The 54356-nt window shown below is 69.0% G+C and carries 52 protein-coding genes, 8 pseudogenes and 1 riboswitch; of the genes and pseudogenes, 24 read left to right on the top strand and 36 right to left on the bottom strand.

Translation table 11 applies throughout. The features are described 5' to 3' along the window. The 4 genes and pseudogenes from ACZ4YL_RS39390 to ACZ4YL_RS39375 form a co-directional block, all read right to left on the bottom strand. Positions 1-230: pseudogene (locus ACZ4YL_RS39390) on the bottom strand (sulfate ABC transporter substrate-binding protein); the annotation flags it as partial. 262 nt (positions 231-492) lie between these two features. Beyond that, the gene (locus tag ACZ4YL_RS39385; RefSeq protein ID WP_468123148.1) at positions 493-573 is read right to left on the bottom strand and encodes a putative leader peptide; all 81 of its coding nucleotides are present in this window, start codon (positions 571-573) and stop codon (positions 493-495) included. A gap of 171 nt (positions 574-744) precedes the next feature. Next, positions 745-1203 (bottom strand): RrF2 family transcriptional regulator, encoded by a 459-nt coding sequence (locus ACZ4YL_RS39380; protein WP_468123144.1) that lies wholly within the window; start codon positions 1201-1203, stop codon positions 745-747. Positions 1204-1348: 145 nt separating this feature from the next. After that, positions 1349-2548: an acyl-CoA dehydrogenase family protein gene (locus tag ACZ4YL_RS39375; RefSeq protein WP_468123142.1), complete on the bottom strand. Its 1200-nt coding sequence runs from the start codon at positions 2546-2548 to the stop codon at positions 1349-1351. A 589-nt stretch (positions 2549-3137) separates the two neighbouring features. On the opposite strand from ACZ4YL_RS39375, the gene ACZ4YL_RS39370 reads away from it, so the two are divergent. The 4 genes from ACZ4YL_RS39370 to ACZ4YL_RS39355 all read left to right on the top strand — a co-directional run bounded on the left by ACZ4YL_RS39370 (position 3138) and on the right by ACZ4YL_RS39355 (position 5488). Next, on the top strand, positions 3138-3221 hold the full coding sequence (locus ACZ4YL_RS39370; protein WP_351157052.1) for a putative leader peptide: 84 nt from the start codon (positions 3138-3140) through the stop codon (positions 3219-3221). A gap of 224 nt (positions 3222-3445) precedes the next feature. Beyond that, positions 3446-3997 carry a winged helix-turn-helix domain-containing protein gene (locus ACZ4YL_RS39365; protein ID WP_468123140.1) on the top strand — a complete coding sequence of 184 codons (552 nt, stop codon included), beginning with the start codon at positions 3446-3448 and terminating at the stop codon, positions 3995-3997. Positions 3998-4199: 202 nt separating this feature from the next. Further along, positions 4200-4940, top strand: coding sequence for a hypothetical protein (locus ACZ4YL_RS39360; protein WP_468123138.1), 741 nt, complete (start codon positions 4200-4202; stop codon positions 4938-4940). Continuing rightward, positions 4937-5488 carry a hypothetical protein gene (locus tag ACZ4YL_RS39355; RefSeq protein WP_468123136.1) on the top strand — a complete coding sequence of 184 codons (552 nt, stop codon included), beginning with the start codon at positions 4937-4939 and terminating at the stop codon, positions 5486-5488. The genes ACZ4YL_RS39360 and ACZ4YL_RS39355 overlap by 4 nt, the downstream gene beginning before the upstream one ends. Before the next feature lie 318 nt (positions 5489-5806). On the opposite strand, the gene ACZ4YL_RS39350 is transcribed toward ACZ4YL_RS39355, so the two are convergent. The 6 genes from ACZ4YL_RS39350 to ACZ4YL_RS39325 all read right to left on the bottom strand — a co-directional run bounded on the left by ACZ4YL_RS39350 (position 5807) and on the right by ACZ4YL_RS39325 (position 14061). After that, entirely contained in the window at positions 5807-6493 is a 687-nt protein-coding gene (locus ACZ4YL_RS39350; protein ID WP_468123134.1) for a hypothetical protein, read from the bottom strand. Beyond that, positions 6471-8351: a serine/threonine-protein kinase gene (locus ACZ4YL_RS39345; protein WP_468123132.1), complete on the bottom strand. Its 1881-nt coding sequence runs from the start codon at positions 8349-8351 to the stop codon at positions 6471-6473. Before ACZ4YL_RS39345 ends, ACZ4YL_RS39350 begins: the two co-directional genes overlap by 23 nt. Before the next feature lie 48 nt (positions 8352-8399). Further along, a complete protein-coding gene (locus ACZ4YL_RS39340) occupies positions 8400-9278 on the bottom strand; it encodes an MBL fold metallo-hydrolase (RefSeq protein WP_468123130.1) in 879 nt (292 codons plus the stop codon). An 11-nt stretch (positions 9279-9289) separates the two neighbouring features. Further along, positions 9290-9357, bottom strand: a riboswitch (guanidine-III (ykkC-III) riboswitch). Between the two features lie 380 nt (positions 9358-9737). Continuing rightward, a complete protein-coding gene (locus ACZ4YL_RS39335) occupies positions 9738-11750 on the bottom strand; it encodes a hypothetical protein (RefSeq protein WP_468123129.1) in 2013 nt (670 codons plus the stop codon). Between the two features lie 88 nt (positions 11751-11838). Beyond that, the gene (locus ACZ4YL_RS39330; RefSeq protein WP_468123127.1) at positions 11839-13275 is read right to left on the bottom strand and encodes a purine-cytosine permease family protein; all 1437 of its coding nucleotides are present in this window, start codon (positions 13273-13275) and stop codon (positions 11839-11841) included. 105 nt (positions 13276-13380) lie between these two features. Further along, positions 13381-14061 (bottom strand): hypothetical protein, encoded by a 681-nt coding sequence (locus ACZ4YL_RS39325; RefSeq protein ID WP_468123126.1) that lies wholly within the window; start codon positions 14059-14061, stop codon positions 13381-13383. Between the two features lie 146 nt (positions 14062-14207). On the opposite strand from ACZ4YL_RS39325, the gene ACZ4YL_RS39320 reads away from it, so the two are divergent. Together ACZ4YL_RS39320 and ACZ4YL_RS39315 are read left to right on the top strand one after the other, a co-directional pair. Then, positions 14208-14357, top strand: a complete 150-nt coding sequence (locus ACZ4YL_RS39320) for a hypothetical protein (RefSeq protein ID WP_468123125.1) — start codon at positions 14208-14210, stop codon at positions 14355-14357. 308 nt (positions 14358-14665) lie between these two features. Further along, positions 14666-17299 carry a helix-turn-helix transcriptional regulator gene (locus tag ACZ4YL_RS39315; RefSeq protein ID WP_468123124.1) on the top strand — a complete coding sequence of 878 codons (2634 nt, stop codon included), beginning with the start codon at positions 14666-14668 and terminating at the stop codon, positions 17297-17299. A 34-nt stretch (positions 17300-17333) separates the two neighbouring features. Here the strand turns inward: ACZ4YL_RS39315 and ACZ4YL_RS39310 are convergent, their stop codons facing one another. The 6 genes and pseudogenes from ACZ4YL_RS39310 to ACZ4YL_RS39285 all read right to left on the bottom strand — a co-directional run bounded on the left by ACZ4YL_RS39310 (position 17334) and on the right by ACZ4YL_RS39285 (position 24131). After that, a complete protein-coding gene (locus ACZ4YL_RS39310; protein WP_468123122.1) occupies positions 17334-18179 on the bottom strand; it encodes a hypothetical protein in 846 nt (281 codons plus the stop codon). 210 nt (positions 18180-18389) lie between these two features. Further along, positions 18390-18710 carry a hypothetical protein gene (locus ACZ4YL_RS39305; RefSeq protein WP_468123120.1) on the bottom strand — a complete coding sequence of 107 codons (321 nt, stop codon included), beginning with the start codon at positions 18708-18710 and terminating at the stop codon, positions 18390-18392. A 388-nt stretch (positions 18711-19098) separates the two neighbouring features. Then, positions 19099-20465, bottom strand: a pseudogene (locus tag ACZ4YL_RS39300) (IS1380 family transposase). A gap of 106 nt (positions 20466-20571) precedes the next feature. Continuing rightward, positions 20572-21522, bottom strand: coding sequence for a PLL family lectin (locus ACZ4YL_RS39295; protein ID WP_468123119.1), 951 nt, complete (start codon positions 21520-21522; stop codon positions 20572-20574). Between the two features lie 431 nt (positions 21523-21953). Beyond that, positions 21954-22703, bottom strand: coding sequence for a transposase (locus tag ACZ4YL_RS39290; protein ID WP_468123117.1), 750 nt, complete (start codon positions 22701-22703; stop codon positions 21954-21956). Positions 22704-23297: 594 nt separating this feature from the next. Further along, the gene (locus ACZ4YL_RS39285) at positions 23298-24131 is read right to left on the bottom strand and encodes a hypothetical protein (protein ID WP_468123115.1); all 834 of its coding nucleotides are present in this window, start codon (positions 24129-24131) and stop codon (positions 23298-23300) included. Between the two features lie 503 nt (positions 24132-24634). Here ACZ4YL_RS39285 and ACZ4YL_RS39280 point away from each other — a divergent pair. From ACZ4YL_RS39280 to ACZ4YL_RS39260, 5 genes and pseudogenes are all read left to right on the top strand, one after another. Further along, the gene (locus ACZ4YL_RS39280; protein WP_468123113.1) at positions 24635-25669 is read left to right on the top strand and encodes a hypothetical protein; all 1035 of its coding nucleotides are present in this window, start codon (positions 24635-24637) and stop codon (positions 25667-25669) included. Between the two features lie 104 nt (positions 25670-25773). Next, a pseudogene (locus ACZ4YL_RS39275) lies at positions 25774-26523 on the top strand (transposase). Between the two features lie 321 nt (positions 26524-26844). Beyond that, the gene (locus tag ACZ4YL_RS39270) at positions 26845-27159 is read left to right on the top strand and encodes a hypothetical protein (RefSeq protein WP_189965244.1); all 315 of its coding nucleotides are present in this window, start codon (positions 26845-26847) and stop codon (positions 27157-27159) included. A gap of 47 nt (positions 27160-27206) precedes the next feature. Next, positions 27207-27466, top strand: a pseudogene (locus tag ACZ4YL_RS39265) (transposase); the annotation flags it as partial. Next, positions 27394-27564, top strand: a pseudogene (locus ACZ4YL_RS39260) (IS5/IS1182 family transposase); the annotation flags it as partial. The pseudogenes ACZ4YL_RS39265 and ACZ4YL_RS39260, both read left to right, overlap by 73 nt. Positions 27565-27697: 133 nt before the next feature. Here the strand turns inward: ACZ4YL_RS39260 and ACZ4YL_RS39255 are convergent. The 7 genes and pseudogenes from ACZ4YL_RS39255 to ACZ4YL_RS39225 all read right to left on the bottom strand — a co-directional run. After that, a pseudogene (locus ACZ4YL_RS39255) lies at positions 27698-28315 on the bottom strand (transposase); the annotation flags it as partial. An 82-nt stretch (positions 28316-28397) separates the two neighbouring features. Next, positions 28398-29234: pseudogene (locus ACZ4YL_RS39250) on the bottom strand (IS982 family transposase); the annotation flags it as partial. A 99-nt stretch (positions 29235-29333) separates the two neighbouring features. Continuing rightward, entirely contained in the window at positions 29334-29735 is a 402-nt protein-coding gene (locus ACZ4YL_RS39245; protein WP_468123146.1) for a transposase family protein, read from the bottom strand. Positions 29736-30110: 375 nt separating this feature from the next. Next, positions 30111-30293: a hypothetical protein gene (locus ACZ4YL_RS39240; protein ID WP_468123111.1), complete on the bottom strand. Its 183-nt coding sequence runs from the start codon at positions 30291-30293 to the stop codon at positions 30111-30113. A gap of 117 nt (positions 30294-30410) precedes the next feature. Further along, complete coding sequence (locus ACZ4YL_RS39235; RefSeq protein WP_468123109.1) at positions 30411-30785, bottom strand: tetratricopeptide repeat protein; 375 nt, start codon at positions 30783-30785, stop codon at positions 30411-30413. Between the two features lie 356 nt (positions 30786-31141). Next, on the bottom strand, positions 31142-32149 hold the full coding sequence (locus ACZ4YL_RS39230; RefSeq protein WP_468123108.1) for a hypothetical protein: 1008 nt from the start codon (positions 32147-32149) through the stop codon (positions 31142-31144). A 207-nt stretch (positions 32150-32356) separates the two neighbouring features. Further along, positions 32357-32794 (bottom strand): NADAR family protein, encoded by a 438-nt coding sequence (locus ACZ4YL_RS39225; protein ID WP_468123106.1) that lies wholly within the window; start codon positions 32792-32794, stop codon positions 32357-32359. A gap of 162 nt (positions 32795-32956) precedes the next feature. On the opposite strand from ACZ4YL_RS39225, the gene coaD reads away from it, so the two are divergent. Further along, positions 32957-33454: a pantetheine-phosphate adenylyltransferase gene (gene coaD, locus ACZ4YL_RS39220; protein ID WP_468123105.1), complete on the top strand. Its 498-nt coding sequence runs from the start codon at positions 32957-32959 to the stop codon at positions 33452-33454. Continuing rightward, complete coding sequence (locus tag ACZ4YL_RS39215; protein ID WP_468123103.1) at positions 33444-34217, top strand: HAD family hydrolase; 774 nt, start codon at positions 33444-33446, stop codon at positions 34215-34217. Before coaD ends, ACZ4YL_RS39215 begins: the two co-directional genes overlap by 11 nt. On the opposite strand, the gene ACZ4YL_RS39210 is transcribed toward ACZ4YL_RS39215, so the two are convergent. Beyond that, positions 34214-34693 carry an acyl-CoA thioesterase gene (locus tag ACZ4YL_RS39210; protein ID WP_468123102.1) on the bottom strand — a complete coding sequence of 160 codons (480 nt, stop codon included), beginning with the start codon at positions 34691-34693 and terminating at the stop codon, positions 34214-34216. The two genes, ACZ4YL_RS39215 and ACZ4YL_RS39210, sit on opposite strands and share 4 nt — an antisense overlap. Before the next feature lie 248 nt (positions 34694-34941). Between ACZ4YL_RS39210 and ACZ4YL_RS39205 the strand changes: the two genes are divergently transcribed. Both ACZ4YL_RS39205 and ACZ4YL_RS39200 read left to right on the top strand, forming a co-directional pair. After that, positions 34942-35358: a hypothetical protein gene (locus ACZ4YL_RS39205; protein WP_468123100.1), complete on the top strand. Its 417-nt coding sequence runs from the start codon at positions 34942-34944 to the stop codon at positions 35356-35358. A gap of 127 nt (positions 35359-35485) precedes the next feature. After that, the gene (locus ACZ4YL_RS39200; protein ID WP_468123098.1) at positions 35486-37006 is read left to right on the top strand and encodes an SDR family oxidoreductase; all 1521 of its coding nucleotides are present in this window, start codon (positions 35486-35488) and stop codon (positions 37004-37006) included. Between the two features lie 68 nt (positions 37007-37074). Here the strand turns inward: ACZ4YL_RS39200 and ACZ4YL_RS39195 are convergent, their stop codons facing one another. Beyond that, positions 37075-38430, bottom strand: a complete 1356-nt coding sequence (locus ACZ4YL_RS39195; RefSeq protein WP_468123097.1) for an NAD(P)-binding domain-containing protein — start codon at positions 38428-38430, stop codon at positions 37075-37077. A 236-nt stretch (positions 38431-38666) separates the two neighbouring features. On the opposite strand from ACZ4YL_RS39195, the gene ACZ4YL_RS39190 reads away from it, so the two are divergent. Further along, positions 38667-39032 (top strand): ArsR/SmtB family transcription factor, encoded by a 366-nt coding sequence (locus tag ACZ4YL_RS39190; RefSeq protein ID WP_468123096.1) that lies wholly within the window; start codon positions 38667-38669, stop codon positions 39030-39032. A 275-nt stretch (positions 39033-39307) separates the two neighbouring features. On the opposite strand, the gene ACZ4YL_RS39185 is transcribed toward ACZ4YL_RS39190, so the two are convergent. The 4 genes from ACZ4YL_RS39185 to ACZ4YL_RS39170 form a co-directional block, all read right to left on the bottom strand. After that, positions 39308-39640, bottom strand: coding sequence for a thioredoxin family protein (locus tag ACZ4YL_RS39185; protein ID WP_468123094.1), 333 nt, complete (start codon positions 39638-39640; stop codon positions 39308-39310). Positions 39641-39742: 102 nt separating this feature from the next. Then, positions 39743-40801: an ArsO family NAD(P)H-dependent flavin-containing monooxygenase gene (locus ACZ4YL_RS39180; RefSeq protein ID WP_468123093.1), complete on the bottom strand. Its 1059-nt coding sequence runs from the start codon at positions 40799-40801 to the stop codon at positions 39743-39745. After that, the gene (locus ACZ4YL_RS39175) at positions 40798-41595 is read right to left on the bottom strand and encodes an aquaporin (RefSeq protein WP_468123091.1); all 798 of its coding nucleotides are present in this window, start codon (positions 41593-41595) and stop codon (positions 40798-40800) included. The genes ACZ4YL_RS39180 and ACZ4YL_RS39175 overlap by 4 nt, the downstream gene beginning before the upstream one ends. A 34-nt stretch (positions 41596-41629) precedes the next feature. Beyond that, positions 41630-41944: an ArsR/SmtB family transcription factor gene (locus ACZ4YL_RS39170; protein WP_468123090.1), complete on the bottom strand. Its 315-nt coding sequence runs from the start codon at positions 41942-41944 to the stop codon at positions 41630-41632. A 197-nt stretch (positions 41945-42141) separates the two neighbouring features. Between ACZ4YL_RS39170 and ACZ4YL_RS39165 the strand changes: the two genes are divergently transcribed. After that, complete coding sequence (locus ACZ4YL_RS39165; RefSeq protein ID WP_468123088.1) at positions 42142-42561, top strand: arsenate reductase ArsC; 420 nt, start codon at positions 42142-42144, stop codon at positions 42559-42561. Positions 42562-42729: 168 nt separating this feature from the next. On the opposite strand, the gene ACZ4YL_RS39160 is transcribed toward ACZ4YL_RS39165, so the two are convergent. Both ACZ4YL_RS39160 and ACZ4YL_RS39155 read right to left on the bottom strand, forming a co-directional pair. Further along, complete coding sequence (locus tag ACZ4YL_RS39160) at positions 42730-42945, bottom strand: heavy-metal-associated domain-containing protein (RefSeq protein ID WP_468123087.1); 216 nt, start codon at positions 42943-42945, stop codon at positions 42730-42732. Continuing rightward, positions 42942-43559 carry a cupredoxin domain-containing protein gene (locus ACZ4YL_RS39155; protein WP_468123085.1) on the bottom strand — a complete coding sequence of 206 codons (618 nt, stop codon included), beginning with the start codon at positions 43557-43559 and terminating at the stop codon, positions 42942-42944. Before ACZ4YL_RS39155 ends, ACZ4YL_RS39160 begins: the two co-directional genes overlap by 4 nt. A 74-nt stretch (positions 43560-43633) precedes the next feature. Here ACZ4YL_RS39155 and ACZ4YL_RS39150 point away from each other — a divergent pair, with 74 nt between their 5' ends. The 4 genes from ACZ4YL_RS39150 to ACZ4YL_RS39135 all read left to right on the top strand — a co-directional run bounded on the left by ACZ4YL_RS39150 (position 43634) and on the right by ACZ4YL_RS39135 (position 47507). Continuing rightward, positions 43634-43924: a hypothetical protein gene (locus ACZ4YL_RS39150; RefSeq protein ID WP_468123084.1), complete on the top strand. Its 291-nt coding sequence runs from the start codon at positions 43634-43636 to the stop codon at positions 43922-43924. Positions 43925-44111: 187 nt separating this feature from the next. Continuing rightward, positions 44112-44990: a GNAT family N-acetyltransferase gene (locus tag ACZ4YL_RS39145; protein WP_468123083.1), complete on the top strand. Its 879-nt coding sequence runs from the start codon at positions 44112-44114 to the stop codon at positions 44988-44990. Between the two features lie 632 nt (positions 44991-45622). Further along, positions 45623-46291, top strand: coding sequence for a DUF4097 family beta strand repeat-containing protein (locus tag ACZ4YL_RS39140; RefSeq protein ID WP_468123082.1), 669 nt, complete (start codon positions 45623-45625; stop codon positions 46289-46291). A 73-nt stretch (positions 46292-46364) separates the two neighbouring features. Beyond that, positions 46365-47507 carry a serine hydrolase domain-containing protein gene (locus ACZ4YL_RS39135; protein WP_468123080.1) on the top strand — a complete coding sequence of 381 codons (1143 nt, stop codon included), beginning with the start codon at positions 46365-46367 and terminating at the stop codon, positions 47505-47507. On the opposite strand, the gene ACZ4YL_RS39130 is transcribed toward ACZ4YL_RS39135, so the two are convergent. Continuing rightward, a complete protein-coding gene (locus tag ACZ4YL_RS39130; RefSeq protein ID WP_468123079.1) occupies positions 47492-47977 on the bottom strand; it encodes a DUF5990 family protein in 486 nt (161 codons plus the stop codon). The two genes, ACZ4YL_RS39135 and ACZ4YL_RS39130, sit on opposite strands and share 16 nt — an antisense overlap. A gap of 86 nt (positions 47978-48063) precedes the next feature. Then, a complete protein-coding gene (locus ACZ4YL_RS39125; protein WP_468123077.1) occupies positions 48064-48798 on the bottom strand; it encodes a GbsR/MarR family transcriptional regulator in 735 nt (244 codons plus the stop codon). Between the two features lie 266 nt (positions 48799-49064). Here ACZ4YL_RS39125 and ACZ4YL_RS39120 point away from each other — a divergent pair, with 266 nt between their 5' ends. Together ACZ4YL_RS39120 and ACZ4YL_RS39115 are read left to right on the top strand one after the other, a co-directional pair. Further along, the gene (locus ACZ4YL_RS39120) at positions 49065-50087 is read left to right on the top strand and encodes a hypothetical protein (protein WP_468123076.1); all 1023 of its coding nucleotides are present in this window, start codon (positions 49065-49067) and stop codon (positions 50085-50087) included. An 85-nt stretch (positions 50088-50172) separates the two neighbouring features. Beyond that, entirely contained in the window at positions 50173-51327 is a 1155-nt protein-coding gene (locus ACZ4YL_RS39115; protein WP_468123075.1) for a serine hydrolase domain-containing protein, read from the top strand. Positions 51328-51350: 23 nt separating this feature from the next. Here the strand turns inward: ACZ4YL_RS39115 and ACZ4YL_RS39110 are convergent. The 3 genes and pseudogenes from ACZ4YL_RS39110 to kdpF all read right to left on the bottom strand — a co-directional run. After that, a pseudogene (locus tag ACZ4YL_RS39110) lies at positions 51351-52298 on the bottom strand (sensor histidine kinase); the annotation flags it as partial. A gap of 92 nt (positions 52299-52390) precedes the next feature. Beyond that, on the bottom strand, positions 52391-53149 hold the full coding sequence (locus tag ACZ4YL_RS39105) for a DUF4118 domain-containing protein (RefSeq protein ID WP_468123074.1): 759 nt from the start codon (positions 53147-53149) through the stop codon (positions 52391-52393). A gap of 46 nt (positions 53150-53195) precedes the next feature. Continuing rightward, on the bottom strand, positions 53196-53285 hold the full coding sequence (kdpF, locus tag ACZ4YL_RS39100; protein ID WP_326592844.1) for a K(+)-transporting ATPase subunit F: 90 nt from the start codon (positions 53283-53285) through the stop codon (positions 53196-53198). Positions 53286-53526: 241 nt separating this feature from the next. On the opposite strand from kdpF, the gene ACZ4YL_RS39095 reads away from it, so the two are divergent. Further along, positions 53527-54356, top strand: an 830-nt coding sequence (locus ACZ4YL_RS39095; RefSeq protein WP_468123073.1) for an APC family permease, incomplete at its 3' end; no start/stop codon positions are given.

Below are 54356 nucleotides of genomic sequence, written 5' to 3'. Positions count from 1 at the left end.
ATCAGGCCTTCCTGGAGGCCGACCAGCGCGGTGGCGTGCGTCAGGTTCGGGAAGTACCCGATGCGGACCTCTGCGGCCGAGAGCTTCTTGCCGGCGTCGGCGGCGGTGTTGGCGGACTTGTCGTCCTCCTTCTTCGCCTCGGAGCCGTAGCCGCAGGCGGTGAGCAGGAGGGGAAGGGTCGCTGTGACGGCGATGGCACGCAGGGCGGTGAGCGGTCTTGCGGCAGACACGGAGGTGTCCTTTCACGGGATGGTGTTCAGGGAGGTGCGGGGACGGAGCAGGGCGACGCGAAGCCATCGGCACACACGGAAGTCACTCCCGGCCGTCGGCGGCGGGTTCGCGGTTGCAGGCCGGGGAGCGGACATCGGACGCCCGCGCTCGAAGGCACGCGGTCGGTGGGGTCGGCCGGGGGGCCCGCCCGGCCGAACGGAGAGCGGACCGGGGCGGCGCCCAGCGGTGACCTGTGTGTGGGCCCAGGCCCGGCGAGGTATGTCAGCCGGGCTGACAGATGGGACAGATGGCGCTGGACGTACGGACCAGGTCGATGTGCCGGCGGGAGGTCAGAGGCAGCATCCGGCCTGCGTGGTGCAGTGTTCGCACGGCCACCTCCCTGGATTCCTAGTTTTCCCACCTGGTTGGTAGGCATATTGGCAGAGGCGGGGACCCGCCCCAAGAGGCCGTCCGCATGCTGGATGCAGAGATCTCGACATGTGAGAACATGCAGGTGGGGCGAAGGGCGTGGGGTTAGGGATTGGTCCAGGCGCCGGGGGCGTCGGCCAGTGCCGACACGTCAGCGGGCAGGTCGGACGCCGCGACGTCGGCGAGCGTCACTCCGTCGAGGATCTCGCGCACATTGGCCCGCAGCGCGATCCACAGGGGGAGCAGCGCCTGGGCGGGGCCGGTGTAGGACAGGTCCGGCGGGCGGACCCCGCGCACCGAGACGAGCGGCCCGTCCACGACGCGGATCACATCCGCGACGCTGATGGACTGAGCGGGCTTGGCCAGCCGGTAGCCGCCGTTCCCGCCCCGCTGGCTGAGCACGAGACCGCCCCGGCGCATGTCGTTCAGGATGCCCTCGAGGAACTTGTGCGGGATGTCCTGGGCGTCGGCGATGGCCTCCGCCTTCACCGGCCCGTCATCCTGTGACGCGGCAAGCTGCAGCGCGGCACGTACCGCATAGTCCGCCCTGGCTGAGATCCGCATACGGACATTATCTGGCATGGCTGCGGCCCGTGTCCGCCGTGGGTGGCAGTCGGCTGCCGGGTACGCGTACCCGGCAGCCGGGCTCCGGTCACGGACCCGCGACCGGAGCCGTGCCGTGCCGTGCTGTGCCGTGCTGTGCCGTGCGTCAGCGGAAGGCAGCCACCGCGCGGTGGGAGCCGTTGAGGTAGTGCTCGCCGATGGAGCGCAGGCGGTGCGCGACAGGGCGGTGGGCCGTCAGGACCCGGGCGTTGCGCCAGAACCGGTCCAGGCCGGGCGCGTCGGCGAGCTCCAGCACCCGGGCGGTGATGCGCAGGGCGGCCTTCGACGTCACGGTCTCGGCCGTGGCGACCAGGGCGGCGACGCCCGCGGCTCCCTCCGCGTCGAGGTGCGGCCCCGTGTCGAGGGCCTGCGCCATCACGTCCGTCGCCCGGTCGACCACGGCGGTGGCCGTCTGGGCGGCGGAGGCGAGTTCCCCGTAGGTCAGGAACAGGTCCGGGTCCTCGCCGGGCAGCCGGTGTGCGCGGCCGCCCCTGCTGAGGTCGCGCGCCTCGGTGAGGGCGCCTTCGGCGATGCCGAGGCCGACGTGGCACAGGGCGAGCCGGAGCGCCGGCTCCGCGAGCGCGGTGAAGGGTGTGGTCGACTCCTCGTCGTGCGGCCGGCGGCCCAGTACCTGCTCGGGCGTGACGGTGACCCGGTCGAGGACGACCTCGCCCGCGCCGGCGACGCGCTGCCCGAGGCGATCGTGGGCGGGCTCGACGGTCACGCCCCGCGCGCCGGGTGGGATCCGTACGACCAGGACCTCACCGTTCGCGGCGCAGACGGCGTCGACCACGATCTGGTCGGCCGTGGCCACCGCCGTGGCCACGGCCCGGCGCCCGCTCAGCAGATGGCCGGTGGCGTGCCGCCTCAGCGTGAGGTCCGGTCCCGCGGTGTCGTCGTCGGGCCGGGGAGTGCGGACCGCGCCGGTCCACAGCCATCGCTCGCGCACCGACTCCTCTTCGAGGTCGGTCGCGTGCTCGGGACTCGCGTAGAAGCGTCCGCTCCACGTGTGCACGTAGTGGCGGGCGAGTACGTCGCCGACAGAGCTGTCCGCCGCGGCGATCTCCCGTATGACGGCGCATCCGGTACGCCAGTCCGCCCCGCGGCCCGGCCCGGGCGGAGTGAGGGCCGCCGGCAGGCCGGCCTCGCGCAGCCGGGCCGTCTCGTCGGTCGGCTCCTTGCCCGCCTGATCGCGGACGATGGCGTCCGCTGCGAGGTCGTCGGCCACATCGCGGGCGGTACGCAGGAGTGCGCGGCGCTGTGCGTCGGCGGATCGGTGGCCGGCGGTGCTCGGTGTCGTCGGCACCGGCGTCACCGACAGGCCCGAGCGTCGCTGCGTGGTGTGCGAGCTGGGTGGACGGTGGTGCCATGGGGGATGGCGGTCGTCATGTCGACAACTCCGGAACATGGTCGGGCGGCGTCGGCCGGCTGCTGAACGTGTGGGAGGCGCGCGAGGGGTGGGAGGCGGGGGTGGGTGGGCAGGCCGGTACACCTGGAGGTTCCGCTGTGCTGCTCGGGCACTTGAGGTGGGCTCCGGAGATCGTCCGAGGCAACTCTCCGTCGCAGCGGCTGCGCGGCACCTTGCATGGGCGAGGATGCCGGTCGTCTCTGCGGACACGCGCACGAGCCGGGCGCCGGGCCCGTCGGACGACGGCAGCGTCAGTGTCCTGAGCGACCGCCCTTCACCGTATCCCTACCTTTCCCATCGGAGTGATAGGGAATCCTTGCCCGAAGCGGCCCTCCGGGCAAGAGCGTGACCGGATGGTGGACACTTCGATCTCGAAGTGAAAGACGATGCAGGTCAGAGGTCGATGTGACGGCTAACGGCAGCGATTCCCTATGTAATCAGTAGGGAAGTGTTGACGCGTGCCCGCCGCGCACCCCACCATGTGGCCATGTCCCCGTCGCAGCCGTTGCTCGTACGTCGCAGGCACGTTGACTTCCGTCGCGTCGCCAGCGCCGTCTGCCGACCCGTTTAGGGCTTCTTCGACAGGGTGATTCCTCGACGCGCGCCGCCGGTGTGCCGGCTGCCGTTGGTCACTGTGCGCCGCGCTCGTCGTGCCCGCGGCCTTCGAGCCGTACGGGTCCGCCCGGCGTACGACGCGCCGGCCCTCCCGCTCGCATCCGTTGCGGAGACCCCTGCCCCGCCGTGGCCGAACACCCGGCATCCGTATCCGACTCCGAGCAGCCGAAGGGGCTCATCGTGACCACCGCAATTCCCGCACCCGCCCTCCGCCGTTCCCCGGCCCCGCGCCTCCAACTGGTCGGCGCCCGCCCGCCCGCCGTCTCCGTCCACGAGACCGGTGGCGGCCGCGTCGGATACCTCGTGTTCCTGCCGGCGGACGTCGACCCGGTGGCGGTGATGAGCGCGTACGGCATACGCCCGGAGATCCGTCCCCTTGAGCACGGGACGCCTCCGGCCGCCGAGCCGGAACCGGCTCGGCACCTGGCACCCGATCACTCCGACGACGCGATCCGAGTCGACCGCGCACGGCGGCTGGTCGAGGCCGACGGGCGCGAACTCGATCTCACCTACCTGGAGTTCGACCTCCTGGCCCACCTCGTGGACCACCCGTACACGGTTCATACGCGCGATGCCCTCATCTCGGGCATCTGGGGTTACGGGCACATCGGCGACGGCCGTACCGTCGATGTCCACGTGGCCAGGCTGCGCCGCAAGCTCGGCCCCGCTCACCGGGACCGCATATCCACCGTGCGCCGCGTCGGCTACCGGTACGTTCCCGACCACCGGTAGGGGGTCCCGTGTCCCGGCGAACGCCGCCGAAGCCATGAGCCGCGCTCTCGGAAAGTGGGAGATTCCCGATTCGGTCAGCGAACTTCTGTTTCGCGCCGGTTGGGGCGGATCCGGATGTCGGGTTGTCCGGTGAGTGCTGTGCTGGAGGGGATGCGCCCGTCGGGGGCAAGCGTCGGACAGCGTGATCAGGGGGTCTTCAGCGATGGCTTCTCTGCACTACGAAACACTCACCGATCCGGCTCCGCTCCAGGTGCCGGTCGCGGGCGAGGAACGCCAGGGATCGGTCTACATCGTCGTCTCCAATCCGACCATGGACGAGGTGATCTGGTACTCCATCGAGATACGAGTGCCCTGCGGCCAGGCAGACGGTGATCTGACGGCACATCCGAAGACGATCACCGCGCGGGTCGAGCGGAACACCGCGACGAAGAAGGGGGAGGAGCCGATCCTCGCCTGGGACGACAACACGGGTGTCCTCACCGTGACCGCCTGGCCGAACACGCTGTTCCAGGAGGCCGGTTCCATGGCCCTGGTCCTGGACGGCTTCCCCGTCTCCAGCGCATCGGGACTGGTGCTGCTGCGCGTGACGGAGAGGGCGGCGAACGGCGCCTGGGTGAAGAAGACCCCCGTGACCCTGAGCCTGCTGAAGCACCTGCCCAAGGTCCCGCGCAACTTCCGTGCGCAGCAGTCCCTGGTGGCCGGAGGCCAGGACGTCGTCCTGCGGTGGGACGGGCCCGACACCCTCACCTACCGGATCCAGGGTCCGGACGGATCCTCGGAGACCGTTGCGCCGCCGCAGGGCACGACCGGCTGGCAGTGGTCGCCGGCGGCGGGCCAGGAGCCGAAGCGGGACGCCACGTACACCCTGATCGCCACCTCCCCGGGCGGGCAGCAGCCCGGGACTCGGGCAAGGGATGGGTCGAGTTCCCGCAGTCGGGAGTGAACGTCCGCAAGGACGGAAAGCAGGACTGGGGAACCGTCGCCGCTGATCTGGCGGACCTGAACGGCATCAACACCAAGTGGGTGCAGGGCCGTACGGCCGCAGACGGATGGATCGAGTTCCCGGCTTCCGGGATGAACGTGTTCCAGGGCGCCGGGAGCCGCCAGTGGGGGACCGTCGCGGCCGACAAGGCAGACCTGAACGACGTGGTCACCCACCGGGCCCAGGTCAGGGAACGCCTCACCCTCCAGGGCGGGCTGAGCGTCGACAACGTGCTGGAGACGCAGGACGGCCCGCCGCGGCTGATCGTCCACGGCCGCCTGGATGCCGAGGGCGAGGTGAAGGCGGACCACACGGTCACTGTCACCGGAGACCTCACCACCCTCGGCATGCTGCGCGTTCAAGGTGAGTCGCGCCTGCAGGGGAAGGTGAACGCAGGCGCGCATCTGTCGGTCCGTGACGGAGGTGCCTGGATCATGCACACGAACGACGGGAAGGTGGCGATCAACGGCGACCTGCGCGTCCACGGGGCATTCCGCTCCGATTCCTGATCAGGCCGGGACGGCAGCCGACTGAGCGTGCCGCGGGGGCTCCGGCCGTCTCTGCGCCCCGATGGAAAGGTCCGCGACCGGTGTGCCCAAGCCCCGGATCGTGATCACCGGCGCCAGTTCCGGCACCGGTGCGGCCACCGCCCGGCTGCTCTCCTCCCAGGGCCGTACGCTGCTCCCGCCGGCCCGCCGGCTGGAGCGGACCAGGTGGCCGCGGCGACGCACGGGCAGGACGTGGTGCTCAAGGAGCGATTCGGGGTGCGGAGCCAGGTCTCGGCGAGGTCGCGCCGTGGCGCAGGGCGCAGGGCTCGGGCGGCGTCGCTAGTGGCAGGTGTAGGTGAAGGTGGTCTCGGCGCGGGCGCGGTTCGGCGACAGCACCTCAAGCACAGCGGTCGCCTGCATGGAGCCGGGGCCGTGGAAGGTCCAGCGGAGGGTGACCTCGGTCAGCCGTGCCTTCGGGACGATGCGCTGCTGCACCGGGCTGGTGGCTGTGCCGTCGCTGCGGTGCCAGCGGTAGCTCACCGTTCCGCCTTCCCCGTTGCTGCGGATCGTCGCCAGCACCGTCACGGTGCTGTCGCAGCCGGCAGTCGAGGAGCTGGGACGTACGGTGACCCCCGTCACCGACAGTGGATCGCCGGTCTGCTGCCGGACGAGGAGCAGCGCAGCCACGAGCGCGGCCATGAGCGCGGCCCCCGCCACGAGAAGCCCACCCCGGAGGACGCCGCGCCTGCGTCGGGCACCGGCGGTGTACGGCGCGCCCGAAAGCTCGGGGACGGTGCCGTGCCACACCGCCGTGAGGTTCCCCAGGCCGCCGGACGGAGGCACGGTGGAGGCGGGCGCGGTGGAGTGCGCGTCGTCCTCGGACGACGGCATGCCCCAGACAGCATGGTCCAGGAGGGTGGCGCTGGTCGCCTCGTCGGTCGGGTGCGAGCGGGGGAGGAAGGAGGTCGGCTCTTCGTCGTACGGTCCGGGTTCCATGACCGGCTCAGAGGATCGGGTTGCAGTCATCGGCGTAGAGCACCTTGTACGTGCCGCTGCCCGTGGCCGGCGCCGGGTCGCTCGACACCTGAACACCCCAGTACGGGAATGGATCGCCGGATCCGAACGTGTGGGCGTACGTCTTGCTGAACGAGGTCTGCCCGGCAGGGATGGTGATTCTGTCCGTCGCCACGATCGGGCCCAATCCTCGGGTGTTGCTGTGGAACCAGGTGAGGATCAGCGTTCCGGTGGAGACGCCGTCGGTTTTCACGGACGCGACGGCCTGGGTGCCGAACTTTCCGGAGCAGCCGTACTGGGACAGGGACACGGCCAGCACCCGCACGGTGGGGGACGTGGCGGGCGGTGCGACGGGAGGTGTCCCAGGGGCCGCTTTCGTCGTGGAGGGCGTCGGCTGAGCCGCCTGTTCCGTGGAAGCGGGTGCTGCACCAGGAGAGGACGACGAACCCCCGGCCACCGTGGAATTCTCCATGCCGGTCCCGCTGTCGGCGGCGGGACCGGCAGCAGTTCCCGACTGCCCAGGAGTGGGGGCGATGGTGGAGCCGGGCCCCGTGGTGCGGGTGCCGGCCGGGGAGCCGGGCATGCCGGGTGAGACGGTCGAGCCGGCGGCGTGGGGAGCGTCGGCAGCGTCGGCGGAGGCTGTGACGCCGTCCTCCGTGTCGTCCTGTTCAGCGATCGCAGACAGCGCGAGGACCCCGGTGAGCAGAAGGGCGGCAGACGCGGCGACGGCCGCCAACTTGCTTCGGCCGACCACGCCGCCACGCGATCGGGGCCGACCGGCTGCCGCCACCGAGGCATGTGCCGTTGCCGTTCCCGTGGTTGTCGTGGCGAGCGTGGTGTCCGCGAAGGTTGTCGTCGCGGTCACGACGTCGTCGGGAGAGCGCACCAGCATCGGCATCAGTGTGAGGAGCGCGGCCATTCTGCGGTGCCCACGCACCTCCCAGTCGTCGCCGTACTCGCTGGACGCCAGCGCATCCAGCTCACGGACGAACGCGGCAGCGCTCGGCGGCCGTTCCACGGCCCGTTTGGCCAGGCCCCGGCGAATCAACGGCCGCAACGCCTCAGGAACCCTGTCGTCGGGTATGGGCGCCTCGATGTGCTGTACCGCCAGTTCGACAGCCGTGGTGCCCGGGTACGGCTTGGAGCCGACGAGGCACTCGAAGAAGACGGCCGTAGCGGCGTAGACATCGGTGCCGGGGGCGACGGGGCACCCCGTCCACTGCTCGGGAGCCATGTAGGGCGGGGTGCCGGCGACGCCGGAGGCATCCCCGCTGGCCACTGCGATCCCGAAGTCCACCAGCTTGGAACAGCCGTCGAGGTCCACCAGAACGTTCTCCGGCTTGTAGTCCCGGTGCACCAGTCCCGCCTCGTGAGCTGCGGCGAGGCCGAGCAACGATCCCTTGAGCACGGTGAGGGCCGCCTCAGGTCCCGTGGGGCCCTCCTGGCGCAGCAGCGTCCTGAGTGAGACGCCGTCCACCAACTCCATGACGATCGCGGCGCCTTCGGGGTGCTCGACGTAGTCGTCGATTCGTACCACGTACGGCGACCGCAAGCCCATCAGCAGTTGGGCCTCGGCGCGGAAGGCGGTGCGCGCGCCATGCGTCAGATACTTGATCGCCACCGGGGCACCGGAAGCCTCGTCCAGAGCTTCGACGACCCTCCCGCAGGCACCGGTGCCCAATTCCCTGCCATGGGTGTAACCGGGAACCTTCCACTGTGGATGTGCGCTCATGTCCCCGTTGTTCATTACTGCCCTCGCATGCGTCGTTGCCGTGCGCGCCTGGGAGCATGCCTCCCGCCACACCGACAGCCGGCCGGCCGGCCTGCTGCGGCCAGTCAACCGGTCAGCTGCGTCGTGGCGCGTGAGCAACTACTACTCATGCGCAGGCCCTCGTACCGTCTTGGCTTTGAGCGCGGCTCAGTCGTCTGGGCAGAGGACGAAGAGAGGGAAGGCGAGTCGGCGGGGCCGGTTGCCGATCTCGTCGAGCGCGGCGCGGATTTCGTGAAGGTGGCCGGCGGTCATCTGCAGTGGGGGTTCGTGGGGCTGGTAGGTGGTGCGGACCGGGTAGTCCACGCCCGGTTCGGTGGTCATCTCGATGTGACAGCCCATGACGTGGGTGACCGGTCTGCGTTCGCAGAACTCGATCAGGCGGTCGATGGTCCGGGTGAAGGCGTTCCGGTCCTGGATGTAGAGGCGGCCCGGATAGACCGTGTCGCCGGTGAGCAGGAACCCGGTCCACGGGTCGTAGAACGTGACGGCGGCCTCGTGGTGCCCGGGGGTGGCCAGGCATTCGAGCCTGCGGCCTCCCAGATCGACGCTCACCGTGGCGGTGGGGTTCTCGTCGAATCCGAAATACTTCCAGGCCGTGGGGAGCTCTGCTGAGACCACTGTGGTGTCGGGGAGGTCGGCGAACTGGCCGTCGCCCGCGATGTGGTCGCCGTGGGCGTGTGTGTGCAGCACCAGCAGGTGGTACTCCTGGCGGGGGTGGCGGGCGAGCCAGCCGTCGACGAGCTGGTCCACCACCAGACGCAAGGGGAAGAACTCACTTGACGCTGTGGCCCCGGTATCGATCAGTACTGCCCGGTCGTTGCCGAACAGCAGGAACAGGAACGGCGCTTCGTAGTTGATCGCCATGTTCTGCCGCAGGATGACCGTGTGCTCGTCGTACTCATAGACCTGGATGTCCGGGTCGGTGTTGTGCTTGGACGATGGTGAGCCGTGGATCCACCGGACGTCCAACTCGCGAGGCCCGTAAGCCGGGCTGTCGAAATCGACGAAGGATGTACCTACAGCCATGACGCCTCCTGAGTGCGTCGTCTTGGCGGGCCGGGTACGGCGCACATCTCGTCCGGGGTGGGCACCTGAGAGCCTCCGCCGCGACGCTACCACGAGATCGATCTACGGCTCTGTTGCGGGCCTTGGCCTTCGGCGCCGATCTCCTGAGTGCTCGCGCTCCCTACCGACCGGATGTCCGGAAGGCAGGTCCGTCTTGCTGCTCCTCGTCCCTCTCCAGATCGCTGATTGCGCGGCGGCGCGGCTTTCCGCTCAAGCAGGTGGAGCGCTCTCATATGGAGTAAGAGCTGCCCTTCGGAAGGTGATTCCGTGCAGCGATGGCTCCACGACTTCGCCGCGGATGTCTTGCGCAGCTGCACCTTGACCGAACAAATGAAGACTGACGCAGCAGGAAAGCGTCCGAAAGGAATGGCGGCACGGTAGATCGGTTCCCATGGGTCGCGTGACCGGCTCTCGATGTGGTCAGAAGGGGACGACGGATTGCGCGAGCGCATCCAGAGCGGCCTGTGGCCGGATGGTCGTGCCGGCCAGGCCAGGAAATCCGCCCCATGCCAGGCAGTCCCGCAGGTGTGCAACGAACGGGACGGTCCCACCGCGCCCGCTGTGAAGCTCCACGTCCGCGAAGGGTCCGGGGAGGCGAACGGTGTCGACCGGTTCCGGCTGCGCGTCGCGGGGGTTCGCCTTGAACGACGGACCAGGGCTGATCGTCAGGTCCAGGGGCGCATTCATGCCGACCCGTTCCCTCTCCTCGTGGGCCCACCTCTCCGCCTCGGCGACAGCCTCTTCGAGGGGAAGGACGACGAGGGGATCGAAATGCGAGAGGTACATGAACGGGTACTTCTCCGGTACATCGACGATCTCGTTCCTCTTCGGCTCCGGGCCGTGCCTCCTCGGGTCGTGGCGGAACCTGTCCTCACTGCCCGACAGGTCCACGGAGCCGACCACGAGATAGAAGGCGCGCAGCGAGAGCGGCAGGCGTCCGCCCGTGAGCCTCTCCAACCTCTTCACGGACCGGAGTGCGTCGAGCGGGGGCGGGACGAGGGCGCGCGCCTTCTCGTGGAAGGGGTACGCCTCGGCGCGCAGCGTTTCAACGACAGCCTCCAAGCCGCACCGCACCCGCTCCATCGTCTCCATCGCGACGGCCTCGGCGGCCTGCGCGGCGGGCGCCTTCGGTGGTCTCCGGTCAAGCGCAGCCAGTTCCTCCCACACCCGCTCGTGCTCGCCGGCGCGATAGCGCTCGATGAGATCGCCCGTAAATGGCTTCACGGTGCTCGTGGCCGTCGCCTTCCGCTTGCGCTTCTTCATGCGCCCCGCGGCCTGGTTCACGATCTTGGGGTCGAGCTGGTCGAGCTGGTCGAGGAGCGCTCGCGCCGTCGCGCCGAGCTCGCGGTCTTGCGCGGCCATCAGGGATCGTTCGATCCAGCGCGGTTCGGCCGTTGCCTGCGCGGGCGTGAGCTTTTCGAGTACGGTCCTGGCGGACTCGCTCCGGTTGTCGCCGGAACGGAGCACCTGCTCCTCGAACAGGGGCGCCAGGACGTCAAAGGCGCGCGAGGGGCCGGCGCGCAGCAGGGCATCGATCGCGATCGTCTGGCGATCGTGACGGTCGTACTCGTTGATCGGGACACCCTCCAGCGACAGGGGCGAGGCTGCGGCCTCAAGGGCTTCCGGCGTCCCGATCTCGAGCAGGTTCTGCCCTGCGGTGGTAAGGAATTGCCGTTGCCGAGTGAACAGTTCGCGCAACGCGGGAACAGCAGGTGTGTAGCGGGTCTCGGCCAGGCGATGCGCGAGCCATTGCGCGAGGCCTCCGTCGTGGCCGTCCACCGCGGAGAACCAACGCGTCTTCAGGAGCGCGTCGAGCAGCCCCGCGCCATCTCGAAGCGCTGGATGCTCGCCGAAGAGGCCTGCGCTCTCGGCCTGGTCGAAGCGGAGCTCGCCGGCGCTCACGCAGGCGATGAGGGCAGCGACCGGTATGTCCGCGATCTTGCTCCTCGGGATCTCGCCGGGAGCGAGCGACCGGCGACGGACCATGTCGAGGAGGATCTCAGGTGACGCCGAGCAGAGCTCTCGCTTGATGATCTTCTCGGCGCGCCCCCGCATCACGAGTTCGAACGGGACGCGGTTGTGTCCGAAGGTGAAACCGCCGAGATCGATCCGCATCACTTCCAGCGCGAAGGACATGGCTGCGGCGGGCGTGACCACGGCGAGGACCTCGACGGCCGCGCTCAAGGCATCGGGACTGCCGTTCGTGAGCGCCGCCGTGAACGCCTCGCCCGTCGGGTAGCGCCGCACCAGAGGGCAGACCCCGCCCGTCCAGAGGCGGCCGGCGTAGGTTTCGCCGACGTTGATACCCGCGCACGCTGCGGCCGCATGCAGTTCGGCAGGGTCGTGCGCGCTGAGCGCCTGGACGATACGGGAGTTGACGTCATCGATCAGGCTCGTCGGATCGGCGTGCGCTGTTCCGGGATCCACGGGCATGACCTGCTTCCTTCCTTGCCGAGCCTCACCCGGCCATGTCCTGATGGTCCACCGGGTCCGGTGGGCCGACTGCCGGGCCGTGGACGGATCACAGACTCCGTACGGACTTCAACGGCCGGGCCTCCGCGAGGGGCGACGCGGCATTCTGCTTTCCGGCCAGCGCGGCGTAGAGGATGCCGCTCACCAGCAGCCCCACGAGGAACGAGACGTCGGCGCCGTCCATGGCCTCCGCGACCGGTCCGCGGAAGAAGGCGGTCGAGACGAACGGGATCATCGCGACGAGACCGATGACGTACGAAGCCAGGCCGCGCCAGGACCAGCGTCCGTAGATGCCCTGGTCGTCGAAGATGTCACGGATCACGTACTGACCCTTGCGGATGGCGTAATAGTCGACGAGGTTGACCGCGGTCCACGGGACCAGGAAGTAGAGCATCAGCAGGACGAAGCTGCTGAAGCCGGCCAAGTAGTCGTCGGGCAGGGACAGGGCCACCGAGAGCACCACGGCGCCGACGGATACGACAACGGCGGCTCGCAGGCGGCTCGTCGGCTGCTCCCGCCGGAAGGCGTCCACCGCGCTCACGGCTGTGAGCATCGCACCGTAGGTGTTGACGCCCATGACGCTGATCAGGGCCAGAGCCGATACCAGCACGACGAGTGAGCCGAAGCCCGAAACGATGCCGTTCCCGGTCCGGAGCAAGCCGGTGACGGCGTCGTCGGCAGGCAGGCGGCTGCCGATGAAGGCGCCCAGGGACATCAGCCACACCGCGGAGCCGGCCGCACCCGCGTATGTCCACCAGATGACCTTGCGGGAGCCGGCGTCCGCAGGCAGGTACCGGGAGTAGTCCGACACGTAGACGGCGTAACTGATCTGGTAGCCGGCCGCAGCGGCGAAGACGGTCAGGAACGATGTCCATGGGCTGCCGGTCGCAGGCGCGACGATCGGCGCGTCCCACCACTGAACGACGGTTCCGACGGTGAGTATCCCGAACACGAGGATGAGGAGCCCGGTCAGGACGCGTTGTACGAAATGGATCAGATCATGGCCTACCAGGGCCAGCACGACCGACACCACAGCCAGGACGGGGTACCAGAGCCAGGGGCCGCCGCCGACGATCCGTCCCAGTCCTTGGGCCGCGAGTACGGTGTTGAAGACGTTGAAGCCCAAGTAGACGAAGATGACGGCCGTGAACGGTACGACGGCTCCGCGGACCCCGAACTGGGCCCTGGACTGGATCATCTGAGGCAGGCCCATACGGGGGCCCTGGTTGGCGTGGACCGCCATGAAGAACGTGCCGAAGCAGGCACCGAGGACCACGGCCGTGACCGACCAGCCCAGGCTGAGGCCGATCGAGGGGCCGATGAAGCCGATGACGAGAGTGGTCAGGACGAAGTTGCCGGAGAACCAGAACGGGCCCTGGTGCCAGAGCTTGCCGTGACGTTCGTCCGGGGGGATGTAGTCGATGGAACGTGTTTCGGGGGCGGTCGGCAGGGTGCGACCGCGGCGCGGGGCTTGCTGGTCGTGCACGGGGGTCCTTTGCGCTCAGAGCCGGGAAGAGCGGCCATACCGCGACGGGGGTGGCTGCCACGGAGGACTCAACCGTGCGCGGGATCCTTGGCGCATGAGCAGGCACTACTCAGGCCTGGGAGTGAATTCGATGCTTGCGAAACGTTCGTGAACGTTCCAGGAGATCGCATCCTGGACGTCGGGTTCGTTGATTTCGACGCCATGCTGATGAACATCAACGAACAATGCCACGGGCTCCATGTCCTCGATTCCGAAGAACGACACATGGCCTGCACCGCCGAATTCCCTGGCGGAAGTCCCTGCGAAGATCAATGGAAGGAGGTACTCGCAGTATGTGTCGTAGTCTCGGAAGGCCCCACTCGTCATGACATCGGCATGATGATGCAAGGACACGCAGTGGACCCGCAACAGGCTCGGGGCCGGATTGACGCGCAGGTGATCCAGGAGGGCATCGACCTGCGCATCCGGCCTCAGCTTCCGGGCTTCCAGGAGATAGATGCCGGGATTCCCCTCGTCGTCTATCGCCGGCCTCCATTCCGCGATGTCTTCTGTGCTGATCTCATGGCCGACGCGTCGGAGTTCATCCAATGCCTCTTCCAGGGTTGAGGCATCCTCGATGATCAGATCCGTCAGTAGATCCTCGTCGAACTGATCGAATTTTTCCGAGAGCAGGGGGAGGGATTCAAGTCGCGCCCGCTGCTCGATGAGGACCTGCCCGCGCCACGCCTCAAATTCGGCGGCGGAGGGAAATGTGAGCCGCATCTGAAATTCGATGCCGAATGTCATGACTGTTCATCCCGATTTCATGGGTTCAGTTGGGTAAGGGCCGGCCTTCGTGGCGCATCTGACGCAGGAACATGCTCGCAGCGACGGGGTCGACCCGCTTGGCGTGCTCGCGATACCTGGACCAAGTCGCCCGCTGCCCGGGCTCCTTGAGCACGCCGAACCGGCTGCGCCGCCCACGCGATCTCAGCATCGTCAGGGGTGAAGAACTGCGCCTGCTCACGGTCGGTTATGATCCGTTTGAGTCGCGGCTGCGCCGTCTGCTCTCGCGACGCCACAACATGCCGCCCATCATGTGATGGGCAGCCGCAATGGACGCACTCCACACTCAATGAGTGACGCAGCGTGTTTGAGTGGTCCGTTTCGCGCGTATCCCCTCCGGCCCCTTCTTCGACGGTATCGAAGGGGAATTGCCGCACGGGGAAAGGCGGGCGAGGAGCGCCGGAGCCCGCATGGCCGTGTTCTCCTCGCTGACACATCAACCCGGTCGAGCTCGTACAGCGCTCGATCAGCTCAGGTTGCCGAGCTCGGTCGCGCAGACCGCGGATGTCCGTACAACCGGGCAAAGGTCGATCAATGGGGGGCCGGAGGAATGAACCATAACCGTGTGCTGCAGCGTTGGCCGCTGGTCGGGCGCGAGGCCGAACTGAGGGGTTTCGACGAGGTCGTGCCGGAACCCCGCAGCGCCGGGTTCCTGGTCTTCGGGCCGGCTGGAGTGGGCAAGTCCCGGCTGGCCGAGGAGTGTCTGGACCGCGCGGTCGCGCTCGGGTACCGGGTCGGCAGGGCGGTAGCCACCGCAGCGGCGGCGTCGGTTCCGCTGGGCGCCATCGCCCATCTGCTGCCCGACGGTGCCGATCTGTCTGACCCGGTCTCGGGGTTCGCCAGGGTGGCCAGGCTGCTGTCGCGGCCGGGTACGACGCGGCCCCGCATGGTGATCCTGGTCGATGACGTCCACTTGCTCGATGCGACCTCGGCGATGCTCCTGCGGCAGTTGATGGACGCCGGGGTGATCTTCCTGCTGGGAACGGTCCGGTCGGGGGAGGGCCAGGCGCTGGCGGTGACCGCGCTTGGGCACGGGGACGCCGTGCGACAGGTGGACCTCGCCGGGTTCGGCCGCGAGCAGGTCGTGACGGTGCTGGAACAGGTCCTGGAGGGGCCTGTCGGAAGGAGCGCGGTCAACCACCTGCTGACGACCAGCGGCGGCAACCCCCTCTACCTGCGGGAGCTGGTGGTGGGGGCAGTGGCTGCCGGAGTGTTGACCTGCGACGGCGAGATCTGGGACATGACCGCGGACCGGCTGCCGGGCACGCGGCGTCTGACCGATCTGATCCGTTCCCGGCTCTCCGTCGCCCCACGTGCCGGCCGACAGGTACTGGACGTTCTGTCCCTGTGCGAGCCGCTGTCCCTGGGACACCTGGAAAGGGATGCCGAACCGGAGGTGCTGAGCCAGTTGGAGCAGTCGGGGCTGATCGTCGTCGTCCAGGAGGAACGACGCTCAGCGGTCCGGCTGGCCCACCCTCTCTACGGAGAGGTGCTGCGCGCGGACATGACTGCCCAGTGCCGCAGGGACACCTTGCTGCGGCAGGTCCATCTGCTGAAGCGGAGCGGGGCCCGTCGCCGGGAGGACGCAGTCCACCTCGCCACCTACAAGCTCGCGGCTACCGGCACGGCCAACCCGGCTCTGCTCGTCCGCGCGTCAGCCCTGGCCGCGCACGCCCGCGAGTACCCCCGCGCGCTCAGTCTCCTCCGGGCGATCCCGCAGGAGCACCGGGGCTTCCGGATCCAGCTCCTGCTGGGGAAGACGCTGTACGAGGCCGGTGACTTCCAGCAGGCCGAGGACGTGTTGTCCCAGGCCGACGCCATGGCCGCAACAGAAGAGGAAGTCCTGTCCGTGCTGCCGGTCCGGACACAGAACCTCATGTGGGGGCTGGGAGCGCCCTACGCAAAGCTTCTCGACGTCATCGAGTCCGCCCGTTGCCGGGTCACCAGCCCCTTCGGTCTCCGCGTCCTGCTGGTCAACGAAGCTGCCAGCGCGCTCACCGTGGGAGAGGTCAGGCACAGCCTCGCCCTGAGCGAGGACCTCGAGCATGAGGGCACGCAGGCACCGGACGCCACGACATGGCTGTGGGCCGCCATGACGAGGTCCATGGCTCTCGCGGTCACGGGGCGTGGGGAGGAGGCCGAGGGCTGGATCCGACGTGCCATCGCTTTCAGCGCGGCCGCCGGCGAACCCCACTCCACGGCCACGCACGAGGTGGCCCACTGGGCGGTTCTCGTCCTGGCCCTGTCGGAGAGCGGTCGCCTTGCCGAGGCCCAAGAGGTGGGCGAGCGGGCCTTCGCGGGCCTTACGGACGCGAGCGTGACCGCGGACCGCCGGCTGCTGGCCTTCTATCTGGCGCGCGGCGCATGGGCTGCCGGACACCCGGCTCAGGCGCGGCGCTGGTTCGCGGAGGTGGTCCGAGCGTCCCGCCCGCACACCCCGGTGGTGCTGTCGATGGCACTGGCGGGTCTGGCGGCAGCCGCCGCGCTGCAGGGGGATGGTGAAGCGGCGGAAGCGGCCCTGGCCGAACGCGGTCGGCTTCCCGCCCTGGGGTTCTTCCCCGAAGAGAGGCTCGGCGAGGCCTGGCTGTACGTCGCCCGCGGTGAGCTGACCCGCTCACGGGCAGTGCTGACAGCGGCCGCCCAGGAAGCGTTCGAGCGCGGGGAAACAGCGTCAGAAGCGATTCTGCTGACCGATCTTGTCCGGCTAGGGGAGGCCGGGGAGGCTGCCGGGCGGCTGACGGAGATCGCTGCGGAGTGCCCCGGGCCCCTCCACCGGTCCCGTGCCGATCTTGCCGCCGCATGGTCCGCGCACGACCCCGACGGGCTGCTCGTCGCCGCCGACGAGCTGGAGGCCATGGGAGCGGAGCTGCTGGCGGCTGAGGCGGCGAGCACCGCTGCCTCCCTCCTGAGGGCGGCCGGGGAGACCCGCCGGGCCAACGCCGCCGCCGTCCGCGCCGAGGATCTCGCGGCCCGCTGCGAGGGAGCCAGGACCCCGGCCCTCATGGCCCGGGAGGCTGTCGTACGGCTCACCGGGAGAGAGCGCGAAATCGCGCTGCTCGCCTCCCGGGGCCTGCTCAGCAAGGACATCGCCGCCGCACTGACCATATCCATACGTACCGTCGACAATCACCTGCAACGCATCTACAACAAGCTCGGTATCACGACACGCAAAGAGCTGGCCGACCGACTGCTTCCATGAACAGTGATACGGCCGCGCGAGCCGCGAGGGCCCGTCAGGTGTGCCGAGCCGCGGTGAGCATTTCACGGAACTCTTCCATGAATTCCTCGCCGGCAGCGCCGCCGTCGAGAGGGAAGGGGTAGCTCGACGCCTCGGCGGAATCCAGCCACGCCGACCTGACGTATATTCCGTGCTCTCCCGCACTGACCTCCCGGTCGGACAGTCCGCTCACCATGGTCTGCTGAAGCCTCCCCACGAAGGCGACTCCATCCCCCTCGGTGTGGATTATCGCAATGATGACCAGCTTCTCGGTGAGAATGCAGGCCTCGATCAAGGGAGCTGCCCCGGTGTATGCTCCCCGCTGGAATATTCCATTGTCCAAATACCGCGTTTCGCAGCACAGCCTCGTCGCAGCGCGTAGGTCCCCCAGCGAGTACCTGTGCACCGTGTCCTCCAGCAGCGGAAGGAGGCGTTCATCGAGATCGGTGATGCGGCACAGCCTGGTATGACACTCCCTCGGCTCCGCGTCGGTGACCGCCCCCAGCCCCCATGGCGTGTAGAGGGAAAAATGAGAGAAGCGCACTATGAGGAACATGGACGACAGTCCGGCGACGACGCAGACCGCCCCCATGACCGCATTGATTGTTTCGCCGCGCTCAATCCCTGACGCCAGGATTCCCAGCCCCACCGCGGCAAAGGATGCAGGACCGATCAAAGTAACTCCGCGCACGGCGAGAATCGCCGAGAGCAGCACGCTCAAGGAGAATGCCGCGGCAATCCATCCGATGGACCACTCCATGTCAGGACTGTAGAAGGCGGAGAAGGTTGCATATGCGGAGAACATTTCTCCCAAGAGAGCTGCCACTGCCAGAACGGCAACAGGAAACTTTCCTCTTCGCATGACGGAAACGCGCTCCTATGGATTGTTCCCGCAACCGCTGGTTGAGGGTTGGATGATGCCCTTTGGCAGGCACATGGGTCGGAGTTTTACGCATGCGCGGCCGGGCGTCGTGAGTAATGCCTGCTCAGCCGGGATCCACCGATCGGCGGTGTGATCCGCGTCGGGTTGCACACAGGGCTTCGGCGTAGTCGCTTGATGCCCGTTTCGTGATCATGTGAGTCCGAGGAGGGCGAGTGGCCTGCCGGCGTCGCGAACGTTGCGTCGAAGGCTGGCGGCGATGTTGGTGTTCCCCGCGAGGCGGAGGGCGCCGATAGCGAGGTTGCGCCAGGTCGCCATCGAGCGAGGGGCGGTGCCCGTCCGCAGCTGCGAGGCGTCCTCGGCGAACGTCACGTCTCGCACGTGGTGCAGGGCCTCAATCTTCCAGTGGTCACGAATGAAGGTCGCGAGCTGGGCGGGTGTGGCCTGCCCGGCGGTCAGGCTGGTGACGGCGTAGACGGTCTTGATGCTGATCGTGCCGGTCTTGCGGTCCACCCGGCGGCGCCTGAGCTGCGGATCTCACCCCGGCCATGCCCGGTGTCACGGGTGCGTGACTGCAGCGGAATCTGCTTCCACGGAAGGAACTTGAGCTGCTTGCGGAGCCTCTTCTGATTTCCTTTCACGATCACGATGTAGTTCGCGTTGCGGCCGAGCAGGTATGTCGCATGCTCGCGCTGGGTGTGCGTCGCGTCGCTGGCCACGACCACGCCCTCTAGCCTCGATCTTTCGTGACGGGTCGTCGGATTCTCCGGCGGCCCGTTTCGGCTTGTCGGGTCGGTGACGGGTAGGCCGATGGCCCGGCTGTCGCGTCGGGTGTGCGCCGGTTTCCACGGTTCCGGTGGTGGTGGTGGTGCTGCTCGTGGGGGCGGGTGGTTGTTGCTGGTCAGCCAGGGTTCGGGAGGGCGTCGAGCCTCTGGATCGCGCCTGTGATCACGTCGGTCCAGGGCCAGCGGTGGGTGAATCTCAGGTGTCGGCGGCGGGCGGTGGTGACGAGTTGGGCGGCGGCGGAGAACAGTCGTAGCTGGGTTCCCAGAGGCGAGGTTTGCCGGTCAGGGCGAGCATCGGCAGCCAGGCCAGCAGGTCGAGGGCGAGCTGGACGATCTCCAGCCAGATCTGGTTCTGTGCGGTGTCGTGCAGGGGAAGGTTGCGCAGGCCGGTGGCGCGGGCATTGCGGATGCGGTCCTCGGCCCGTGCGCGCTGGCGGTGCCGCAGTTCGAGTGCGGCAATCGGGACGCTGGTGGTGTTGGTTGCGAAGCAGGTCAGCCGTAGTCCGTCGGCGTCGGTGAACCGCAACTGGGCGCCCGGGTGAGGCCGTTCCTTGCGGACGATCAGCCGCATCCCCTTGGGCCAGCCTTTCAGGACGTCGCCGTCGAGCTCGGCGGTCCAGGCGCCGTCGCGTATCACACCGCCCGGTTCGATCGCGGGTGTCCAGGCCGAGGCGGGGACCTTCAGCACGGCCTGGTGAATGGCGGCGGTGATGGTCATCCCGACCGAGTACGACAGCCACCGCCCGCGCTTCGCGAGCCAGGCCACGAACTCGTGGGTGCCGCCGCCGGAATCGGTGCGGATCACAGTGGAGCGGCCCCGCCGATGACGCTTCGGGAGCTGGGCCAGGGCGAGCTGGGTGGCGGTGATGTGGTCGGCGGCGGTGTTGCTGCCCGCGTTCCCGGGCCGCAGCAGGGCTGCCACCGGCTCTCCGGTGCCGCCGCGTCCGTGGTCGACGAAGCCCATGAGCGGGTGGTGGCCGTAGGTCTTCTTCCAGGTCGCGGCCGCGTCCTGCTTGTCGGAGTGGGCCTGGACCAGCACCCCGTCCAGGTCCACGATCACCTGACCGGAGGCGTCCGGCGACGATGCCCCGGCCAGCTTCCAGACGTGTTCACGGACTTCGGCCCGCGCGGACCGGATCGCGGTCAGGGCTTTCGGGCCGGCCGCGGCGAGGGTGTCGATGAGCCGGGAGACGGTCGGGTCGGAGGCCACCGGCCCGAACACGGCCGGCTCGGCCCGCAGCATCGCGACATCCGCCAGGCAGTCTCCGCCGACCGCGACCGCGAGAGCCACATCGATCAGGATCTTGCCCGGATCGTGCACCGCCCGTAGCCGCCGCCACGGCGCGAGCGCCGCCGATATCGCGGTGTCCAGGCCGGTCTTACGGACCGTCTCGACCAGCAGCACACCCCCGGCCTGGGAGACCACCGCCCGGCCGCCGCCCTCGATGCGGACACGCGGGTAGGACCCGATACTCTTCTTCACCTGAGGAGTGCTTCTTTCCACGCGACGACCTGGACCCTAGACAAGTCCCATCGTTGCAGGTCAGGAGCACTCTTCGTGTTTCCGATCATGCGGGCAGGCGAGCTTGTCAGGAAGTTGCCGCCGCGCCTGCGAGCGAAAGTTCGTGGATGTGGCTATCGGTGCCCCGATAGAGGACGTACTGGGTGTTGTCGGTGCTATAGACGGCGGGGTCACCGGCCGCATTCGGCCCGGCGCCTGTGGCCGCGCTGGTGAGGTCGTTGTGGCGCCACTTGTCGTTGAACCCGCCGACCAGTTCGTGGAGGTGACCGTCGTGCCCGCGGTAGATGACGTGCTGGCTGTTGTCGGCATCCCGGGTGTAGACGGCGGGGTCGCCGACCGCGTTCGGCGGGGCGCCTGTGGCCGCGCTGGTGAGGTCGTTGTGGCGCCACTTGTCGTTGAACCCGCCGACCAGTTCGTGGAGGTGACCGTCGTGCCCGCGGTAGATGACGTGCTGGTCGTCGGGCCCGGTACAGCCGGTGGGCTCGCCGGCCGCGTCCGGGGGGCTGCCTGTGGCCGCACCGGTGATGTCCTGGTAGTTCGAGCCGCTGTGGCCGTGAAGCGACACATTGTGGATATGGCCGTCCTCACCGCGGTAGATCACGTGGTGACCGTTGTCGCCGCTCCAGTGATAGACGGCGGCAGGGTCGCCGGCCGCGTTCGGCGGGTGGCCCAGGGCGCCGGTGACATCGGTGAGATCGTCGTCGACCCACTGCTGGCCGGAACCGTCTTCCCACCGGAGTTCGTGGATGTGGCTGTCGGTGCCGCGGTAGACCACGTGCTGATGGTCGAAGTGCCAGGCATCGGCGGCAGGGTTGCCCAGCGCATTCAGAGGGTGGCCGGTGGCGATGAGGTCGTTGTGGTGCCACTGTCCGTCGAACGACAATGCGTGAACACGGTCGTCGGTGCCGCGGTAGACCACATGCCGGGTATTGTCATCGGCCCCGATGTAGCCAGCCGGATCACTGGCGGACGGTACGGCATCGCCGGCGTATGTCAGGTCGTTGTTATTCCACGCCACGGTTATCTCCTCCTTGGCGTCGAGCGACAGCCAATTCCTTGATTGGCGGTTGACGATCCTGCCGGTGACTCGGCTCAGTCGGTCGGCGCTCGGTCAGTCGGTGATGTGGATACTGCCCAGGATCCTGGCCACGTTGCCTGCCATGGCCTTGGTCGCCTCAAGTGCATCCCTGCTGCACATGACGACTCCCCAGAAAGTTCCCGTTGCCAATGGCGAGATGCCCGATGGTTACCCATACGCCGTTGGAGCGGCCCGGCCATCGGATTCTCCTTCCGGCAGCCTGGTGGCCTCGCCCAGGACGCCGGGCAAGCCCCAGTCATCGATCGCCGCGACTCCGGTGCTGATTTTCGACGACGTTCCTCTCTTTTTACACTGTCCCCATCCGTGCCGAACCGCAACTCAAACAGCTTCCCGTAACAATTTGAGCGTTTTCAGCGTTGCCTCTCCAGAGTGAGGACGGCTTTGGCGATGACGGTCATGCGGTTGGGGCTGATGCGGGATCTGCGGAAGATCTGCCACGACTTCAGCCGCGCCATGCCGCGTTCGACCGGTGCCCTGCTCGCGGCAAGGGCCCGGTTGACGGTGCGCTGAGTAGGGGTGAGTTCACCGCCGGGTGGGCGTTTGAGTCCGGTGGTGACCCAGGGGCCGGCGCCCTGGTAGGCGCGGTCGGCGAGGATGGGGACGCCCTGGCGTTCGCAGATCCGGATGATGCGGTGGGTGCGGGCCGCGGTCAGGTCGTGGGTGCGGCCCGGCAGCGCGGGCGAGATCCACAGCAGCTCGCCGGCCGGATCGGTGAGGACCTGGACGTTCACGCCGTGCCGACGGTGCTTGGCCGAGTAGTCCGCGCGGCTGTCACCGACGCGGTCGCACTCGGCGAGGGTCCCGTCCAGCAGGACGAAGTCCGGATCGTGCTCGCGCAGCGTCTTCAGCAGACCCGGGGCCAGGCCGGCGAGCAGGTTCGTCACGGTGGTCACGTAGGCGTGCGCGGTGCCGACGGATATGCCGAAACCAGCGGAGATTCTCGCGAGGCTGTCGTGGCGGCGCAGGTACACCAGAGCGACGAGCGCGCGCTGGTGCGGCGGGAGCTTGCACCGCCGGTCACCCTCGCGGGTGACGATGAGCATCGTGACCCACTCGACCAGGGCGTGCGGGAGATCGAGTGCGGCAGGATAGGGAACCAACAGGGCTCCTGCGCCGGTGGGTTGAGACGTCGAACACCTCCCTCAACGGCACGGGAGCCCTGTCTGTTGCGGACCCCACCCTCACGCCGCTTCCCTCACCCGATCGGTGGCCACGCTGAAAACGCTCACTGGTACGCACCCGGTGACGCCCTGGCGGGCACTCCGCAGCGACCCGATCACCTGAATTTCCTTGGGTAGTCGAAGGAGCAGGTAGAACTCGGCCCGCTCTGGTTTCTACTGCCGTCGGTGCACTACATGGAGTTGGCCGAGAACCCGCGCGATGAGCAGCGGAAGAAGGTCGCTGCCGCGATAATGCTGTTGTCGAGGTCGCGACGATCGCTCCGGCGACCAGAATCCTCGACGAGGAGATGGATCAGGAGCTCGATCGCATCGTTGCTGGCGCAGTCGCCGCGATCGAGCTAGAACCTGAGCCATGCTCAGACATGCAAGCCCGTAGTGCTCCTCCTCGTCGATCTCCGGGATGAAATCGCAGGCTGCGTCAAGGTCTTCTTGGTCCACGTAGGTGCCGGTTCGCCCTGCTTCTCATCGCCCCCGCCGAGAGCAGGACGACATCTCTCGCGTCGCTTCGTCGAGTTATGTGCTCCACCACATGGCGGCAACGATCGAGTCTGCGGGGCCGCCGATCTTGGTCCAGGACGTCCCCGTGCCGTCATAGCGGTACACGCCACCTCCGTTCGGGTTCGTACTCAACCCGAAAATCGTTTGGTAGCTGACAGAGAATGACGCACCAGGACCACCGACCTGTCGCCAGACCCCAGGGGATATGTCTGGATTATCTTCTGGGCTGACATATTGAAATCCGAACAAATCGCCGCTGTCCGGGTTGGTGGCTGCGAGCCCCCAGTCCCCACCGTAGATTCGGCCGGCTGGGCCACCGATCTTGGTCCAGGACGTCCCCTGGCCGTCGTAACGGTACACGCCACCTCCGCTTGGGTTCGTGCTCAGCCCGTAGACCGAGTCATTGGTAACGGCAAAGGAGGCGCCGGGGCCACCGATTTGTTGCCAAGGGCCGTTGAGGTAATGGAACAGGTCACCGCTGCTGGGGTTGGTGGCAACCAACCCCCAGCCGCCGCCGTAGATCTGGCCCGCCGGGCCACCGATCTTGGTCCAGGAGTCCCCGGAGCCTGTAAATGCGTATACGGCGCCTCGGTCTGGGCTTAGTCCGTAAACGGAATTGCGGGTGACGGCGAAGGACGCACCGGGACCGCCGATCCGTTCCCACTTGTCGGGGCTGTTGAGGTACCGGAACAAGTCGCCGCTGCTGGGGTTGGTGGCAACTAGCCCCCAGTCCCCGCCGTAGAGCTGGGCCGCCGGACCGCCGACCCTGATCCAGGCCTCGTCGTGGTAGTGGTACACGCCGTTTCTATCCGGGCTCAAGGCGAACACACTCTGTTCTGTACGGGTCATGGTGGTGGCCTCTCGAGCGTTGACGGGTCGCGTGGAATAGGTCAGCCGCCGGCAACGAGCCGCAAGGAGTATCGACCCGACCCGGTGTAGCGCATCCCTCAAGAATTAGATCTCTGGCATAGCAACGCGTGGCGCGCCGTGATGAGGCGTCACGAGCCGAACGAACCAGTCATGTCTTTGTGTTAATTCTTGCGTTCGGATCCCGTCCTTGCAATCCGACTTATTCGATCTCGCTCCGGTGTAGTTCGCGACCGTCCGATCAGAACGATGGCGCCTCACGTCACGAGGTTCTCACTCGACCACGTTGTGGCCGCCGATTTGCCTCATGAGTGGACCACGGAGCTTCTCGAACTCATCAGGCCGAGGCTGTCGGTGCTCTAAATTTCCCCCATGCACCACGGATGACCACCCGCCCCAGTATCTTCTGTTCCCCCGGGTGCGCTTGCTGGTTTGCAGACACACACTGGAGCCATCTGGAGCCGATGCCATAGCGAGGTAGGGCGATGGCCGAAGAGGTGGGGTGGATCAGTACGGTCCGGGTCGGTCAGTTGACCGGCCACAGGGATCCGCAGGACTGGCTGCTGATGAACCGCACCGATTTTTGGGGGGCGGAGGGGCTCGATCTCGGGGCGAACACCGTGCACGAGGGCAGGCTCTACTTCTTTTCTGGCGATGTCGCAACAAGCGAGAACGGCGAACACCAGCACAAGGGTTTGGGATTGAAATTCTTTCCGCCGTACGACCATGGCGGTACTGGGCCGACCTCGGCAGGTCAGCGCCACTGGTGGCCCAGCATCCGGTGCTGGGGAATGTTTTGGGCTCCGAATGGTGACACGGCCGACACAGTATGCCCCAACGGAGGAGAACACTACTTTCACCCGGACAGCTTTGAGTTCTTCATGCCGAACGACCAGCAAGGCGGCACATCTGCGGCGGGTCAGCCGGATTGGCGGTTGTGCAGCCGGTGTCGCGGTCTGTTCTGGGCAGATCGCGATACTACTGCCGGCACGGCGTGCCCTGCCCAAGGTCAGCATAGTTTCAACTTGACCAGCCCGCGATTCTTCCTGCCGGACAACGAGCACGGCGGAACACCCGAGACGGGCCAGCCGGACTGGCGGTACTGCATCAACTGCCGCTCCCTTTTCTTTGCTCCTCCTAGGGAACCTCCCGACCCCGACAAGGACCCCCGATTCAGCTCATGTCCGGGAGTCAATCCAAGGAACGCGGACCTGATCGCCTGGACCGATGATCCCCATGTTTCTCCCAGGATCGAACTGGGGCACAACCCTGCGGGCCTGAATTTCATCTTGCCGAACGATCAGTACGGCGCCACACCCGCGACGGGCCAGGAGGGCTGGCGGTACTGCAGCACCTGCCACGGCCTGTTCTGGGCACCCTACGGCGACACAACGCAGAGTGTGTGCCCCGGCGGGGGTGAGCACTCCTTCCACCCGAAGAGCATGAAGTTCTTCCTGCCGAACGACAACTATCCGCCGGACGAACACCTGGGCATTGAGCGTTTTCAACGAGGCCACTGATCGGGTGAGGCTGGCGAGATCGAGGTGAGGACCGCAACACACAAGCGCCCCCGCGCCGTTGGGGGAGGTCGTCGACGTCTCAACCCATCCGCACAGGAGCCCTGTTGGTTCCCTATCCTGCCGCACTCGACCTCCCTCACGCTCTGGTCGAGTGGGTCACCATGCTCATCGTCACCCGTGAGGGTGGCCGGCGGTGCAAGCTCCCGCCGCACCAGCGCGTGCTCGTCGCTCTGGTGTAACTACGCCGCCACGACACCCTCACCCGGATCGCGACCGGCTTCGGGATATCCGTCGGTACCGCCCACGCCTACGTCACCTCCGTGATCGGCCTGCTCGCCGAACGGTCCCCGGGCCTGCTCAAGACTCTGCGCGAGCATGATCCCGAGTTCGTCCTGCTGGACGGCACTCTCGCCGAGTGCGACCGCGTCGGCGACAGCCGGGCGGACTACTCGGCCAAGCACCGCCGGCACGGCGTGAACGTCCAGGTCGTCACCGACCCCGCTGGCGAGGCGCTGTGGATCTCGCCCGCACTGCCGGGCCGCACCCACGACCTGACCGCGGCCCGCACCCACCGCATCATCCGGATCTGCGAACGCCAGGGCGTCCCGATCCTCGCCGACCGCGCCTACCAGGGCGCCGGCCCCTGGGTCACCACCGGACTCAAACGGCCACCGGGCGGTGAACTCACCCTCACCCAGCGCACCGTCAACCGGGCCCTGGCCGCGGCGAGGGCACCGGTCGAACGCGGCATGGCACGGCTGAAGTCATGGCAGATCTTCCGCAGATCCCGCACCAGCCCCAACCGCATGACCGTCATCACCAAAGCCGTCCTCACCCTGGAGAGGCAACGCTGAAAACGCTCGCTGGAGTGTTCGGGCTCAAGATGCGCCCTAGAAGGTGCAGAGCGAAGCTAAAGAAGGACATGTGTGGAAAGCCGACCAATACCTCCCGCTCGGGGACGAGGTCGAAGGTCTACCTTACGTACGACTCGCGCGGTGATGGGGTGGCAGGATCGCCGCGTTTCGAGCCAGTGCGGGATCCCCTTTGCACCGGACGGACGTCTCATTGAGCGGGAAGATCCTTTGAAATGGAGCGTGAGAGGCATGGCCAGTATCCGCAAACGCCTTCCTGCTGTCGCCGCTGCTTCGGCGGCGGTCATTACCGTCGCTGGGAGCATGGTGCTACCAGCCACCGCAGTCGCAGTCCCGAACCTGCTCTCGCAGCCGGACACGTGCAAGTCGGGGTATGTGTGGCGTGAAGCAACTGGCCCCGGGGATCACGTCTGCGTCACGCCCGGCGTCCGCGCCCAGGCCAAGGACGACAACGCCCACGCCGCAGCTCGACGGGTCAGCCCCAGTGACCCCACCTGCATCTCCGGGTATGTATGGCGCGAGGCAACCGCCAACGACCTCGTCTGCGTCACCCCCGGCACCCGCACCCAGACAAAGGACGACAACGCCCACGCCGCCAGCCGCGTACAAGGGAGCTGAACTGGGTCTCCGCTGGCCTGTAGCCGGTGGTCCGTTGGGGTGGCGGGGTGAGCGAACGGAAGCCGTACCCAAGCGACTTATCGGATGGACAGTGGTCGTTGATCGAGCCGGTGATCACGGGATGGAAGGACCGGCACCGCTCGGTCAGCAACCACCAAGGCGCCCATGCGATGGGGTCGTGAACGCGATCCTCTACCAGGGCCGAACCGGCCGTCAGCGGGCCTACCTCCCGCACGACCTGCCGCCGGAGAGTGCGACCTCGGCGCACTTGCACCATCCTGCGCTCCCCTCGAACGCGGCATGGCGCGGCCGAAGTCCTGGCAGCTCTTCCGCCGAGCCCGCATCAGCCCCAACCGCATGAGCGTCATCACCAAAGCCATCCTCACCCTGGAGAGGCAACGCTGAAAAGGCTCATTAAGAGCCGGTAACAGGATCTTGTTGAGATGTGCTAGTCGGGCGTAACCGGTGCGATGATTCGGCCGTTCGTGGTGGTGTGAGTACTCGGCCGTGGATCGTGGACGACGACTTGTGGGCACTGTGTCTGCCGTCCGCGCCGATACTGCTTCGGCAGCTGGGCCAGCGCCAGCCCCGCGACCGGCTCGCCGCTGCCTGCGCTGCCATGGTCGACGAACCCCATCAAAGGGTGGTGTCCGAAGGTCTTCTTCCAGGTCGCGGTGGCGCCCTGCTTCTCGGAGTGCGCCAGCACGAGCACGCCGTCGATGTCCACGGTCACCTGCCCGCCGGCATCCGGGGCGGCGGCACCGGCCACCTTCCAGACGTGTTCGCGGACTTCGGCCCGCGCGGCCCGGATTGCGGTCAGGGTCTTCGGCCCGGCCCCGGCGAGGGTGTCGATGAGCCGGGAGACCGTCGGATCGGAGGCCACCGGCCCGAACACGCCCAGCTCGGCCCGCAGCATGCCCACATCGGCCAGACAGTCCCCACCGAGCGCGACCGCGAGGGCCACATCCAGCAGGATCTTCCCCGGATCGTGCACCGCCCGCGACTTCCGCCACGGCGCCAGGGCCGCCGATATCGCCTGATCCAGCCCGGTCTTGCGGACCGTCTCCACCAGCAGCACCGACCCGGCCTGCGAGACCACTCCGCGGCCACCACCCTCGACACGGACACGCGGGTACGACCCGATACTCTTCTTCACCTGAGGAGTGCAGCTTTCTTGACGACGACCAGGACCCTAGACAAGTCCAATCGTCCCAGGTCAGAGGCACTGCTCTCCTTTTCCAGATGGCTGCGGTCAGGGCCAGGATGCGTTGTCCGACGCGGGCCAGGACCCCGGCTGGGCTTCTGGCTCCGTGGCGTTCGAGGTCGAGTTGGCCTTTGAGGGTGTCGTTGACCGACTCGATGAGCTGTCGGATCGGTTTGAGCAGGTGCTCGCCCGGCCGTGGCTTGCGGTTGCGGTAGCTGGGCCGCAGCAGGGTCAGGCCGTGGCCGGCCATGAAGGCGTCCAGGTGTTTGGAGACGTAGCCCTTGTCGCCGATGACCGTCTGCCCGGGGTGCGTGGTCAGCAGGTCCTGGTCGCCGGTGAGCATGTCGGTCAGGACGTCACGCTCGTCGGCCTTGGGGCTGGTCAGGGCCCAGGCGATCGGCAGGCCGCCGGGTGTGCAGAGCAGGTGCAGACGCAGGCCCCAGAAGAACCGTGAGTGCGAGGGGCAGTAGCCGTAGCCGGCCCAGCCGGCGAGATTGGAGCGTTTGACGGCGGGGCGGGAGCGGGCGCATTCCACGGGTGTGGAGTCCACGATCCACACATCGTCGTGCCACAGGTCGGTGTCCCGGGCGAGGGTGCGGATGAACCGGCTGATCAGCGTGTTCGCGGCCCGCAGGCGCTTGTTGTAGCCGGACTGCCCGGGGAGGTAGGGGAACTCGGCGGCCAGATGGGAGCGGGCGAACCGCAGCCAGCGCGTTTCGGAGGCGAAGCCGAGGACGGCCTGCATGACCGCGAGCGTCAACAGCTCGGCATCCGTCAGCCTGGGCGGGCGTCCCGACCGCCGCGTTCCTGTCAGAGAGTCATCGATCCTCACGTAGAGTGCAGTCGCGAGGGTCTTGAGGTTTGTCGTCACACACGAACCAACGAGACCCTCGCTTCATGCGCGCGAAGACTTCGGACTTACTCGTCCTAGGTCGGTGAGGGTCTCCAGTAGCGGCCGGAAGCAGTGATCTCATTGGTCTTCTCGCCCACGTCGAGCTGGGCCAGGACCAAGTGCCAGGACCAAGCCGCGGACGGGGTCGCATGCGGCGAGCAGGTGAACCTTCCGACCCTTGGCCCTGCCTGCTCCGCGCAGGCTCTTGCCGTCGACCGCCAGTGCGCGCATCCGGCCGTCGATGCCGGGGCACCGGTCGGCCAGCCAGCCGCCCACTGCCCGGTCCAACACGTCGCCGTCGATGCGGCCCAGCAGCCGCCGTACCGTCGTTTCCGTAGGCGTGCACCGCTTTGGGAACAGCGGATCGGGCCGTATGCCAAGGCGCCCCAGGACACAGGACGGGGCGTCAGCGATCCACTCGCCAACCGCCAGCAGGGAGGTCGCCCCGGCCAGAACCGCGCACGCGGTCAGCGCGAGCACGGCGACCAGGGCGTGCCGCACACCGCGCGGGTCCCGGGGTCGTGCACCTCAGCCAGTCGCTCCAGCAGGCCCGGGATCTCCTCGGGCACGGCCTCGGGATGCCGGCGGAGTTGGTCTAAGGCAGGCAGTATCGGCGATGATGCGTCGGCAGGCACGGTCCTCCAGTCGGATCACGGGGCGTCGAGAACTCCATGATCTTGGAAGCCCGCGCCTGCCACGTACCGGCGCCCCACCAAGCCGACAGATCGCCACGAACCGGGCCCCACACGAGAACGCTGAAGCCCTGCCAGTCGGATAGTCACCATCCGGACTCCAGCGGGGTTCTGCGTCGCAGCTGGACCCGCGGACTCGCTGCACAGGGCCCCGGCACCCGGGTCAGCACCGCAGCTCTGCCGCGCGCTCGCTCATCACCTCCACGGCGTCGGACAGCTGAGGACGCGGCCCGGGGTGGGCCTCCCGGATGAGCTTCACCGCGTGAAGCCGCCGAGTACTCCTGATCAGCTCGTCCACCTCTTCCCGGACCACCGGCAGCAACGCGTCCCAGATCGAGTTCTCCATGCTCCGATCCAAGCAACTCACCCTCTCCCACCGCCACCGTATTGATGGTGCGCCCCGCGCGAAGACCCGCTCAGGGAACCCGGGGTAATGGCGGGCGATCAACCCCACCGTGGCCCCTCACATCGACACCCAGGGAAGCCCGCGACTGCTCCGCATCCAGACCACCGCCAGCACATATCGGGGTAACCCGCTCAAGCCACGAATACGCCGAGGCCATGGGGTTGCACACGTCTCGCTGTGTGCTTCGTGGAGTGCCCCCAGATTGGCCAGCGTCGTCGCGAGGTCCGGGTGACCGGTGCCGAGCAACCGTTCCTTCAGGCTCAAGGCGCTCAGGTAGTTCGGCGCGGCGGAGGCCAGGTCTCCGCGCCGGTGCTGCAGTGCTGCGATGTTGTGCACCGTGACTGCGACCTCGTAGTGCTCCGAGCCACAGGTGTCGCGAAAGATGGTGAGCGACCGTTCCAGGCACGCGCAGCCGCGTCCGGGCGGCCGCACCCTCCAGCAGCGCTGCCCGGGCCGCCGTGTCGAGAGCGGTCAGGATGTGATCAGGCCCATGAAGGCGAGTTCGGATCCTTACCGCACGGGCAGCCCAATGCTCACCCGCCGTGGGATCACCTCGCGTGTGGGCCAGAGCGCCCAGGGTCCCCGTGTGCGCCAGACCCTCGCCAACAGTGCATGCGCGTACAGCCTGTCGGTGGTCCGGAGGTCAGGCGCTTCGGCTTTCAGTGAGGCGGACCTGCGCGGCGGGCGGGCCCGGATGAGGTGGCATCCGGATCCGCCCGCCCCCGCCTACGACGTCGGAGCGACGACGTGGAGGAGGGCCCGGTACGTGCCCTTCCCGGCCTTGTTGATCACGACGACGGCGCAACTGCCCGTCGCTTCGAAGGTGACCGTCTCGGTCGCGCCGCGTCCGCGGTGGAGCACATCGCGTAGAGCTCCCCGTCCTGGGTGGGGTTCTCCGGGGTCAGCGTGAGCCGCACCCGCTCACCGGTCAGCGCGACGTTGAACACGGCGGCGACGTCGTCCGGTGCCATAGACACCGTGCGGGTCACCTCCCGTACGAGCGGATCGGCGGGCGCCTCGGCGAACTCGGCCCGGTACGCAGCCGTACCCGGCCCCGGTGACGGCACCCGCGGGTAGTAGTCGCCGAGTGCGCGGCGACCGGAACCGGAGTCGACGGCGACGAAGTCGACCTCGGACGAACCCGCCGCGTTGCTGTCACCCAGGCTGGTCGCCTGAACGCTGTCGTCGAACAGCCGCAGGTCGTAGTCGGTGCCGGCGGGCCGGACGGCCATCACGGACCACCCGTTCCGGACGGTGTTGAACTGTGACCCGACCGCCAGCAGGGACTCGCCCGATGCATCGGCGTCGAACGCCTTCACGTCGACGTTCATGCTCGCGTGCGAGCTGCCGCTCCTGTCGAGGTACTCCCAGCCGCCGGAGATGCAGGACCTCCCCGGCCCCGGCCCCGGCCCGCCGTCCGCGGTTCCCCCGGCCCGCGCCGCCCGTGCCGCGGACGGGGCCTGCGTGACCGGGGTGAACCGCTGTGCCTTCCGGCCCAGTCCGGCCTTCTGCGGTGCCACCCCCGCAGCGGCCTGCCGGGTGGCCTGGCGCACGGCGCGGGGGACAGCCGCCGACGGCGCCGCGCCCGCCGCCGTGACCGGCGTCGACACCACGGCCTCCGCGGCCTCGCCCAGCACGTCCCCCGCAGCCACCCGGGCACGGATCTGCGTCCGGCCCGCGGACGTCGCCCTCACCCTTCCGGTCAACAGCACCGGCCGGTCCGCCGAGAGCGTGACGCCACCGGCGGCACGGTGCAGCACCTGCCCGTAGGCCTTCGCGCCGGAGACCTCCCGCATCCCCGTCGGTGGCGACCGGAAGGATCCAGGTGAAACCACCATTGTTCGTCCAGCCGCATGAACGCCGGGCGGCCCGGACGATTCGTTTCGCGTCACCGGCTGGGCAGTCTGTGCGCCGTCGGCGGCCTGCTGCTGGCCGCCGTGGCCGGTACCGGTGCGGCGGCCCGCGGCCGGCAGTGCAGGCCGCGTCGGCCGGGCCGGACGAGATCAGGCAAGGAGATGGCTGCGCGTGCGCATCAGGATCCGGCCGAGCATGTTCCTTCCGGTCCCCCTCCGGCCGCGTCCCCAGTAGTGGTCGGACGTCGTGTCCTCGACGATCTCCTCGTCTCCCGTGGCCAGCAGGATCGCGCCGATGTCGGCGTGTGTGCGGAACTTGGCCGCCACGGCGCGGCGCATCACGTCGTCCTTCACCCGTTCCCAGTCCCGCCGCACCGGCTTGGCCCGGTCGCGGCCCAGCTCCGCCGCGCGCAGCGGGGTGCCGGCCCGGCGGATGAGTTCGGCATGGCGGGTGCCGGAGAACTTCTGTGCCTGGAAGTAGTGTTCCGTGGTCGGCCACCAGTGTCCGTCGAGATCCACGCCGTGTGCGGAGAAGTTGGAGAAGCAGCCGTAGGGAACCTCTCCGGCACCGTGGAAGTAGATCGTCATACGAACCTCGTGTCAGGGACGGGACCCGCACCGTGTCAGGGGCCGGCCTGCGGCCGCAACCGACTTACCGCCCGGCCGGGACCTGCGGCCGACTTCGTCGCCCGGCGCGGGGCGGCCTGCCACTTCACCACCGGGACCGGCCGCTTGTTATTCTTTCCGGACATGCGAGCCCTCTTCCCAGGATCCTTCGACCCGGTCACTCAAGGGCACCAGGACGTTCTCCGCCGCGCCGCCCTTCTGTTCGACGAGGTCGTCGTCTGCGTGATGTTCAATGCGAACAAGACCGGCCGCTTCCCCATCACCGAACGGCTGGACCGGCTCCGCACGGCAGCGGCCGACCTGAGCAACGTCACGGTCGACTCCCACACCGGCGGCCTGCTGGTCGACTACTGCCGCCGAGCCGGCATCGACGTCGTCATCCGCGGAGTCCGTGGCGCTGCCGACCTGGACTACGAAATGCCGATGGCCCGCATGAACCACGAACTGGCCGGAGTCGAAACGTTCTTCATCGCTGCAGACCCCGACCTGGCCCACATCTCCTCCACCCTCGTGACCGCGGTGAGTCAACAGCAGCGTGTCCCGAACGACGAGGTGAGCCAAGGCTTGTCCCGCGAACTTCCCGCTCAGAGTCAGATGGCAAGATCGACACGTGATCAGTGAACCTGGCCGGCCCGGCGCGATGAGGTTTGTCCTGTTCGATGTCGATGGCACGTTGATCGATGCCGTGGACAATCAGCGCCTTGTCTGGCGAACGTGGGCGGAGCGGTACGGGCTGGACCCTGATGAGGTCTACCGAGTGGCGCTACGGACGAGGCCGATGGAGACCTTTGCGCAGGTCGCTCCGGACCAGGACCCTCGAAAGTGCCTGGCCGTACTGCACGAGCTGGAGGACGAGGACGTCCGGACCGGCGCCTACACGGCTTTCGACGGTGCCACGGAGCTGCTGAACGCTCTGCAGCCCGGGGCCTGGGCTCTGGTGACCTCGAACTATGAGCACCGGGTGCGCGGACGTTTCGCACGGACGGGCTTGCCGGTCCCGGAGGTCCTCGTGGACGCGGCTGCCGTGGAGGAAGGCAAGCCATCGCCGGTGCCGTATCTGCAGGCAGCCGCGCGGCTCGGTGCCCAACCGGAGGACTGCCTGGTCATCGAGGACGCCCCCTCCGGGGTGCAGTCGGGGCTGCGTGCCGGCATGACGGTGTGGGGGGTCAACACCCCCGCAGCGGTGGACGGCGTGCATCGCCACTTCAGCACCTTGCACGAAGCGGTCCGGGACATCCTCGACTTCGCCTCCGGACCTCACCCGCACCGGCTGGAGGGATCAGCCACCATGGAAACGACGGCGGCTACCCGGGCACCGGGCTCGTCACGCCCCACCGCCGCCGCGCCGGCTCGACTCGGAGATCGTTTGCGGCACAAGCCCTAGCTTCGTCGCGCAGGTGAGGGCGGCAGTCGATCAGCTTCGAGCCCGTGCATGAGACCATGCGCGGTTTCCCGCAGCTCGTCGCTGAAGGCGAGGGGCTGCAGCGTCTCCGGGTCCACCCGGACCTGCACCCGATGGCCGTGGGCATGAACACAACGGCCGTCTCCGGATCTCACCTGGAACTCGTACACCACGCTGGTGCGGCCGAGCCGTGATATCCGGAACCGCACGCCCACGTCCTCCGTGCCCCGAATCGGCTCCTCGTATGTGACAAGGAATTCACGCACGACGAGATGGGTGTCGCGATAACGTGAGCGATCAGGATCCATGCTCCAGCCCTGTTCTTGCCAATAGGCCCCGATGGCTCGTTCGACGAAGAGTGCATGACGCGAGTTGTGCACCATTCCCATGGGATCCAGGTCTTCGAAATGGACCTGGACCAGTCTGGTGTGTCCCGCTTCGGCGGGCAGTTCCTGCATGACCTGTTCCCCCTGCTGCCTCGTCTTCCAGGTCCGGGACGAATCGACGCCCCGCCGCAGTTGAGCACGGCTGCCGGGTGGTCTGCATGAGTAGCCGGTACTCAACTCGGCGGACCGCTTGCGCGCCCCGCACGCCGGTTCGATCACCGGCTACTGTGACCGGCATGCATTCGATCGAATTTCGTGTGGCTCCCTACTCCTGCGGGGGCCAAGGCCGGGGCGAAGCGCCCTTTGTGCTGGAATTCCTGGTGGATGGGGTTCCGTTCCTGGAACTGGTACGCAGGGCGGAGCTTCCCGATGCGCTCGCAGAACAGGAGGAGCGGGCCGCCGAGTTCGCACCGGACCCTTCTCCGCTGCTCGCCGGCGCGTACACATATCCGGCTCCCCTCTCCGCCCGGCACCTGCTCGGCGGCGAACCCGACCGCGTGCCCCACGGCACCGGGCGGGGAGAAATGCTGCTGTTGTCGTGCACGTGCGGAATTGACGACTGCTGGGCGTTGACGGCGCACATCACGGTCACGGACACCACCGTGACGTGGTCGGGCTTCCGCAACAATTCCCGGGACTGGAACTACGACTCCCTCGGCCCCCTGGCCTTTTCCCGCCCTCAGTACGAACAGTCGCTCCGCGCGGCCCTCGACGCCCTGCCGGCGCCCCGGTCGTGATGCGCACCCACGGACGCTTCCAGGCGCTCCGGTTCCGCCGCTGAACGGCCCGACAGGCCCTGCCCGTTGCTGCGGGCGCCCGGCGGCCGGACAGCCGCCGACGACACACCACACGGAGGGGTATCCCATGGAGAACGAAGCGATACGAGCCGGCCTGGACCTGCTGGACCAGGCATGCCGGCTGCCGCTGGAGGACGAGCGGCGCCGCCTGCTGGAACAGGCGGCCAGCGACCTCGTCCGGGACGGGAGGCGCCGTCGGCGTGCCGCGAGACGGGCCGTCCGGGCGGCGGCCGACGCGAAGGTGCTGGCCACCACCGCGACCGGAGCGCCCGACCGGATCATGGACGCACCACTGGCGGCCGAGACCCCGCACCGATCGGGCCTGTCCGTGGACGAGTACGTCCAGGAGCACAGCGGTCCCGGTGCGGTGACCCGGCGGCCGCCGGGCCGCGCACCGGACGGCGACGGGCCGCCCAGACTGCTCAACCGCCCCCAACGCTGCTACGTCTGCAAGAACCACTACCGGCAGGTCCACCACTTCTACGGCCAGCTGTGCCCCGGCTGCGCGGACGAGAACCTCACCCGGCGCACCGCCCGGACCGATCTCACCGGCCGGCGTGCACTGCTGACCGGCGGGCGGGTCAAGATCGGCTTCCACCTGGCCCTGATGCTGCTGCGCGACGGAGCCGAACTCACCGTCACCACCCGCTTCCCCCAGGACGCCGCGAGCCGCTTCGCCGCGGCGCCGGGCGCCGCCGACTGGTGGCACCGGCTGCGGATAGCCGCGCTGGACCTGCGGGACCCCCGCCAGGTACTCGCCCTCACCGACCGACTGCTCGGCCAGGCCGCACCCCTGGACATCCTGGTCAACAACGCGGCCCAGACACTGCACCGGTCCCCCCGGGCGTACCGCGCGCTGGTGGCGGCAGAGGCCGCCGCCGTCGGGAGGGCCGAGCCCTCCACCGCGCCGGAGATCTGGACCGCCCCCGGATTCACCGTTCCCGGATCGAACGCCGCAGCACTCCCTCTGACGGCGGAACTCGCCGCGCGTCCCCGGGCGTCCGGCGCCCTGACCGGCTTCCGCAGTGCGACCGGAGGCGCCCTCGCCGCGGACCCGGACCCACAGGAGCGCACCGACGAGGCGGGGCTCCTGCAGGAGACGGGCGACAGCAACTCCTGGACCCTGCGGCTCGGCCAGGTCGAACCGGCCGAACTCCTCGAAGTCCAGCTGGTCAACGCCGTCGCACCGTTCCTCCTCGCCGACCGCCTGCTGCCCCTGCTGGAGGCGTCGCCGCACCCGCGCCGCTACCTGATCAACGTCTCCGCAGTCGAGGGCCAGTTCGCCGCCCGCAACAAGACCAGCGGTCACCCGCACACCAACATGGCCAAGGCCGCACTCAACATGCTCACCCGTACCAGCGCGACGGACCTGGCAGCCCGAGGCATCCACACCTGCAGCGTGGACACCGGCTGGGTCACCGACGAGAAGCCGTTGCCCGCCCGGGAGCGGCACGCAGCCACGGGGTGGCGTCCGCCCCTGGACGTCATCGACGGGGCTGCGCGCATCTACCACCCCATCGTGCAGGGGCAGGCCGGCAGTCCCATCCACGGCGTCCTGCTCAAGGACTACCGCCACGTCGCCTGGTGACCTGCCCGCGGACCGCGCGGCACGCGATCGTGGCCGCGCGCCGCGGGGAAGGTTCGTCACTTCGCTGGTCAGCAGCCGCCGGAGGGGGCGGGGGCGCCGATGGTGAGGGTGGCGGGCGCCGCGCAGCAGCCACCACCGGTCGCCTCGGCGGCCTCGGGCTCGTCGAAGAGACCCGCACCACCGCAGACGCCGGTCTCGGGAAGGGTGAGCTCGACGCGTTCGGCTGCCTCCATGTCGCCGGCGAGTGCGGCGGCGATGGAACGGACCTGCTCGTAGCCGGTCATGGCCAGGAAGGTCGGGGCGCGGCCGTAGGACTTCATTCCGACGAGGTAGACGTCCTTCTCCGGGTGGGCGAGCTCGTTGACGCCGTGCGGGTAGACGGTTCCGCAGGAGTGCTGGTTGGGGTCGATCAGAGGGGCGAGTCCGGTCGGGGCCTGGAGGCGCTCGTCGAGGCGGAGGCGGAGCTCGTCGAGGAAGGTGAGGTCGGGGCGGAAGCCGGTGAGGACGATGACCTCGTCGACCGGGTCCAGGCGGCGGCCGTCCTCGGCGACGAGGACGAGCCGGTCGCCGGTCTTCTCCACGGCGGTGGTGCGGAAGCCGGTGACGGCGTCGGCGTAGCCGTGGTCGACGGCGGCCTTGGCGGCGAGACCGAGGGCGCCGCGGGCGGGCAGCTGGTCGGCTTCGCCGCCCCCGAAGGTGGAGCCGCTGATGCCGCGCCGCAGGATCCAGGTGGTGTGGGTACCGGGCTCGTCCTTCGCGAGGTCGGCCAGGTAGGCGAGCGCGGTGAACGCGGAGGCACCGGAGCCGATGACCGCGGTGCGCTTGCCCGTGTAGCGGGCGCGGACGGCCGGGTCCTGCAGATCCGGGACGCGGTACGAGATCCGGTCGGCCGCGGAGCGTTCACCGAGGGCGGGCAGGCCGTCACCACCGATCGGGCTGGGGGTGGACCAGGTGCCGGAGGCGTCGATGACGGCGCGGGCCGTCAGGCGTTCCTCCGTGCCGTCGGTGTGCGCGACGTGAACGGTGAAGGGCTGGGTCTCGCGGTCGGCGTCCACGACCCGGTCACGGCCGAGGCGGGAGACGCCGGTGACGCGGGCGCCGACGCGGACGCGTTCGCCCAGGACGGCGGCCAGCGGCTGCAGGTACCGCGCGGCCCAGTCGCCGCCGGTCGGGTACGCGGCCTCGTCGGGCTTGACCCAGCCGGTGGGGGCCAGGAGCTTCTCCGCGGCCGGGTCGACGACCTCGCCCCAGGTGGAGAACAGCCGTACGTGGCTCCAGTCCCGCACGGCGCTGCCTGCGACCGGTCCGGCCTCCAGGACCAGGGGCTCGATGCCCTGGTCGACGAGGTGTGCGGCGGCGGCCAGGCCGATGGGGCCGGCTCCGATGACGACGATGGGCAGCTCGATGTCGGCAGGCGCGTTCACGGTCGACTCCTCGTGTTTCGATATCTGTCGATGTCTTGTGTGACCAGCGTGGCACTTGATTCGATGAACGTCAACATAGACATTCATCGAATTTGTGGATCGTTTGGTGGGGCGCGTCCACGTGTCATGTCGGAGCAGGTCGCGTCGGACTGGCGGCGGCATAGGTGCCGGGTGGCGCCGGCCTCCGAAGCCGAGGCGCCCTGGCTCACTACTTCGACATGTGTCAACATAGACACATGTCGAATGTGAACGTGTTGCCGCTGCTGGAGCCGGACGCCGTCGTGCCGTGCTGCCCGCCGCTCACCGAGCGCCCGCTGACCGCGGACGAGGCGGAGCGCACGGCCACGATGTTCAAGGCCCTGGGTGATCCCGTGCGCCTGCGGCTCTTCTCCGCGGTGGCTTCGCACGAGGGCGGCGAGGCCTGCGTCTGCGACATCTCCGACGTGGGCGTCTCCCAGCCGACCGTCTCCCATCACCTGAAGAAGCTCAAGGAAGCCGGACTGCTCTCCTCCGAGCGGCGCGGCACCTGGGTCTACTACCGGGTGGAGCCGGCGGTCCTCGCGGCGATGGCCCAGCTCCTGACCCGCGCAGCCGGCGTGTAGGGCGCGCTGGTTTCGGCGGCGCGCCCCACCGAAGGATCGGGCCTCCGTGCCCCAGCCGGTCAGCCGATCCGGAAGAGCGGTCCGAACGCTTCCCGGCCGATCTCGATGGCGCGGCCCTGGCCGACGGTCTGCCCGCGCACGTCCGGGTGCTCCCGCTGCCGCAACTCTGCTGAGGCCCGACTCGCAAAGGGGTTCAGGTCGCAGCACACGTGGCCGCAGGGTCATCACCGCCGCAGCCGCCGGCTCCCATTCGGCTTCATCGCCGGTGCGACCTCTCAACACTCAAGGGCGGCCGCAGCGGGCAGCACGTCCGCGCCGGGCAGCGCCTGGCGCAGGGCCTGGACGCTCGGAGCGCCGTCAGCGCGCCCAGCTGTGTCTCTGTAGAGGCGGCAGGACACGCTCGCGGGAGCACCGGCCGACGCGAACGGATCGATGCCATCGAGCAGCACCGTCGGCGAGCCCGTCATTCCCCACCGGGCGGCCTCCGCTTCATCCCGCACCTCGACGACCTCCACCTGCGCCCCGCGACCGTCCAGCGCTTCGGTGATCCGGTCGCGAACGACCGGTGCGTTCGGGCAATCCGGAACCGTAAGGATCGTGATCCGCATCCCGCTGTCCTCCCAGGTCATGACTGACCAGGACGGCGTTGGACCGTCCGGTTCCTCGCTCTGGTCACACACCGAACGTATACCTTCAAGTCGACTTGAAGGTCAGGCCCGGATGAGCTCGGCGATCTCGCGGGCGGCTTCGCGCGCGGGGCGGCCGACGCCGATGAGGGTGGCGGAGGCGGGGCCGGTCCAGTCGCCGTAACCCAGGAGGTGCAGGCGGGGTTCGTCCACCGCACGGGTGCCGATCGTGGCGATGTGGCCCCGGGTGCCGCGTAGGCGGAGCGAGGCGAAATGGGCCAGGTCCGGGCGGAAGCCGGTGCACCAGATGATCGCGTCGGCCTGAGCGCTCGTCCCGTCGGCCCAGGTGACACCGTCCACGGTGAGGCGGCTGAACATGGGCGCGGCGGTGAGGAGTCCGGCGTCGCGGGCGGCGCGTACGGGCGGGACGGCGACGATGTCGCCGAGCGAGGCGACACCACCGGTGTCCGTGCGGCCGGCGTCCAGGGCCTGGCGGCGGGCGGTCGCGGCGTCGAAGAGCGCGCGGCCGTCGATCTCGTCCGGCAGATAGCGCGGGGGGCGCTGGGCGACCCAGGTCAGGTCGGCCGTACCCGCGAGGTCGGCGGCGATCTGCGCGCCGGAGTTCCCGCCACCCACGACGATCACGCGCTGTCCGGCGAACTCCTCGGGGCTGCGGTACTGCACCGTGTGGAGCCGGCGGCCGGCGAAGTCGCGGCGGCCCGGGACGGCGGGCAGGAAGGGTCGGGTCCACGTGCCGGTGGCGCTGATGACGGCCCGGGCCTGCCAGGCGCCGCAGTCGGTTTCGACCCGGAGGAAGGCGCCGTCCCGGTGGACGGCATCGACCCGCACGCCGCGCCGGACGGGAAGCTCGTACCGCTTCTCGTAGTCGGCGAGGTACGACACCACGTGCTGTGCGTCCGGATGGACCTCGCCGGGCTGGACGGGCATGAGCCGACCGGGCAGCGAGGAGTACGCGGCCGGGGAGAACAGGCGGAGCGAGCCCCAGGTGTGCTGCCACGCTCCGCCCGGTGCCGCCTGAGCGTCGAGGATGACGAACTCGATCCCCAGGCGGCGCAGGTGGTATCCGGCGGCGAGCCCTGCCTGACCGCCGCCGATCACCACCACGTCCGTGCGCTGCGTCATGCCGCGGGGGCTCCGGCGGTCGCCGCCTTGCCGCGCATGAAGATGACCGCCACCAGGGCCAGGCCGACGATGACACCGGCGAGTTGGGCGCCGATGAAGCCCGGGACCGAGGCGGGGGCGATGCCCGCGAAGGTGTCGGTGAACGCGCGGCCGATCGTCACCGCCGGGTTGGCGAAGGAGGTGGAGGAGGTGAACCAGTAGGCGGCGCCGATGTACGAGGCGACGGCGACGGGTGCGAAGCGCAGGCGGTCGGTGCGGGCCAGGCCGAAGATCAGCAGGATCAGGCCGGCCGTGGCGACGACCTCGCCGAGGAGGAGGTTCCCGGCGGAGCGGTCGTGGGTGGACCACTTCACCAGGGGTTCGCCGAACATCGCGTCGGCGAGGATGGCGCCCGCGATCGCGCCGACGATCTGCGAGGGCACGTACACGGCCAGCTCGCGAGCGGTGACACCGGCGCCCCCGCGCCGGGCGGTCCACCACTCGGCCAGGGTGACGGCCGGGTTGAAGTGGGCGCCGGACACCGGGCCGAGGAGGGCGATCAGTACGCCGAGGCCGAAGACGGTGGCCGTGGAGTTGGCCAGCAGTTGCAAGCCCACGTCCTGGGTGAGCTCGGTGGCCTGGATGCCGGAGCCGACCACCACCGCCACGAGCGCCGCGGTGCCGACGAGCTCGGCGGCGGCGCGGGCGATCAACGGGTTCTGGGGCGGGGTCGCGCCGGGCGCGGGTCGGGGCGCGTCGGCGGCTATGCCGGACGCCGCTGCGGGGGTGGCGCCGACGGGCTCGGTGACGGACAACGGTTCTCCTCGGGCAGGTGAGGCGAAAAGCGGGCTATGGGCAGGACCGCTTGAGGTTCGCTTCGGTGGTGGCGCGGGCGGTCTGAGCGAGTTCGGCGAACTGGCCGGCGATGGCCTCGATGACTTCCGGGCGCAGGCGGTAGTAGACGTACCGCCCGCATGGCTCCGTGTCCACGACCCCGGCCTCGCGCAGGACCTTCAGGTGGTTCGAGAGGTTCGTCTGCTTGGCACCCGTCTCCTCCACGAGATGGGTGGTGCAGAGCGTCTCCTTGGCGAGGAGGGTCACGATCTGGAGCCTGAGCGGGTCGGCCAGTACCCGGATCAGTTCAGTGTCGACTGACGTCATCATGGACTGATACTGTCACAACACTCGATACTGATACCAGCCTGGGCTGATCTCTTGGAGCCCGCGGGCACCGAACCCACCACCGTGGTCGATCCCCACGTCGTCCAGGCCGTCGGCATCGCGATCACGACGGGTTGCGGCGGTGCCTGTCCCGTCGTCACCGGCCGGCCCCGCAGCTGACCTCACCCCAAGGAAGAACGATGTCCTCCAGTCCTGTCGCGTCCGTGCTGTTCGTCTGCATCCACAACGCCGGCCGCTCGCAGATGGCCGCCGGATTCCTGCGCCACCTCGCCGGAGACCGCGTCGAGGTGCGCTCCGCGGGCTCCGTCCCCGGTGACCGGATCAACCCCTCCGCCGTGGCCGCGATGGCCGAGCTGGGCATCGACATCTCCGACCAGAAGCCGAAGGTCCTCACCCCCGAGGCCGCCCAGGCGTCGGACTACATCATCACCATGGGCTGCGGCGACGCCTGCCCGTACTTCCCCGGCAAGACCTACCTCGACTGGCAGCTTGAGGACCCGGCCGGCCAGGGCGTCGAGGCCGTCCGTCCCATCCGCGACGAGATCAAGGGCCTCATCGAGGGTCTGATCGCCGAGATCGACGCGAAGCCGAAGCCCTGAGCCGACGGACCGGCTCCCGGAGGGGGGCGATGGCCCCGTGGCTGCTGAACGCGGGCACGGCACCGTTCGGCCGGCTCACTCCCAGCAACGGAAGCTGCCCCCCGGCCTGCCCGGCCCCGGGCCCTCGTGTCCCGGACCCTGCGGTCGGGACACCACGGCCGTGGAGGGTCAGGCCAGCGGGGTGGCGGTGTATCCGGCTTCCGCGATGGCCTCGACGATTCGCTCTGCCGGGAGCGGGCCGGTCAGTTCGACCACCGTGCGTTCTTTGCGCACATCGGTGCTACTGGAGGTGACGCCGGGGAGTTCTTCGACCTCGTCGTCGATGAGCAGGCCACAGCTGTTGCAGTGCATGCCGGTGACCGCGAATTCCATGCGGATGGTCACGAGGTCGTCTCCTGGGTGGCGGTGGTCCGGGGGTCCTGGGCGGCGGGCTGCCGGAAGGTGATCTGGCCGCCGTACATGCCCATGCCACAGGTGTAGTCGAGGCGGCCGGGCGCGTGGTTCCCGAGGTCGATGGTGGTGGTGCCGGTGGCGGGGAGGATCTTCTGGATGCCCAGGTCGGGGATGACGAAGGATCGGATGCAGCCGCCGGTGTGGTCGGTGGCGACGACGAGGGTGGTGGGCACTCCGGCCGTCGCGGTGATCGCCGCCGGTGTGTACGACGTCGTGCGGGCTCGGACGGTGATGGTCTGGCTGCCGTCCGGGTGGGTCACCACTGCCTGAGCGGCGGTGGCTTCCGCTGCGACGGCAGGAGCCGTGGCGGTGGGCCACCAGCCGCCGAGCCGCAGGCCGGATCCGAGGGTCCAGACCGCGACCAGCAGGACCACGACGGCGGTGACCAGGGTGAGTCGTCCCTGCCACAGCTTGGCGGCGGAGCGAAGGAAGAATCCGAGCACGGCGAAGAGCGGACCGGTGCCGAGAACGAAGCCGGCCATGACCGCGGCCCCGGCGAGCGCGGAGCCCGAGGTGACGGCGATCAACTCGACGCTGAGGGTCACCCCGCAGGGGATGAGGACGGTGAGGAAGCCGAGGACGGCCGGGGTGGTCGCCCGCTCCGCAGGGCACGGACAGGGTGCGTGCCGACAGGGCGTACGGCTTCCGGAAGAACCGTGCCCACCTGTGCCGGCGTGGGACCCGGTGCACGATCCTGGGGAAGAAGGACCAGGTCCGCAACCGTAAGAAGCTCGGCTCCCGCGGCGGCCGGCCGCCGACGTTGGACAAGGCCGACTACCGCGCGAGGCACGCGGTCGAATGCGGGATCAATCGCCTCAAGCGCCACCGGGCCGTGGCCACGAGGTACGACAAACTCGCCGTCCGCTGCGAAGCAACCGTGCTGGTCGCGGCCATCAATGAGTGGCTGTGACCGCACGGCCGTACCGGCCTTCAGTTAACCCTTTGCCGAGGAACCGATAGGCCAGCTACGTTCTCCCAGCCGTCCATGTTGATCCGGACCGGCACTGTCGACGAGGAGGTGTGGAGCACATGCGCAGGAGTGCCCAGCAGTTGAGCCCGCGTGCTGACCTTTGCCACCTCCTCACGACGGAGACACCTTGTCGCTCCGCATCACCCCACTGACCGACCCCGCTCACGGGGCGCACAGCCGACGCCTTGCATGGTTGGCGTCCGACGCCGATGCCAACCCTGTCGGGACGGCCTTTCTGCGCCTGTTCGATGGCGGACAAGCGCACTTGGCCGAACTCACCCTCCACGTTCATCCCGTGGAGCGCCGCAAGGGCGTCGGCTCCCGGCTACTCGACACTGCCGTGGCCGCCGCCCGGGACAACACCCGGCGCTGCGTCGTAGCGCAGGCCGGGGCCGGATCGCCCGGCGACCACTTCCTGCCGGCCCGCGGCTTCCGCAAGGTCCTCACCCTGAGGTACTCCCGCCTGCCCCTGGCCGATGTGGACATCCCCTCCCTGGCAGAGATCATTGAGCGTCCGCATTCCGGCTACCGGCTGGCGTCCTGGCAGGGAACCGTCCCCGACGATCTCGCCCAGACCTTCGCCGACTCACGCCGCGCCATGGACGACATGCCCATGGAGGACACCGACCACGGCACCACGACCTGGGACGTGGACCGGGTCCGGGCTGCGGCGAAGGCCGTCGAACAGCGCGGCGACCACCTGCACACCGTCGTCGCCATCGACACCTCCAACGGCTCGATCGCCGGGTTCACCGAACTCGTCGTGCCCGGCGGCGGCACAGGTGATGCCCAGCACTACGGCACCGGCGTGCTGCCTGAGCACCGCGGACACGGCCTCGGCCGCTGGATGAAGGCCGAGTCGATCCGACAAGCCCAAGGGCGCTATCCAGACCTCGGCGGCCTCCTGACCGACACTGCCGACAGCAACACGCACATGAGACACATCAGCGACACCCTCGGCTACCTGCCCACGCACACGACACTGCAGTATCAGCTCGACCTGTAGAGGCGAGCGGACGGGCCGGACCTGGGCATCACCTCGTCCGGCCCGTCGGCGGTTTCACAACAGGCCCCAACACGCTGCGATGCCAGGCGTCGTCACTGCGCTCGGGAAGCAAGTCATTGAGATCAAAATGGTTGACCGCGCTCGCGCTCGGCACCAGCACGGTGCTACTCGCCGCCCCCGCTGCCCTGGTGGCGTCGCCCTCCGCCTCGCAGCGTCCGCTTCCGGCCGCACCACCGGTATCCGCTCCCCCCTCGCCCTCCGCGTCCACCCCCACCTCGCCCCCTGCTTCCCCGGCCTCGACCGCGGACGAGCAGCACTGGACAGCTGAGCGGATGGCCCAGGCCGAGCCAGTCGCCGCCGCCCGCCCCGCCGCTGACGCATGTTCTGACGCGGCCCTTGCGGAGGACGGTCGTCGGCGGTCGGACGGCCGCGCCCTCCTGGCGTGGCATTCACTTTCAGTCCATTGCAACGAGCTGGGGGCTCATCGTTGCGTTAACTTCAAGAATCATTGCAATGATTTCCTGGTCTTGACCTGCGTTAATGGCGGTCACGCGCAACGCGTCTGTTGAGAATTTCGTGAATGCAACGTAGCGTTTTCGATATCAGAAACGAACGGACCGAAGGAAACCATCATGCAGAAGTTCGCCACTTCCACCCCCATCGCCGCCGTCCTCGACATCCCCGCCGGGCGCATCCGGTTCATCGCCGCCGACCGGGCCGACACCACGGTCGAGGTCCTGCCCGCGGACGCTTCGAACAGCCGTGACGTGAAGGCGGCGGAGCGGACCACGGTCGCCTACGGCGACGGCGTCCTGCGGATCGAAGCCGAACCGGCGAAGAACCGGATCCTCGGCTCCTGCGGGGCCGTCGAGGTGACGGTCCAGCTGCCTGCCGGCTCCCGCGTCGAGGCGAAGGCGGCCAGTGCCGAGCTCCGCGGCGTCGGACAGCTCGGCGACGTCGCCTTCGAGGGCGCCCAGGGCGCGGTCGAGCTCGACGAGACCGCGAGTGCCCGCCTCACCCTCCTCGCCGGCGACATCTCCGTCGGCCGCCTGAACGGCCCCGCCGAGATCACCACCCAGATGGGCGACCTGCGCATCACCGAGGCCGTGGGCGGCGCGCTCGTGCTCCGCACCGAAGCCGGCGACATCTCGGTCGGCGCCGCCCGCGGGGTCTCCGCAGCCCTGGACGCCGGCACCGGCTACGGCCGGATCCACAACGCACTCCGGAACCCCGAAGGCACCCCCCGGCTCGACATCCACGCCACGACCACCTACGGCAACATCACCGCCCGCAGCCTCTGAAGAAGCGGCCATCGCGCGCGGCCGCCGCGTCCGTCCAGTTGACTTCCACAATGCTTCGAAGGAGCACACCACCATGTCTTTCACTCTTACCGACCAGGACCGCCCGGAGCTGCAGAAGGCGATCGAGGAGATGGTCGAGGCCGGTTTCACCGGAGTGACGATGCGCGTGCACGACGAGCGGGGCGAGTGGGTCGGCAGCGCCGGGGTGTGCAAGCTGGGCGAGACCGCCCAGCCGCCGGTGAACGGGCACGTACGGATAGGCAGCAACACCAAGACCTTCACCGCGACCGTGGTGCTGCAGCTGGTGGCCGAGGGCAGGATACGACTGGACGCCCCGGTGGCCGACCACCTGCCCGAGTTCGGACTGGACCCGAAGATCACGGCACGGATGCTGCTGCAGCACACCAGCGGGGTGTTCAACTTCACCGGCGAGTACTACGACGACGAGACGTTCGCACCGGGCATCCCCGCCACGACCGCGGGCCAGGAATGGGTGGACAACCGGTTCAGGACCTACCGGCCCGAAGAGCTGGTACGGCTGGCGCTGTCCAAGCCGGCGCGGTTCGAGCCGGGGACGGACTGGAGCTACTCCAACACCAACTACGTGCTGGCCAGGCTGCTGATCGAGAAGGTCACCGGCCGCTCGCTCGCCGAGGAGATGCGGCGGCTGATCCTGGAGCCGCTCGGGCTGTCGGGCACCGTGGTGCCGGACACCGGCACGGAGATCCCCGAGCCGCATGCCCACGGCTACTACCGGTACGAGGATGCCGGCCGGCAGGAGACGGTCGACGTCACCCGCCAGAACCCCTCCTGGATCTCCACCGGCGGAGACATGATCTCGACCACGCAGGACCTGCACACGTTCATCTCCGCGCTGCTGGGCGGCAGGCTTCTGCCCGCCCCGCTGCTCGCCGCGATGTGTACGCCGCACCCCAAGGCCGGCTACGGCCTGGGGGTGTTCGTACAGGACCTGGGGGAGAACGGCGGCACGGTCATCACCCACAACGGCGGCATGGCGGGCCACGGGGCGCTCATGTACAGCACGCCCGACGGAAGCAAGACCCTGACCGCCGCGCTGAACTACGTCGACGACGCCGAACTGTCCCTGGCCGTGGCGTTCCAGAAGGCGACGCAAAGCCTCGTCGACGAGGTCTTCGGCGGTGGGCGGGCCCAGCCGGCCCCCGAGGCGGCCGAACCGACTCAGCCGACGGACTGAACGCCGTACGTGGCGGCACTCCAGGTGATGGCCGGGGGTACGACCCGTGCGCACAGGGGTGCGCCACACGCGTCGGTCAGGCCGAGGCTGCCCACCAGCAGGCCGCTGCGGTCGGCGGCACCGAGCGCCTCGGCGGGTACGGCGTCGAGCATGAGTTTGGCGCGGCGGAACATGGTGAAGGCACCTGCTTCGTCGACCGCGCCCCACGACAGATAGATGAACCGGCCACCCGGACCGCCTTGTACGTAAGGCCCCTTCACGTCGAGGCCTGTCGGCGAGGCGGTCGTGGTGCACTCCAGGGTCCAGGTCGCGGAGGCGGAGTTGCCGGGCTGCGGATCGAGGAGCTCGGCCGGGCGGTTTCGGCGTTGCACGGCGACGTGGACATTGCGGTATGCCGCCCCGTCGCCGGCTTGTGCGTCGGGCGGGCAGATGAGGCCGGGCAGGTCGACAGCGTCGATGCGGATGCGCATGGCGGTCATTGTCCTTGCCGGTGCTGGTGTGTCGCTGTCTGCGGGGGTGAGACCTCCTCGTGTTCAGGCCGGAGTTCTCCAACGCCTCACTCGGGTGTGCTCCGCCTCTCGGTATCGGCCTGCCGCCATTCCTCGGCCGCCTGGATCATGGTCCGGCCGACGTGCTCGAAGAAGTGGCCGATGTCCTGCATCCGGGTGCCGGCGGGTGTCGCGGTGCCGAGTACCTCGGCACCGCGCAGGGCGAAGTCGGCCAGCATGGCGTTCTGCCGGGCGCTCGCCATCCAGCCCCGGAACCAGGCATCGGCGTCGATGACGTACCGGTCACGCCGCCGGCCGGGGTCGCGTTCGCGCCTGATGAGCTCCTGCTGTTCGAGTTCGCCGACGGCCTTGGAGACGGAGGCGGGGCTGACCTGGAGGCGCTGGGCGAGCTCGGTGGCGGTCAGGCTGCCGCCATCGGTGACGTACAGGCACGTCAGTACTCGGGCGGTCATCCGCGGAAGACCCGTACCGACCATCATCGCCGTGAACTGTTCCTCCAGTTCGAGGACGGCCTCCGGGTCGCGTCCGTGTGCGTCGCCCGCGGTCGGGGAGGCCGCCGGAGAGGCGGTCGGGGACTGCTTGCGGCGGCGGGCGCGGCCCGTGGTGGCGCGATGGGCCACGTCGGCCCGATAGGCGGCGGGGCCGCCGTTGCGGGCCACCTCCCGGGTGACGGTGGAGATGGGCCGGCCCAGGCGCCCGGCGATGTCGGTGTAGCTGAGTCCTTCCCCCAACCCCTCGGCGATCTCAAGCCGTTCGTGGTGGGTCAGTCTGCCTCCGGGCATCGGCATTGCCTCCGTGTCGGGTCCGCGTGGGTGGCCAGTATTGCTTTCACGGCCAGTTCATTGCAAATCCAATGAGGCTGTATTTGCATTCGCCTTCATTGTCATTGCAAGAGATTTCTGCTGTGACCTGCAGAAATGCAGGCTGAGCCGATTCTTTGATTGACGAAAGAGTGAAAGCAATTTAGCTTTTAGTTATTCGTGAACAAGCGATGTGAATCGAGCGGGCCCGGACGAGGGCTGCTCGTCGCCCTGATCGGAGCCCCCCCATGACGTCCTTACTCGCCCCCGTGCGTGCCTGGCACCGGCCGCTGATGGTCTGCGCCGTCCTCATGTTCGGCCTGGTGCTCGTCTCCGGTGCCGGTACCGTCGTCGACGGACGGACGCTGCTGGACGAGTCGGTGTGGGTCAAGCCGCTCAAGTTCGGCTTCGCCTTCGGCCTCTACGCGGCCACGCTGGCATGGCTGCTGACCAAGCTGACCAGGGGCAGGCGGCTCGGACGATGGCTGGGAACCGTCTTCGCGGTGGCTGCCACCGTGGAGGTGGGCGCCATCACCGCCCAGGCGGTGCGCGGCACCTTCAGCCACTTCAACGCGGACCAGACCGACCCGGTCACCCTGGCCCTGGTCCCGCTCCTCACCTTCGGCGTGATGGTCATCGTCATCGCGCAGCTGGTCCTCGCCGTCGTCGTCCTGATCCAGCGCACGGGCGGAGCAGCGCTGAACCGCGCCATCCGCTCCGGTCTCGCGCTCGCCACCTTCGGCATGGTCGTGCCGGTCTTCTGGATGGTCACCGAGATCCACTCCCGTACCGTGACCGACGCCAACGGCCACTCCGTGCAGATGTACCAGGGCCACGGCATCGGTGACCCCGACGGTCACGGCATGCCCCTCACCAACTGGAGCGTGACCGGCGGCGACTTCCGCGTACCGCACTTCTTCGCCCTGCACGGCATCCAGGTGCTCCTCCTGATCACCGCGGTACTGGCCGCCCTGGCCGCCGAGCGCGTCTGGCTGCGCGACGAGAAGGTACGGGCCCGCCTGGTCGGCAGTGCCGCCCTTGGCTACACCGGGCTGGTCGCGGTGGTGACCTGGCAGGCGTGGCGCGGACAGTCCCTGATCCATCCGGACACCGCCACCCTCCTCGCCCTCGTCGCGGTGCTGCTGCTCACGGCGGGGACCACCGCACGAGTGATCGTGACCGCCAAGCGCGCAACGGCCGAGCGTGCAACGGCCGAGCGTGGCACGGCGCGACCGACCGGGATTCCTGAGCCTGCCCACCTGGCGCGCTGACGCCGCCCCTTCCCTGATCCGACCCACCGACCCACCGACCCGCCGACTCACCGACCGAACCCGGACTCCTGAAAGGAACACCGACATGACCAGTCACTTTTCCCCCGAGGCGACCGCAGAGGGTACGCCGGCGGTCCCCGCAGCGGCCGTCGCGGCCACCCCCGACCGCTCCGCGATGCAGCACGTACTGGACCGCGCCACCGCCCCGGGCGGCGCTCCCGGCATCGTCGTCGAAGTGCACGACGGCCGTGGCACGTGGTTCGGTTCGGCAGGAGTCCGCGACACCGGGACCGGGGAGGAACGCCGGCAGGCCGAGCGGTTCCGGATCGGGAGCACGACGAAGGCGTTCACCGCCACGCTCGTCCTGCAGCTGGCGGCCGAAGGCCGGCTGAGCCTCGACGACACGTTGGAGCAGTGGCTGCCCGGGAAGGTGGCGGGCAACGGCTACGACGGCCGTGCGATCACCATCCGCCAGTTGCTCAACCACACCAGCGGCATCTTCAACTACGGCAACGACGCGGAGTTCTTCAAGAAGGGCATCGGCGCGGCGTGGTTCCAACACCGCTACGACACCTACGCCCCCGAGCAGTTGATCGGGATCGGTCTGGCCACCCCGGCGCCCTTCGCCCCGGGAGACGCTTTCCTCTACTCCAACACCAACTACTTCCTGGCCGCCCTGATCGTCGAGAAGGTCACGGGCGGGACGCTCGCCGAAGCGCTCACCCGGCGGATCGTCCACCCTCTGGGGCTGACCGGGACCTACCTGCCTGACACGGAACCGACGATCCGAGGGCCGCACCCCCGGCACTACTCCACCCTCTTCGTCTCCGATGCCCCGCCCGAGATCCACGACGCGACCGACATGAACCAGTCCTTCGCATGGGCGGCCGGCGGCATCATCTCGACCACAGGAGACCTGCAGCGCTTCTTCGGCGCGCTGCTCCAAGGTCACCTGCTGCCCGCCGGACAGCAGCGGGAGATGTTCACCACCGTCGACACCACGGGACCCGTCCCGTGGATCCCGGGCACCCGGTACGGACTGGGCGTGTTCTCCTGGTCACTGCCGTCCGGCGCCACGGTCTGGGGCAACGCGGGCGCGACGTACGGCTCGTGGACCTGTGCCATGGGCTCCCGTGACGGCAAGCACCTGCTCACCGGCCAGGTCAACGGCGACTGGAGCGGCCTGGGCGTCCTCGACGACATCCTGACCACCGAGTTCGGCGCGGCTGCCGGAAGCTGACGGCCGGCCGGCCCCGCCGCCGGTCACGTCGTGGCATCGGCCGGGAGTTCGCCGGCCACCGGACGGGCGTCTCCGGCGATGGGGAGGGTGAGGACCATCGTCAGGCCGCCGCCGGGAGTGTCCTCGGCGGTGAGGGTGCCGTCCATCGCCTCCAGGAAGCCCCTGGCGACCGCCAGCCCGAGACCGACCCCGGTTCCCGCGGGCGCGTCTCCGTGCCGCTGGAACGGTTCGAATATCCGGTCCTTGGCCTCGTCGGGGACACCCGGGCCCCGGTCGGCGACGCGCAGTTCCAGACGGTCGGCGAGGGCGCTGGCGGAGACGTTGACGGGCCGGCCGGCCGGGTTGTACTTGACGGCGTTCTCGACGATGTTGGCGACGGACCGTTCCAGGAGGCCTCGGTCGACGGCGACCATGGGCAGGGTCTCGGGGATGTCGAGTTCCACACTGTCCTCGGGGACTCCGGCCAGGGCCATCGGGACGACCTCGTCGAGATCGGTCACGCGGATGAGCGGTACGACGGTGCCCGTCTGGAGACGGGACATGTCGAGGAGGTTGCCGATCAGATGGTCGAGGCGGTCGGCTCCGTCCTCGATGCCTTCCAGGAGGTCGCCCCGGTCCTCCTCGGACCATTCCACATCGGTGGAACGCAGCGAGGTGACGGCGACCTTGATGCCCGCGAGCGGGGTGCGCAGGTCGTGGCTGACGGCGGCGAGGAGCGCGGTCCGGATCTGATTGCCCTCGATCAGGCGGCGGGCTTCCTCGGCCTCGTCGACCAGGCGCTGGCGGTCGAGTACGACGGCCGCCTGCGCGGCGAAAGCGCCGAGCACGCGCCGGTCCTCGGCGGGCAGCACCCGCCCGGACAGGGCCAGGGCCATGTTCTCGCCGATCGGCATGTCCACGTCGGCGTCCTCGGGGCGGGTGACCGGGTTCCGGCCGGTGCTGCCCGCCGTGGTCCACGGCTCGACGTCCGTTTCACCCGGGTGTTAAGACGCCTTGACGGGGTCCATACGGGGGGACGGGAACCCTTAACGCCACCCTGACGGCACATGCCACCTGCGGGGCATCAGACCTGGTGGGGCAGGCCGGACGAGTCCAGGGCGGCGCCCGCCTGAGCGGCCAGCGCGACGGCCACCAGACGGGCCTCCTCGGGCGGCAGGGGCCGGCCGGGGTGCGCGTCGAGGAGGAAGCGGCCGTAGTAGTGGCCGCCGCCGACGGCCCGCAGCTCGGTGTCGCCCTCCGGCCACTCGGTGTACTCGGTGATCCGCCCGCCGCGGCGCAGCCATACGCTGCCGTCGTGCTCCAGCCGCGGCAGGTGTCCCATCAGGGTTCCGTACTCGAAGCGGCAGCCCCGCAGCCCCAGCAGGCCCACCAGCTCCCGGCGCACGTACTCGACCACCGCCTCCGGCGAGCCGCCGTCCTCGGCGAGGCGGGCCGTTCCCTGGAGGCTCGACAGGTGCGCCGCGTCCGTGACCGCGACCGCTTGGAGCCGGCGGGTACGGACCGCCAGCTGCGAGACGATCAGCCCGACGGCGAGCAGGAGGACGGCCGTCTGGATCTCGTCACCGTCCGCGATGGTGAACTGCTGGTAGGGCCTGGTCAGGAAGAAGTCGAACCAGGCCGCCGCCGACAGAGCGGCCAGCGCGCCGGCCGTCCGCGTACCCAGGGCGGCGACCGCGACCACCACGACGACCATGATCAGCGCCTCGTTCGTCGCCGAAAGACCGGTACGGAAGGGCACGAGCGCGAGCGCGACGACGAAGGGGGCCACGAGGGCCGCAACCAGTGCGAGGGGGTCGTGGAGCCGGTGGAAGCAGCCGGACATGTGAGGCCTCCCGTCCGGAAAAGCCGGTCGTGACGAAGGGCGTCGCTCAGAACTTCTCGGGCTTGATCAGTGCGACCACGAGATAGCCGAGCAGCGCGAGGGCGATGAGCAGGCCGACCACGTTCTCCGCGTTCATGGGAATTCTTCTCCTTCTGCCGCATTCGGGCACGCTCGCCCAGATCAAGCCTGCCCCTCCGTCGAGCCGGCGCAACGCGGGGCGCCGCCTCTTGACGGACCCCTGACATCGCCCCCACCAGCGCGTATGGAAGGCGTGAAGAGTGGCGGGGCGGACGTATGGAGTGCGCCAAGGGTGCTGGTCGTCGCCCCGTGCGACTTCGACGCTGTCCTCACTTTGCTCATTCGGAGGGACCGGCGACATGGCCATGCACGTAGGAAAACCCACCGCGGTCGCTCAGGAGCCGGGCCAGGAGGAGCCCCCGGACACCAGCGTCACCGGAGCCGGGGACCGCCACAAGTTGACCGCCGTCCAGGGCCTCGCCGCACTGTCGCTCGACGCGATGGCGTCCGTGGCGTACGGACCCGAGTCGTTCGTGCTCGTCCTGGCCGCCGCGGGCGCCTACGGCATGGGTTTCACCCTCCCCGTCACCCTCGCCATCGCCGCGCTCCTGGCGGTGCTGGTGGCCTCGTACCGGCAGGTCATCGCCGCGTTTCCCGACGGCGGAGGGTCCTATGCGGTCGCCAAGCGACATCTGGGCCGCAGGACCGGCCTCGTCGCGGCCGCCTCGCTGATCCTCGACTACGTCCTCAACGTCGCCGTCTCCGTCACCGCCGGAGTGGCCGCCCTGACCTCGGCCTTCCCGGGCCTGCACGGTGAGCGGGTCTGGATCTGCCTCGCGGTCCTGGTCCTGGTCACCGCCGTGAACCTCCGGGGGGTCGTCGATTCCGCCAAGGCGTTCCTGGTCCCGACCGCGCTCTTCGTCGGGTCGATCCTCGCGATGATCGCCGTCGGTCTCTTCCGCGACGGCCCGGTCAGCACCGCCTCCGCCGCCGGGCACGCCTCCGCGCTCGGGGAGGGGGCCACCGCGGTCGGCGCCCTCCTGCTGCTGAAGGCGTTCGCCGCCGGCTGCTCGGCGCTGACCGGCGTCGAAGCGGTCGCCAACGCCGTGCCGTCCTTCCGCGCCCCGGCCGCCCGCCGCGCCCAGCGCACCGAGGCCGCGCTCGGCGCCCTGCTCGGCGTCATGCTGAT

This window comes from Streptomyces sp. NPDC030021 (assembly GCF_055574035.1).
The sequence above is the reverse complement of the archived record's forward strand: the minus strand, read 5'-3'. Positions and strand labels throughout refer to the sequence as shown.

Bases quoted from the DNA above. Each gene is read 5' to 3' on its own strand.
- ACZ4YL_RS39350 (WP_468123134.1), bottom strand. From the start codon at position 6,493: ATGACTGCAACCCGATCCTCTGAGCCGGTCATGGAACCCGGACCGTAC.
- ACZ4YL_RS39105 (WP_468123074.1), bottom strand. From the start codon at position 53,149: ATGTCCGGCTGCTTCCACCGGCTCCACGACCCCCTCGCACTGGTTGCG.
- ACZ4YL_RS39285 (WP_468123115.1), bottom strand. From the start codon at position 24,131: ATGACCCGTACAGAACAGAGTGTGTTCGCCTTGAGCCCGGATAGAAAC.
- ACZ4YL_RS39280 (WP_468123113.1), top strand. From the start codon at position 24,635: ATGGCCGAAGAGGTGGGGTGGATCAGTACGGTCCGGGTCGGTCAGTTG.
- ACZ4YL_RS39130 (WP_468123079.1), bottom strand. From the start codon at position 47,977: ATGCGCATCCGCATCGACGCTGTCGACCTGCCCGGCCTCATCTGCCCG.
- ACZ4YL_RS39310 (WP_468123122.1), bottom strand. From the start codon at position 18,179: ATGCGAAGAGGAAAGTTTCCTGTTGCCGTTCTGGCAGTGGCAGCTCTC.
- ACZ4YL_RS39115 (WP_468123075.1), top strand. From the start codon at position 50,173: ATGACCAGTCACTTTTCCCCCGAGGCGACCGCAGAGGGTACGCCGGCG.
- ACZ4YL_RS39210 (WP_468123102.1), bottom strand. From the start codon at position 34,693: ATGCAGGAACTGCCCGCCGAAGCGGGACACACCAGACTGGTCCAGGTC.
- ACZ4YL_RS39225 (WP_468123106.1), bottom strand. From the start codon at position 32,794: ATGACGATCTACTTCCACGGTGCCGGAGAGGTTCCCTACGGCTGCTTC.
- ACZ4YL_RS39140 (WP_468123082.1), top strand. From the start codon at position 45,623: ATGCAGAAGTTCGCCACTTCCACCCCCATCGCCGCCGTCCTCGACATC.
- ACZ4YL_RS39340 (WP_468123130.1), bottom strand. From the start codon at position 9,278: ATGGCTGTAGGTACATCCTTCGTCGATTTCGACAGCCCGGCTTACGGG.
- ACZ4YL_RS39380 (WP_468123144.1), bottom strand. From the start codon at position 1,203: ATGCGGATCTCAGCCAGGGCGGACTATGCGGTACGTGCCGCGCTGCAG.
- ACZ4YL_RS39185 (WP_468123094.1), bottom strand. From the start codon at position 39,640: ATGCGGATCACGATCCTTACGGTTCCGGATTGCCCGAACGCACCGGTC.
- ACZ4YL_RS39165 (WP_468123088.1), top strand. From the start codon at position 42,142: ATGTCCTCCAGTCCTGTCGCGTCCGTGCTGTTCGTCTGCATCCACAAC.
- ACZ4YL_RS39270 (WP_189965244.1), top strand. From the start codon at position 26,845: ATGGTGCTACCAGCCACCGCAGTCGCAGTCCCGAACCTGCTCTCGCAG.
- ACZ4YL_RS39335 (WP_468123129.1), bottom strand. From the start codon at position 11,750: ATGCCCGTGGATCCCGGAACAGCGCACGCCGATCCGACGAGCCTGATC.
- ACZ4YL_RS39230 (WP_468123108.1), bottom strand. From the start codon at position 32,149: ATGCGGGAGGTCTCCGGCGCGAAGGCCTACGGGCAGGTGCTGCACCGT.
- ACZ4YL_RS39135 (WP_468123080.1), top strand. From the start codon at position 46,365: ATGTCTTTCACTCTTACCGACCAGGACCGCCCGGAGCTGCAGAAGGCG.
- ACZ4YL_RS39385 (WP_468123148.1), bottom strand. From the start codon at position 573: ATGCTGCCTCTGACCTCCCGCCGGCACATCGACCTGGTCCGTACGTCC.
- ACZ4YL_RS39170 (WP_468123090.1), bottom strand. From the start codon at position 41,944: ATGATGACGTCAGTCGACACTGAACTGATCCGGGTACTGGCCGACCCG.
- ACZ4YL_RS39125 (WP_468123077.1), bottom strand. From the start codon at position 48,798: ATGCCCGGAGGCAGACTGACCCACCACGAACGGCTTGAGATCGCCGAG.
- ACZ4YL_RS39200 (WP_468123098.1), top strand. From the start codon at position 35,486: ATGGAGAACGAAGCGATACGAGCCGGCCTGGACCTGCTGGACCAGGCA.
- ACZ4YL_RS39325 (WP_468123126.1), bottom strand. From the start codon at position 14,061: ATGACATTCGGCATCGAATTTCAGATGCGGCTCACATTTCCCTCCGCC.
- kdpF (WP_326592844.1), bottom strand. From the start codon at position 53,285: ATGAACGCGGAGAACGTGGTCGGCCTGCTCATCGCCCTCGCGCTGCTC.
- ACZ4YL_RS39370 (WP_351157052.1), top strand. From the start codon at position 3,138: ATGTCCCCGTCGCAGCCGTTGCTCGTACGTCGCAGGCACGTTGACTTC.
- ACZ4YL_RS39120 (WP_468123076.1), top strand. From the start codon at position 49,065: ATGACGTCCTTACTCGCCCCCGTGCGTGCCTGGCACCGGCCGCTGATG.
- coaD (WP_468123105.1), top strand. From the start codon at position 32,957: ATGCGAGCCCTCTTCCCAGGATCCTTCGACCCGGTCACTCAAGGGCAC.
- ACZ4YL_RS39240 (WP_468123111.1), bottom strand. From the start codon at position 30,293: ATGGAGAACTCGATCTGGGACGCGTTGCTGCCGGTGGTCCGGGAAGAG.
- ACZ4YL_RS39360 (WP_468123138.1), top strand. From the start codon at position 4,200: ATGGCTTCTCTGCACTACGAAACACTCACCGATCCGGCTCCGCTCCAG.
- ACZ4YL_RS39190 (WP_468123096.1), top strand. From the start codon at position 38,667: ATGTCGAATGTGAACGTGTTGCCGCTGCTGGAGCCGGACGCCGTCGTG.
- ACZ4YL_RS39180 (WP_468123093.1), bottom strand. From the start codon at position 40,801: ATGACGCAGCGCACGGACGTGGTGGTGATCGGCGGCGGTCAGGCAGGG.